Consider the following 52,168-nt stretch of genomic DNA (forward strand, 5'->3'; position numbering starts at 1 on the left):
CCGGCGGTTCCGACTGTATCAGATCCTTTCGGGCCTGATTCCCTGTCGGCGGGGCCTTTCGACATTCACTACGTTAGACGATTCCTCCGGCAACTCATAATCGAGTTCCCGAGGCGCGAATTCGGGCATGCGGGCACGCCAAAATTCGACCCTGTCGAGGGGGTGTCTTCTGTAGTGGGTTGGCCGCTTCCGACTGCTGGCGAACGCCGTACCCGGTTCAGCGGCTCGGGATACATTACGCAGCCCGCCACAACGCGTCAACTTGGGCGTCGTCTCGGCGTATGGGCCCGATAGGGGCTCACCGTCGGGTCGTTGACGCTCCAGAAGCGCCAGGGGTGGACGCCACCGGCTCCGGAGACCCCGGTGCGCGGACCGCTGCTCACCTGGTCGGAGGGGACCGGGGTGCCCGTGAGCATCCGCAGCGGGCTGTCGGCGGTGCCGCAGGCGTCCGTTCCGTTCAGGGCGCGGTCCACGCCCAGCGCGGTGGCCAGACGAGCCGGTCCTTTGGCCAGTTCTCTGTCGTTTCGGGCCGAGAGTCGCCGTCCGCGGGCCAGCTCGGCGCCCTCCGTGATCTCCCCGGCGCGGAGCAGGACCGCGCTGGAGGTGCCCTCCGGACCGCAGACCAGGTTCATGCAGAACCACATGCCGTAGGTGAAGTAGACGTACACGTGTCCCGGCGGCCCGAACATGACGTCGTTCCGGGGCGTACGGCCGCGGTAGGCGTGCGAACCCGGGTCGTTGGGACCGTCGTACGCCTCCACCTCCGTGATGCGCAGGGTGATCGGGCCGTCCGGCGTGGTGCGGAGCAGGACGCGGCCCAGGAGGTCAGGGGCGACCTCCAGCACCGGGCGGTCGAAGAACTCCCTGGGCAGTGGCGTACGGTCCGGTGGCGCGATCATGGCGTGCCAGCGTAGTCCAGGCGGATCGGGTCCCAGGGGTGGGCACCGGCCCCCTCGGACCGCCAGGGTGTGGGCGCGGAACCGGTCGTCTCCGGATCGCGTTTGTAGGGACCAGAGGTTCATTCGCAGAGGGAGAGTCATGGCGTTCAAGAAGCTGCTCGCGAGTCTGGGGGCCGGCGGGGCTTCGGTCGAGACGGTGCTGACCGAGGTGAACGTCGTTCCGGGCGGTGTCGTCCAGGGTGAGGTGCGGATCCAGGGCGGGTCCGTGAACCAGGACATCCAGGGGCTGTCCGTGGGGCTCCAGGCCAAGGTCGAGGTCGAGAGCGGGGACGAGGAGTACAAGCAGAACATCGAGTTCACGAAGGTGCGGCTCGGTGACGCCTTCGAGCTGCAGGCGGGGGCCGTGCACGCGGTGCCGTTCGGTCTGGAGATCCCGTGGGAGACGCCGATCACGATGATCGACGGGCAGGCGCTGCGCGGGATGAACATCGGCGTGACGACCGAACTGGCCATCGCGCGTGCAGTGGACTCCGGCGACCTCGACCCGATCAACGTGCACCCGATGCCCGCGCAGAAGGCCATCCTGGACGCCTTCATCCGCCTCGGCTTCCGTTTCAAGAGCGCGGACATGGAGCGCGGTCTGATCCGCGGGACCCGGCAGCGGCTGCCCTTCTACCAGGAGATCGAGTTCCACTCGCCGCAGCAGTACCGCGGGCTGAACGAGGTCGAGCTGAGCTTCGTGGCGGACGAGCACGCCATGGACGTCGTGCTGGAGATGGACAAGAAGCCTGGTCTGTTCAGCGAGGGCAGCGACACCTTCCGCTCGTTCCAGGTGGGGCTGCACGACTACCACGGCACCGACTGGGCCGCCTACCTCAACCAGTGGCTGTCCGAGGTCGGCAGCAAGCGCAACTGGTTCTAGGCTCGGAACCGCTGATTCCAGTCATCGATCAGGAGGTACCGAGGTGACCGAGCTCAAGCGGCGGCCGCTCCCCCATGACTTCCACCCGCCCGTTCCCGCGTTCACGGTGACGAGTGACGACGTCGCGGAGGGCGGCACGCTCAAGGACGCTCAGGTCCACGCGGCCGGCAACATCTCGCCGCAACTGCGGTGGGAGGGCTTCCCGTCCGAGACCAAGAGCTTCGCCGTGACCTGCTACGACCCGGACGCCCCGACGGGCAGCGGGTTCTGGCACTGGGTGGTGTTCGACATCCCGGCCTCGGTCACGGAGCTGCCGGTCGGGGCGGGCACCGGCCCGTTCGCGGGGCTGCCCGAGGGCGCCGTCCAGGCGCGCAACGACTACGGGAGCCGGGACTTCGGCGGCGCCGCGCCGCCCCCCGGTGACGGTCCGCACCGGTACGTGTTCACCGTGTACGCCGTGGACCAGGAGAAGCTCGGCCCCGACGCCGACGCGTCGCCCGCGTTCGTCGGCTTCAACCTGCGTTTCCACGCGATCGCGCGGGCGCAGTTGATCGGTGAGTACGAGATCCCCGCGGAGGGCTGAGCAAGCCCAGCGTTCATTGAACGTTTGCCCGCCTCTGGTCATGGAAGTGATCAGAGGCGGGCATTTTTTATTGCGTTGTCCATCTCGGTACGCCCGTCCAGAGTTGATCCAGGCCCGCCGTGAAGCGGGCAGGTGCGCATGGGAGGTGGGCTTGATGCGGGACACGCTGGTTCTGAACGCGAGTTTCGAACCGCTGTCGACGGTGACGTTGAACCGGGCGATCGTCCTGGTGCTCCAGGACAAGGCCGTCGTCGAGCAGGCCCACCCCGAGCTGCGCATGCGCGGTGCCGCGGTGGACATACCCGCGCCGCGCGTGATCCGGCTCTGCCGGTACGTGCGGGTGCCGTTCCGAAGACGAGCGCCGTGGTCGAGGCGGGGCGTGCTGGTCAGGGACCGGCACCGGTGCGCCTACTGCGGCAGGCGCGCGACGACCGTGGACCACGTGGTGCCGCGCGCGCAGGGCGGCGCGGACTCCTGGCTGAACACCGTCGCCTCCTGCGCCGAGGACAATCACCGCAAGGCCGACCGGACGCCGGAACAGGCCGGGATGCCGTTGCTCCGGCAGCCGTTCGAGCCGACACCGGCCAACGCGATGCTGCTGTCGCTGGGGGCCGAGGACTTCGACGCGCTCCCCTCCTGGCTGGCCCAGGACGCGGCCTGAGCGGGGCCGGGGACACCGCGGCCGCCCACGCGCACTGGGGACAGTGAGGACTATCCGCGGCGGGATGCAGCACGACGGCGCACCACCGGACGCGGCCCGCACCGCACAACTGACCGACGCACGACGCCCGGCGCCTCACGAAACGACAGCTGACACCCGGACACCGGCAGCTCGCGCGGCTGACGGATGACGAGAAGAACCCCGCGTCCCTTCCCGGGGCGCGGGGTTCGGTGTGTGCGGGGTCGGTCAGTCGATGGCGGGCTTCTCGCGGCGCTCCGTGGGCTGCTGCGGGACCCCGCCGCCCGGACCGCCGCCCAGGCCGCCGAAGTTGCCGAACGCGCCGGAGAGGCCCTTGAGGGCGTCGCCGATCTCGCTGGGCACGATCCAGAGCTTGTTGGCGTCGCCCTCGGCGATCTTCGGGAGCATCTGGAGGTACTGGTAGCTGAGGAGCTTCTGGTCGGGGTCGCCCGCGTGGATGGACTCGAAGACGGTGCGGATCGCCTGCGCCTCACCCTCGGCGCGCAGGGCCGCGGCCTTGGCCTCACCCTCGGCACGCAGGATCTGCGACTGCTTCTCACCCTCGGCGGTGAGGATCGCGGCCTGCCGGGTGCCTTCCGCGGTGAGGATCGCGGCGCGCTTGTCACGGTCGGCGCGCATCTGCTTCTCCATCGAGTCCTGGATGGAGGTCGGCGGCTCGATGGCCTTCAGCTCGACGCGGTTGACGCGGATGCCCCACTTGCCGGTCGCCTCGTCGAGGACGCCGCGCAGGGCCGCGTTGATCTCCTCGCGGGAGGTGAGGGTGCGCTCCAGGTCCATGCCACCGATGATGTTGCGGAGGGTGGTGACGGTGAGCTGCTCGATCGCCTGGATGTAGCTGGCCACCTCGTAGGTGGCGGCGCGCGCGTCGGTGACCTGGTAGTAGATGACCGTGTCGATGTTGACGACCAGGTTGTCCTGGGTGATCACCGGCTGCGGCGGGAACGGCACGACCTGTTCACGCAGGTCGATGCGGTTACGGATGGTGTCGATGAACGGCACCACGATGTTGAGCCCCGCGTTGAGCGTGCGCGTGTAGCGGCCGAAGCGCTCCACGATGGCGGCGCTCGCCTGCGGGATGACCTGGATGGTCCTGATCAGGGCGATGAAGACCAACACCACCAGGATGATCAGGACGATGATGATCGGTTCCATCGGTTTCCCCGTACCCTTCTCCGCGTCGGCGCTCTGGGACGATCTTATGCTTGTTGAGGATCTTGCTGGTCGAGTCTGACAGACCGTCGGGCAACTCGTGTGCCGTTCGCCTCAGTTGAGTCCTGCGAGGTCAGATGACGATCGCCGTGGCCCCCTCGATGTCGACGACGTCGACCTCTTGGCCGGCGTCGTAGGCACGGCCGCCGTCGAGCGCGCGGGCCGACCAGACCTCGCCCGCGAGCTTGATCCGCCCGCCCGAACCGTCGACGCGTTCCAGCACGACGGCCTGCCTGCCCTTCAACGCGTCGATCCCGGTGGCGTGTTGGGGCCGCTGGCGGTGGCGGTTGGCGATGGGGCGCACGACGGCGATGAGCGCGACGGACACCGCGGCGAACACCAGCACCTGGAGGATGCCGCCTCCGCCCGCCCCGGCGACTCCCGCGGCCGCGAGGGCGCCCACGGCGAGCATGGCGAACTCGGGCATGGCGGTCACCACGAGCGGGATGCCCAGTGCCGCCGCGCAGACCAGCCACCACACCCATGCGTCGATGTCGTTCACGCGGTCAATGGTAGGTCGGCGATGCCCGTGCGGACAGGGCGCGATGACGTCAGCTCAGCGGAAGACCACGGGCCGTCCAGCGCTCGCCGACCTGCTCGACGACGAGCGGCAGGCCGAAGCAGAGGGAGAGGTTGCGGGAGGTCAGCTCCAGCTCCAGCGGTCCGGCGGCGAGCACCTTGCCGCGGCGGATCATCAGGACGTGCGTGAAGCCCGGGGCGATCTCCTCGACGTGGTGGGTGACCATCAGCATGGAGGGGGCGATCGGGTCGCGGGCGAGACGGCCGAGGCGGCGCACCAGGTCCTCGCGGCCGCCGAGGTCGAGTCCGGCGGCGGGCTCGTCGAGCAGGAGCAGCTCGGGGTCGGTCATCAGGGCCCGCGCGATCAGGACGCGTTTGCGCTCGCCCTCGGAGAGGGTGCCGAACTTCCGGTCGAGGTACTCGCTCATCCCGAGGCGGTCGAGGAAGGCGCGGGCGCGCTTCTCGTCGATCTCCTCGTAGTCCTCCTGCCAGGTGGCCGTCATGCCGTAGGCCGCCGTCAGGACGGTCTCCAGGACCGTCTGGCTCTTGGGGAGCTTGTCGGCCATGGCGAGACCGGCCATGCCGATGCGGGGGCGCAGTTCGAAGACGTCCGTGCCGGGCTTGCCGAGGGTCTCGCCGAGGATGGTGGCGGTGCCCTTGCTGGGGTAGAGGTAGCTGGACGCGACGTTCAGGAGGGTGGTCTTGCCGGCGCCGTTCGGGCCGAGGATGACCCAGCGCTCGCCTTCCTTGACCGACCAGGAGACCTGGTCCACCAGAGCCCGGCCCTCGCGGACCACGGATACGTCCTGAAGCTCCAGAACATCGCTCATGAGCGCGTTGTCTCCCCTTGCTGTGTGACCGGTTCGGCGTCTCGGCGGTCGCGGGCGCCTGTGGGCGCCGCCCTCGAAGAAATCTACGCCACCGGCCGCCCGGTCCCATCCATCGGTCCGGTCCTTAGGGTGGAGGCATGTTCTCGGAACCACGCTCAGGGCGCCTGACGGCATGGGGAAACGCCCTTTTGGTCGGACTTGTCTCACCGGACGACGCGGTGCTCGCGATCGTCGGTGACGATGCCGTGCACCGGGTGGAGGGGCTGCCGGGCGAGGCGGGTCCCGTCGGCCTGACCCTCGCCCTGGGGCGGCTGCGGGCGCTGGGGGTGAACGGGCTGCGGCTCGCGCTGCCGGTGCCAGGACATCCGCTCGGGCTCAGCGGGCCGCCGGAGTTCAACGCGCGGGCGCTCGACGCGGCGGAGGCCGTCGTCTGTCACGGCGCGGCCCTCGGCCTCGTCCCCGAGGTGTCCGAGGCCGGGCCCGAGGGCGATCTGCACGTGGAGGTGGTCTGGCACTGCCTGCCGGTGCGGGAGGCGCCCCCGGCCGACGTGCCGTCGCTCGGTGAGGCGGAGCGCGAGCTGGCGGAGGCGCTGCGGGAGGCGACGGAGGTGCTGTCGCGGCTCGACGTGGCGGGGTCGGGGCCGGTCGCGGAGGCGGCGATCGACGCGTACCGGGCGCGCGCCGAGCGGGGACGGGAGGCGCTGGCGCCGGGGTATCCGCCGCGCGCGGTACGGGTCCTGGAGCTGGCGGACCGGGTGGGGACGCTGGTGTCGCTGGCGTCCGGCACCGGGCACGGCGGTGCGGTGAGCGCCGGGGAGATGTCGGCGCGGGCGCTGGCCCTGCGCCCGGTGGAGCGGACGGCCCGGCGGGCGCTGGTCGCGGCGTACAACTCCGTCGTGGAGGAGCGGGAACGGGGTTGAGGTGACGGATGGCGGGGGGGGTGGGCGCCAGGTGACGGCCGGCGCCACGCACGCGGAGGACCCGGCTCCCGGCTCCCGGCTCCCGGCTCCCGGCTCCCGGCTCCCGGCTCCCGGCTCCCGGCTCCCGGCTCCCGGCGATGGTGTCCCGGCCGCCGCTGCGTCGGCCCGAAGGGTCGGGCCGGGTCCCGGTCGGCCCGGCTCGTCCCGGCCGCGACCGGGTACGACGGAGGCCCCGCCGGTCGGTGTCGACCTGCGGGGCCTCGTCGGTCCGGCTGGATCAGCCGTTGGCGGCCTGGTTGCCGAAGGCCGGGTTCAGCAGGCCGATCACGTTGATGCTGTCGCCGACCACGTTGACCGGGATGTGGACGGGGACCTGCACGGCGTTGCCCGAGGCGACACCCGGCGACTTCACGGCCGCGCCGTCGGCACCCGCGTCGGCGACAGCGGCGCCCGCCGAGGCACCGGCCGCGATACCCGCGACGGTGAGGGCGAGGGCTGCCTTCTTGGCGATGTTCATGTGAAGTGTTCCTCCTGCTGCTGAATACGAGTCCGACCCGGCCGCGGGCCGTGAGCTGACCAACGCCGCACACGACGGGGACGGCACGGGACGGTCCGCGCAACCGTCCGTTCGGATCAGTCGGAGGAAAATCGGAGGAACGGCAGCGGCGGCGGAGTGCGCGGCGGGGCGCCGGGGCCGCGGACAGCCGAACGGCCTCCCGGTGGTGGCCGGGAGGCCGGTGGTCGAGCCCCGTGGGGTCCGACGTCAGTGGTTCAGGCCGAGGTTGCCGAAGGCCGGGTTCAGCACGCCGATCACGTTCACGCTGTTGCCGACCGCGTTCACGGGGACGTGCACCGGGACCTGGACGACGTTGCCCGAGGCGACACCCGGGGAGCCGTGGGCCTCGCCGGCGGCCAGCGAGCCGTCGGTGGCGGAGGCCAGGCCCGCACCGGCGGCGATCAGCCCGCCGGCCACCATCGTCACGGCCGCTGCCTTCTTCAGGTTCTTCACTTCTGAGCCCTCCTGGTGATCGCCGCGACGGTTCGCCGCGGCACGCACTGGAGAACGGCCGGGGCCTCCGGAGGTTGCGCCATTCGGGGGACATTCCCACGACGGTATGAATCTCGGCCCGGAACGCGACCTTCCGGTGACCGCGCGCCCGCTGACGCGCCCCCTGGTCAGTCCGCCGCCCCGTGCCGCACGGCCCAGAGCGCGGCCTGGGTGCGGTCCGCCAGGTCGAGCTTCATCAGGATGTTCGAGACGTGGGTCTTGACGGTCTTCTCGGAGAGGACGAGGGCGCGGGCGATCTCGCGGTTGGAGCGGCCGTCCGCTATCAGGCCGAGCACCTCGCGCTCCCGTTCGGTGAGCGAACCGGCCCGGCCGCCGCCTGAGTTGGTCTCCTCCTGGGACAACAGGGCCCCGGCCACCTCGGGTTGGAGCAGGATGTGGCCCGCGTGCACCGAGCGGATGGCACCGGCGAGGGCGTCCGGGTCCACGTCCTTGTAGACGTACCCGGCGGCTCCCGCGCGCAACGCCGGTACCACCGTGCGCTGTTCGGTGAAGCTGGTGACGATGAGCACCCGGGCGGGGTTGTCGAGTCCGCGCAGGCGGCGCAGTGCCTCCACGCCGTCCATGCCGGGCATCTTGACGTCCATGAGGACGACGTCGGGTCGCAGCTCCTCGGCGCGGGCGACGCCCTCGGCGCCGTCGGCCGCCTCCCCCACGACCTCGATGTCGTCCTGCACCTCCAGGAAGGTGCGCAGGCCCCGGCGGACGACCTGGTGGTCGTCGACGAGGAGCACCTTGATCGCGTCAGCCACCGGGAACCTCCATCTCGATCGTGGTGCCCTCGCCGGGCGCCGATTGCACGGTCAGGCTGCCGCCGACGCCGCTGGTGCGGTCGTGCATGGAGACCAGGCCGAGGTGGCGGCCCGCGCGGCGGGTGGTCTGCGGGTCGAAGCCCTTGCCGTCGTCGGTGACGCGCAGCACGACTCCGCCGCCGCGGCGGCCGACGGTCACGGCGACGCGGGCGGCCCCGGAGTGGCGCAGCGCGTTGTGCAGCGCTTCCTGGGCGACTCGCAGGAGGGCTTCCTCCTGGGCGGCGGGCAGGGCGCGGAATCCGGTGCTGGTGAAGGTGACGCGCGCGGCGTGGGCGCGGTCGAGGACGTGGATCTGGGTGCGCAGGGTGGCGAGGAGGCCGTCCTCGTCCAGGGCGGCGGGGCGCAGTTCGACGACGGCGGCGCGCAGTTCGTCGGCGGCCTCGGCGGCGAGCGCGGCGACCTGCTGGAGTTCGCCCTTGGCGCGGCCCGGGTCGCGGTCGACGAGGGCGGCGGCGGCCTGGGCGGTCAGGCGCAGGGAGAACAGCTTCTGGCTGACGGCGTCGTGCAGTTCGTGGGCGAGGCGGGAGCGTTCCTCGGCGATGGTGAGTTCACGGCTGCGCTCGTAGAGGCGGGCGTTGGTGAGGGCGATCGCGGCGTGCTGGGCGAGGATCGCGAGGAGTTCCTCGTCCTCCTCGGTGAAGCCGCAGCCGCCGTCCGGCTTCGCGCGGTTCTTGTTGGCGAGGAAGAGGGCGCCGATCACCTCGTCGCCGTCGCGGACGGGCAGGCCGAGGAAGTCGGACATGTCCGGGTGGGCGGCGGGCCAGCCCTCGAAGCGGGGGTCCTTGCGGACGTCGGCGAGGCGCTCGGGTTCGGCCTGGTGGAGCATCGCGGCGAGGATGCCGTGCTGGCGCGGGAGGGGTCCGATGGCCTTCCACTGGGCGTCGCTGACGCCGTCCACGACGAACTGGGCGAAGCCCCCGTGGTCGTCCGGGACGCCGAGGGCGGCGTACTGGGCGTCGAGCAGTTCCCGGGCGGAGGCGACGATCGTCTTGAGGACGTCGCGCACCTCCAGGTGCCTGCTCATGGCCAGCAGCGCGGCGCTGACCGCGGCGAGGCCGGACCGTGGACCTTGACTCATGACCTCACGGTACCGGCGGGGTCCGACAGCGCGGATCGGGCCGCCGACGGCCTCGCGCCGGGCCGGTGGTCCTAGGTCGCCGGGTCCGCGGGGGCGTCGTCCGTCCTGGTCCGGAGGTCCCGCGGGACGGCGGTGCCGCCTAGGCCGCAGGTCCCCCGGACGGGGGTGTAGGGCGAAGGGCCCCTGCGGTCGCGACCGGCGTCCGAGGCGGCGGGGGCGGTGCCGTTCCTAGCGTGGAGGCACGTCGATCAGCGGCGCGCGGGAACGGACGAGGGGACGTGGATCATGCCGGTGGCGATCATCACGGGGGCGTCGAAGGGGCTGGGGCGGGCGCTGGCCGAGGGGCTGGCGGGGCGGGGCTGGGATCTGGTGCTGGACGCGCGGACGCCGGGGCCGCTGGCACGGGCGGCGCGGGGGCTGTCCCGGCACGGCACGCGCGTGACGGCGCTCGCCGGGGACGTCACGGACGCGGGGCACCGGGCGGAGCTGGTGGCGGCGGCCGGGCGGCTGGGCGGGGTGGATCTGCTGGTGCACAACGCGAGCGCGCTGGGTGCCGAGCCGCTGGTGGAGCTGGCGGAGCTGCCCGTGGCCGGGCTGCGGCGGGCGCTGGAGGTGAACGTGGTGGCCGCGCTCGGGCTGGTCCAGGAGGCGCTGGTGCCGCTCAGGGCGGCGGAGGCGGGCGCGGTCGTGGTGGTCGGCTCGGACGCGGCGGTGGAGGCGTACGGGACCTGGGGCGGGTACGGGGCGTCCAAGGCGGCCCTGGAACGGCTCGCGGCCGTGCTGGGGGTCGAGGAGCCCGGACTGCGGGTGTGGGCGGTGGATCCGGGCGACATGGCGACGGACCTGTACGCGGCGGCCGTGCCCGGCGACGAGGAGGCGCGTCCGGCGCCCGGGGCGGTGGTGCCGGCGTTCCTGCGGCTGCTGGACGAGCGGCCCGCGAGCGGCCGGTACACGGCCCCCTCGCTGCTGGGGGCGTGATGGCGCTCACGGTGGAGGTTCCCTCCGAGCTGTCGGCGCGGGTGCCGGCCGAGCAGCGGGGGCCCGGCCGGGACGCGGTGCGGCTGCTGGTGTCGCGGGGGACGGCGGTGTCGCACCACGCGTTCCGGGAGCTGCCCCTGCTGCTGCGGGCCGGTGATCTGCTGGTGGTGAACACGTCACCGACGGTGGCCGCCGCGGTGGACGGGCGGATCGGGCACACGCGCGTGGTGGTGCACTTCTCGACGCGCGGGGACGACGGGCGGTGGGCGGTGGAGCTGCGGGAGCCGTCGGGGGACGGCAGCACGCGGGCGCGTGCGGGCGGGCCCGCGGGGACGCGGGTGCGGCTCGCGGGCGGCGGGGAGCTGGTGCTGGCGGAGCCGCTGAGCCCCCGCGGGGAGCGGTTGTGGTGGGCGGGGGTGTCGGGGGCGGACGTGCCGGGGCTGCTGCGGGAGCGCGGGCGGCCCATCCGTTACTCCTACACGGACCGCGATCAGCCACTGTCCGTGTACCAGACGGTGTTCGCGCTGCCGTCGGACGCGGGCACGGGGAGCGCGGAGATGCCGAGCGCGGCCCGGCCCTTCACGGCGGGGCTGGTGACGGAGCTGGTGAGCCGGGGGGTGTGGTTCGCGCCGATCGGCCTGGACACCGGGGTGGCGTCGGCCGAGGCGCACGAGCCGCCGTATCCGGAGCGGTTCTCGGTGCCGGAGGCGTCGGCGCGGCTGATCAACACGGCGCGGGCGGCCGGTGGGCGGGTGGTGGCGGTGGGGACGACGGCGGTGCGGGCGGTGGAGTCGGCCGCGGGGGCGGACGGCGTCGTCCGCGCGCGTGCGGGCTGGACGGACCTGGTGGTGACCCCGGAGCGCGGGGTGCGGGTGGTGGACGGGCTGCTGACCGGGCTGCACGAGCCGCAGGCGTCGCATCTGCTGATGCTGGCGGCGGTCGCCGGGCGGGCGGCGGTGGAGTGCGGGTACGCGGCGGCGGTGCGGGAGCGCTATCTGTGGCACGAGTTCGGGGACGTCCATCTGCTGCTTCCGGCCGAGGACCTCACAGACAGCATTGCTTGAGCAACCGATGGTGAGATCGGGGTGCCCCGCGTGTGAGCCCGCACATAGGGCGCAGGTCACCTACGAAGGAGCGTAGGAGATCGAGATGTCCCGAATGAGCGGCGAGGACTTTCCTATCTGTCCTGCTTTGCACCACCCCGCTCCACTACCCGGCTTCGTACGTCACACCTTTGCCAGGGCATTTTGCGGCCGCTAAGAATTGCTCTCGTCGCTCGGCGCCGCGGGTTTCCGCTCACGGCGTTCCCACGGGAGGACCCGAGTTCCTCCCGCCGGATGTCCGGACGTAGAGCGACCTCCGCGCTATTCGAAGAGGTCCGTCTGCCATGCCCAAGAACATCTCCTTCCGTGATCGAACCCGTGCCCTGACCCGTCGCCACAAGATCGCCGTCGCCGGTGTCGCCACGCTCGGTGCCGCCGCCCTCGCGTTCTCCGCGGTGCCGGGCAACGCCGAGCCCACCACGAGCGAGGCCGCTTCCCAGGCGCAGACCCACGTCGCGTACAGCACGAAGCCGATCAAGGACGTCAAGGCCAGCGTCACCGACCAGCTCGCCAGCGCCAGCCTGAAGGCCGAGGCCGCCAAGGCGAAGGCCGCGTCGAAGGCCGCCGCGCACAAGAAGGCCGAGGCCGCCGCCAAGAAGAAGGCCGAGGCCGCCCACAAGGCGAAGACCGCGAGCCGCTCCGCGGAGCGCGCCGCCGTCAAGCCGGCCGCCGCCAAGACGTACAGCAACAACCTGCACGGCTGGATCAGCGAGTCCCTCGACATCATGAAGGCCAAGGGCATACCCGGTTCGTACAACGGTCTGTACCGCAACATCATGCGGGAGTCCTCGGGTAACCCGAACGCCATCAACGGCTGGGACATCAACGCGATCAACGGCGTCCCGTCGAAGGGTCTGCTGCAGGTCATCCCGCCGACGTTCAAGGCGTACCACGTCAAGGGCACGTCCTCGAACATCTACGACCCGGTCGCCAACATCACCGCCGCCGCCAACTACGCGGCCGACAAGTACGGCACCATCGACAACGTCAACAGCGCGTACTGAGGTCGGCGCGGACCTCTCCACGTGAACGCCGAAGGGCGGCACCCCGCACGGGGTGCCGCCCTTCCCGCCGTCCGGGACGGCTAGTCGCGCATGACCTCGGGCTCGTGGCGGCGCAGGAAGCGGGCCACGAAGAAGCCGCAGATCACCCCGAGGACGACCAGAGCGATCATGTCCATGCTCCAGGCGCCGACGGTGTGCTCCCAGAGCGGGTCGTTGCTCTCACCCGTGTCGGGCGGGCTGATCTTGTTGAAGTCGAGGGTGGCGCCCGCCGCGGCCACCGCCCAGCGGGACGGCATCAGGTACGAGAACTGGTTGACGCCGACCGTGCCGCCCAGGGTGAACAGGCAGCCCGTGAAGACGATCTGGATGATCGCGAACATGACCAGCAGCGGCATGGTCTTCTCGGCCGTCTTGACCAGTGCGGAGATGATCAGGCCGAACATCATCGCGGTGAAGCCGAGCGCCATGATCGGCAGCGACAGCTCCAGCATGGTGGAACCGCCGAAGACCAGGCCCTTCTCCGGCAGCTCACGGTTGGAGAAGCCGATGACGCCGACCAGCAGGCCCTGGAAGACGGTGATCAGGCCGAGCACGAACACCTTGGACATCAGGTACGCCGAGCGGGACAGGCCGGTGGCCCGCTCCCGCTCGTAGATGACCCGTTCCTTGATCAGCTCGCGGACGGAGTTCGCGGCCCCCGCGAAGCAGGCGCCGACCGCGAGGATCAGCAGGACGGTGGTGGCGGTGCCGTTGGGGATGATCCGGCCGGTCTGCGGGTTGGCCGGGTTCGGCAGCAGACCCCGGTCCGGGTTGATCAGCAGGCTCACCGCGCCGAGGACGCCCGGCAGGATCACCATCAGCGCCAGGAAGCCCCGGTCGGAGATGAGGACCGCGGAGTACCGGCGCACCAGGGTGACGAACTGGCTCATCCAGCCCTGCGGCTTCGGCGGCTTCATGCCCTGCATCGGGGCGGCCTGCGCGGGCTGCGGCGCGACGGCGTCGATGTCCGCCGCGTACATCTGGTAGTGCTGCGAGCCCTTCCAGCGGCCCGCCCAGTCGTAGTCGCGGTAGTTCTCGAAGGCGGAGAAGACGTCGGCCCAGGTGTCGTAGCCGAAGAAGTTCAGCGCCTCCTCGGGCGGGCCGAAGTAGGCGACGCTGCCGCCGGGCGCCATCACCAGCAGCTTGTCGCAGATGGCGAGTTCGGCGACGGAGTGCGTGACGACGAGGACCGTGCGGCCGTCGTCGGCGAGGCCGCGCAGCAGCTGCATGACGTCGCGGTCCATGCCCGGGTCGAGACCCGAGGTCGGCTCGTCCAGGAAGATCAGCGACGGCTTGGTGAGCAGTTCGAGGGCGACCGAGACGCGCTTGCGCTGACCGCCGGAGAGCGAGGAGACCCGCTTCTCCTTGTGGATGTCGAGCTTCAGCTCGCGCAGCACCTCGTCGATGCGGGCGTTGCGCTCGGCGGCCGTGGTGTCGGCGGGGAAGCGCAGCTTGGCCGCGTACTTGAGCGCCTTCTTGACCGTCAGTTCCTTGTGCAGGATGTCGTCCTGCGGGACCAGGCCGATGCGCTGGCGCAGCTCCGCGAACTGCTTGTAGAGGTTGCGGTTGTCGTACAGGACGTCGCCCTGGTCGGCGGGCCGGTAGCCGGTGAGCGCCTTGAGCAGGGTGGACTTGCCCGACCCGGACGGGCCGATGACCGCGATCAGGGACTTCTCCGGGACACCGAAGGAGACGTCCTTGAGGATCTGCTTGCCGCCGTCGACCGTGACGGTCAGATGGCGGGCCGAGAAGGACACCTCGCCGGTGTCGACGAACTCCTCCAGGCGGTCCCCGACGATCCGGAACGTGGAGTGGCCGACGCCGACGACGTCGGTCGGGCCGAGCACCTGGGTGCTGCCCTTGGCGATCTGCAGGCCGTTGACGTACGTGCCGTTGTGCGAGCCGAGGTCGCGGATCTCCATCCGCCCGTCGGGCGTCGCGTGGAACTCGGCGTGGTGGCGCGAGACCTGGAGGTCGGAGACGACCAGCTCGTTCTCCAGGGCGCGGCCGATGCGCATCACGCGGCCGAGCGAGAACTGGTGGAACGTGGTCGGGGAGCGGTCGCCGCGGACCGGCGCGGCACCGTCCGCGCCCTGCTGGGCCGGGATCCGGCCACCGGGCTGCTGCGGCGGCTGCCAGTCCCGCTGGGGCGCGGCCTGCTGCGGCTGCTGCCCCCAGCCCGCGCCCTGCGCTGCGGGCGGCGACTGCTGCTGGGCCGGTGCCTGCTGGGGCTGGGGCGCGGTGACGGCGGCGGCGCCCTGCGCGCTCAGCCGCGGACCGTCGGTCGCGTTGCCCAGGTGGACGGCCGTACCGGGGCCTATCTCCGCGCGGTTGACGCGCTGGCCCGCCACGAAGGTGCCGTTGGTGCTGCCGTGGTCCTCCACGACCCAACCGCTTCCGTCCCAGGTGATCGTGGCGTGGCGCCAGGAGACCCTGGCGTCGTCCAGCACGATGTCGCCCTGCGGATCGCGTCCGAGGGTGTATGGCCTGGACGCGTCGAGCGTCCAGGTGCGTCCATTCGATTCCAGTACGAGTTCCGGCACGCCAAGCCCCACTGAGTAGTCCCCCGATTTACCCCCGTCGCAGGGAGTCTAGGGATGTCGAACATCGTCGGGCACTATTTCAGGCTCGCACCCCTGACCGAAAGTCGGGTCTTGCGCGGACCCCGCCCGTCCGCTCCGGCGTGCGCGGCCCGTGGCCCCGACCCGTCGGCCCGCCCGGCGGCTCTCCCCCGGGCAGCGCACGCCGGGGCGCGCGGGCACGGGCACGCGGGCGCCGAGCACGTGCCGACGGCGGCGCACGCCGGGCGCGCCCGGGGGGCACCGGTCACGCGGCCGTCACCGTGCCGCCGTCCACTGTTCGGTGTCCGCTGGTCGGACCGCTGCGGCGGAAGGCACGGGGTGCCGGATACGGTGGGTCCACCATGAGCGCTTCGCAGCCTTCGTCCCCGGACGCCCCCACTCTCCTCGTCAAGATCTTCGGCAAGGACCGGCCGGGCATCACGGCCGGCCTCTTCGACACCCTCGCCGCCTTCTCCGTCGACGTCGTCGACATCGAGCAGGTCGTCACCCGCGGCCGCATGGTGCTGTGCGCGCTGGTCACGGAACCGGCCGAGGGCGAGGAGGGCAATCTGCGCTCCACCGTCCACAGCTGGGCGGAGTCGATGAAGATGCAGGCCGAGATCATCTCCGGGCTCGGCGACAACCGCCCGCGCGGACTGGGCCGTTCCCTGGTGACGGTGCTCGGTCATCCGCTCACCGCCGAGGCGACGGCGGCCATAGCGGCCCGCATCACCCGGGCGGGCGGCAACATCGACCGCATCTTCCGGCTGGCCAAGTACCCCGTGACGGCCGTCGAGTTCGCGGTCTCCGGCGTCGAGACGGAGCCGCTGCGCACCGCCCTGGTCACCGAGGCGGGCGCGCTCGGCGTGGACGTCGCGGTGGTCGCCGCCGGGCTGCACCGCAGGGCGCAGCGCCTGATCGTGATGGACGTCGACTCGACGCTCATCCAGGACGAGGTCATCGAGCTGTTCGCGGCGCACGCGGGCTGCGAGGCCGAGGTCGCCGAGGTGACGGCGGCGGCGATGCGCGGGGAGCTGGACTTCGAGCAGTCGCTGCACGCACGCGTGGCGCTGCTCGCGGGGCTGGACGCCTCGGCGGTGGAGAAGGTGCGCAGCGAGGTGCGGCTGACGCCGGGCGCGCGCACCCTGATCCGGACGCTGAAGCGGCTCGGCTACCAAGTGGGCGTGGTCTCCGGGGGGTTCACCCAGGTGACCGACGATCTGCGGGAGCGGCTCGGGCTGGACTTCGCGCAGGCCAACACGTTGGAGATCGTCGACGGGAAGCTGACCGGGCGGGTCACCGGGGAGATCGTGGACCGGGCGGGCAAGGCGCGGCTGCTGCGCCGGTTCGCCGCCGAGGCGGGTGTGCCGCTGGCGCAGACGGTGGCGATCGGCGACGGCGCGAACGACCTGGACATGCTGAACGCGGCCGGGCTCGGGGTCGCCTTCAACGCGAAGCCGGTGGTCCGGCAGGCGGCGCACACCGCGGTGAACGTGCCGTTCCTCGACACCGTCCTGTACCTGCTGGGCGTCACGCGTGAAGAGGTCGAGGCGGCGGACACCAACGTCGACGTCTGAGGCGGCGCGCGGCGCTCACGCCGTCCGGCGCGGGCCGGGGGCCCGGCACCTGCGGCAGGTGCCGGGCCCCCGGTATCTCGGTCTCTCGGTCTCTCGGTCTGCGTAACGGGTTACTCGGACGGTGCCCAGAAGTCGACCAGCGTGGCGGTGCCGGGCTCCAGCGTCTTCCAGGAGCCCTCGAAGGTCAGGACGGCGAACGCGGCGGCCGGGAAGCCGCGGCGGGCGAGCCGGTCCCGGGAGTCGCCCTCGGCCTCGCCCGCGAGGATCTCGGCGAGGCTCTGCACCCCCGGGTTGTGGCCGATCAGGACGGCGTTGCGGGTGTCGTCGGGGGTCTCGTTCAGCAGCGCGATCAGTTCGCCGGGAGAGGCGTCGTAGATGCGCTCCTCGTAGACGGTTTTCGGCCGGTTCGGGAACTCGTGGACAGCCAGTTTCCAGGTCTCGCGGGTCCGGATCGACGTGGAGCAGAGAGCCAGGTCGAGGGGGACGCCGGTGTCGGCCAGCCTGCGTCCGGCTTCCGCGGCGTCCAGACGGCCCCGCTCGGCGAGGGGGCGCTCATGGTCGGTCACCTGCGGCCAGTCGGCTTTCGCATGCCGGAAGAGGACGATCCTGCGGGGTTCTGCGACGCTCATACACTCCAGCTTCGCACGAAACAGGCCATGGGGCGCAGGGAGTTGACGTGCCGCTCCGTCGGTGCTCAGTGACCCAGCAGTTGCTGTGCGCGCTCGACGAGGTGGCTGATCGCCGGGTCGCCCGCCGCCGCCTGGGCGTCGGTGGGGTTGAGCATCAGGGCGAGCAGCGCGACGAAGGCCAGGGCGGGCAGGGCCAGCGCCCACCAGGGCAGTCTGATGTCGACACCGCCCCGGTCCGCCGGGTGGTGCCGGGTCTGTGTACTGGCCGACATCGCTGCCTCCGCTGGCTTCGGACGGGTCCGGTGGGCGGGCCGCGGTCCCGATGCCGCGGTCACACCCCGACGCTACGGAACGCGCGGCCCCCAACCCATCCGGAGATCCACCCACTTGACCCTGACACCCGCCCCCTAGGGGATGGGGGGTTAACCCCACCCCTGGGGTCAGGTGCGCCGGGCGGGGCGGCCGTGGTCAGGGGGAGGCGATCGTCGCGATGATGCCGATGATCACGAAGATGGCGAAGAACGAACCGAAGACCAGGAGCATCTTCTTCTGGCCGTTGCGGGGATTCGGGTCGAGCACTGGCATGGCGCCAGTCTCGCACCCCCGGCGGGGGACGGGCCCGCCGGGGGTGAGGTCAGCGGGCGGCCTCGTCCTCCACCGTGCGGTTGCGTCCGGCCAGCACGCCGACCGCCATCTGCGGCACCATGAGGCCCGCCATGAGGGCGATGGGCAGGCCCCAGCCGCCGCTGCTCTGGTAGAGCACGCCGACCAGGAGCGGTCCGGGGACGGAGATCAGGTAGCCGGCGCTCTGCGCGAACGCCGAGAGCTGGGCGACGCCCGCGCCGGTGCGGGCGCGCATGCCGACCATGGTCAGGGCGAGCGGGAACGCGCAGTTGGCGATGCCGAGGAGCACGGCCCAGGCCCAGGCGCCCGCGGCGGGCGCGAGGTAGAGACCGGCGTACCCGGCCAGTCCGCACAGGCCGAGGGCGACGACGATGGGGCCCTGGTGGGGCAGCCGGGTCGCGACGCGCGGGATGACGAAGGCGAGCGGGACGCCCATCACCATCGTCACGGCGAGCAGCAGCCCCGAGGTGCCCGCGGAGACGCCCGCGTCCCGGAAGATCTGCGCCATCCAGCCCATGGTGATGTAGGCGGCGGTCGCCTGGAGCCCGAAGAAGACGGCGAGCGCCCAGGCGATGCGGCTGCGGGTGATCCGCAGGGCGGGCGGGGCGGCGGCGGGGGCCTGCGCGGTCGTGGCCGCGTCCCGGGCGGTCGTCGCGGGGCCCGGGGCAGCGGCAGCGGGGTCCTGGGCGGTCGCGGGAGGGCCCTGGACGTCCGCGGGGGCGCCGTGGGGGGCGTCCACGGGGTGGTCGCCCGTCCGGGTCCCCGGCGCCGTCGTGGGGCCGCCGGTGGCGGTGCCGGCGGTGCGCACGCGCGCGGGGTCCCTCCGCTCCCCCGCCCGGCCCCGCGCGTCGTCGCGGCGGTCGCGCACGAACGGGATCCACGGCAGCACCGCCACCGCGGCGAGGGCGGCCCAGACGCCGAGGCCCGAGCGCCAGTCGCCGCCGAGGGCGTCGGTGAGGGGGACGGTCACGGCCGCCGCGGCGGAGGTGCCCAGCGCGAGCGCCATGGAGTACAGGCCGGTCATGGAGCCGACCCGGTCGGGGAACCAGCGCTTGACGATGACCGGCATCAGGACGTTGCTGACCGCGATGCCCATCAGGGCGAGGGCGCTGGCGGCGAGGAATCCGGCCGTGCCGCCCGCGAAGGGGCGGATCACCAGACCGGCGGTGATGGCCACCATGCCCGCGCAGACCACGGCGGCCGGTCCGAAGCGGCGGGCCAGGCGCGGGGCCATGACGCCGAAGACGGCGAAGCAGACCGGGGGCACGGAGGTGAGCAGCCCGGCGACGCCGCCGCTCATGCCGAGCCCGTCGCGGACCTCTTCGAGGAGGGCGCCGAGGCTGGTGATGGCGGGCCTGAGGTTGAGGGCGGTCAGCACGATGCCCGCCATGAGCAGACGTGCCGTCCACGCGCGCGTGGTGGATCTCGCGTCCGCCGCGCCGTCCGGCGGGCCCGTGCGTACGGCCGTCGCCGCGGTGGGGTCCGGTCCGGGGGTGCCTATGTGCGGGGACGACGTCGTCCGGGTTTCCTCGCTTACCATAAGGCCCATCATAGAATGATGGGATGTTTTGCTGTCCATCCCCGGGTCGCCGCCACCCGGTCCCCCCGTGCGAAGGTGTGCCATGCCTCTGAGCCACCCACGCCGTTCGGTGCTGTCCGAGCAGGTCATCGCCGAACTGCGGAACCAGATCACCTCGGGTGAGTGGCCGGTCGGATCGCGCATCCCGACGGAGCCCGAGCTGGTCGAGCAGCTCGGGGTCGCCCGCAACACCGTCCGCGAGGCGGTCCGCGCGCTGGCCCACAACGGCCTGCTGGCCATCCGGCAGGGCTCGGGGACCTACGTGGTGGCCACCAGCGAGCTGGCGGGCGTGATGCACCGCAGGTTCGCCGACGCCGACCCGCGTCACATCGCGGAGCTGCGGGCCACCCTGGAGTCGTCGGCGGCCCGGATGGCGGCCGAGCGGCGCACCGAGAAGGACCTGGGGCAGCTCGACGCGCTGCTCGCCCGGCGGGAGCGGGCCTGGCGGTCGGGCGACACGGAGGCGTTCGTGTCGGCGGACGCGACGTTCCACCTCGCGGTGGTGTCGGCCTCCCACAACGACGTGGTGACCGCGATGTACGCGGACCTCGGCGAGGTGCTGCTGGCCTGGCTGCGCGAGGACGTCGGCTCGGAGCTGACGCCGGAGACGTACATGGACCACGCCCGGCTGGTCGACGCGATCCGCGCGGGCGACACCGAGGCGGCCGGGGCGGAGGCGGCGAGCTACCCGTTCCTGTGCCGCCCGAGCCGCTTCAGCCCTTCTGGTGGCTGACCCAGACCGCGCCGACGTCCTTCCAGCAGCGGCCGGTCAGCCGCACGGTCATGGCCGGTCCCGCGGCCACCGGGCTGCCGTCGCTGCCCACGTCCCACCAGCGGTCGCACTGGACGTGCAGGCTGACGCGGTCGGTCTCCGGATACGGGTTGTGGCAGTAGGCGGTCACGTGCGAGCCGCGCACCGCGGTGCGGCAGGCGGCTCCGAACAGCTCCGGCGCGGGGACGGGCGTCTTCACGCGCGCGTGCGGGACGGCCTCGTACGGCAGGGACAGCAAGAGGGCGACGGCGACGGTCGCTGAGGCCGTGCTCCTGGACATGCGCACAAGGGAGACCTCCTCGGCCGTGCTCGGGAGGGGAGTCGCGCGGTGGGGACGGGTACGCCTCCAGGGTGCGGGCCGTTCGGCCCCCGCCGCCCGGTCGGCTAGGCCGAACGGGCGATACGCGGGGCGTGCACCGGAGGAGTCAGCCGGGTCCCGCGCCGGCGCACGGCGCGTGGAGGCGCGCACGCCCGAGGGCCCGCGCCGGTCGTGCGGCGCGGGCCCTCGGGGGTGCTCGGTGCGGCTGTCAGGCGCCGATGGCGTGCAGGCCGCCGTCCACGTGGACGATCTCGCCCGTGGTCTTCGGGAACCAGTCGCTCAGCAGGGCGACGACGCCCTTGCCGGCCGGCTCCGGGTCCTTGAGGTCCCACTCCAGCGGGGAGCGGGTGTCCCAGACGGCGGCCAGGTCGCTGAAGCCCGGGATGGACTTGGCGGCCATGGAGGCGAGCGGACCCGCCGAGACGAGGTTGCAGCGGATGTTCTGCTTGCCCAGGTCACGGGCGAGGTAGCGGCTGGTGGCCTCCAGGGCGGCCTTGGCCGGGCCCATCCAGTCGTACTGCGGCCACGCGTACTGCGCGTCGAAGGTGAGGCCGACGACCGCGCCGCCGTTCTGCATCAGCGGCAGGCAGGCCATCGTCAGCGACTTCAGGGAGAAGGCGGAGACGTGCATCGCGGTGGAGACCGACTCGAACGGCGTGTTGAGGAAGTTGCCGCCGAGCGCGTCCTGCGGCGCGAAGCCGATGGAGTGCACGACGCCGTCGAGGGTGCCCAGCTCCTCGCCGACCACGTCGGCCAGCCGCCCGAGGTGCTCGTCGTTGGTGACGTCCAGCTCGATGACCTTGGCGGGCTTGGGCAGCTTGCGGGCGATGCGCTCGGTCAGCGTGGGCCGCGGGAAGGCGGTCAGGATGATCTCGGCGCCCTGCTCCTGGGCCAGCTTGGCGGTGTGGAAGGCGATGGAGGACTCCATCAGCACACCGGTGATCAGGACGCGCTTGCCTTCGAGGATTCCGCTCATGGTGGTCAGTGCCCCATTCCCAGTCCGCCGTCAACCGGGATGACGGCTCCAGTGATGTACGACGCGTCGTCCGAGGCGAGGAACCGCACCGCCGCGGCGATCTCCTCCGGCTGCGCGTAACGGCCGAGCGGCACCTGCGACACGATGCCCGCGCGCTGTTCCTCGGTGAGCACCTGCGTCATGTCGGTGTCGACGAAGCCGGGCGCGACGACGTTGAAGGTGATGTTGCGCGACCCCAGCTCACGGGCGAGGGAGCGCGCGAAGCCGACGAGCCCGGCCTTGGAGGCGGCGTAGTTCGCCTGTCCCGCGGAGCCGAGGAGACCGACCACCGAGGAGATCAGGACGACGCGTCCCTTGCGGGCGCGCAGCATGCCGCGGTTGGCCCGCTTGACGACACGGAAGGTGCCGGTGAGGTTGGTGTCGACGACCGAGGTGAAGTCCTCCTCGGACATGCGCATCAGGAGCTGGTCCTTGGTGACGCCGGCGTTGGCCACGAGGATCTCCACCGGGCCGTGCTCGGCCTCGATCTCCTTGTAGGCCTGCTCCACCTGCTCGGTGTCGGTGATGTCGCACTTGACGGCGAGGAAGCCGGCCGGCGGCTCTCCCGAACGGTAGGTGACGGCGACCTTGTCGCCGGCGTCGGCGAACGCGCGGGCGATGGCGAGGCCGATGCCCCGGTTTCCTCCGGTGACGAGAACCGAGCGGCTCAACGGATCACCCTTTCGATAGCGGTATGACAGCCCCGCCCGAACACCTGCATGACAGGCGGGTTCCTCGAAAACCTATCGGTAGGGACCCGGCCCCGGAGAATCGGGCACCGACAGGGACATCAGGGCGTCACTGTGGGGTCCCTACAGAAACGGGCGGCCGGTGCGACATCATCGGAGCGACCACCGGTCACGACAGGCAGGGAGAGACCTCGGTGCCTCATTCCATCGACGAAGCCTTCACGGCGCTGCCGCTACGCGCCCTCGCCGACGCCGCGCTGGCCCGCGCGCGTGCGCTCGGCGCCGAGCACGCCGACTTCCGGTTCGAGCGGGTGCGCAGCGCGTCCTGGCGGCTCAGGGACGCCAAGCCCGCCGGGTCCTCGGACACCACCGACCTCGGGTACGCGGTGCGGGTGGTGCACGGCGGGACGTGGGGGTTCGCGTCCGGCGTCGATCTGACGATGGACGCGGCGGCCCGCGTCGCCTCCCAGGCCGTCGCGATGGCCAAGCTCTCCGCGCAGGTCATCAAGGCGGCCGGGTCGGACGAGCGGGTGGAGCTGGCGGACGAGCCGGTGCACCCCGAGAAGACCTGGACGTCGTCGTACGTGATCGATCCGTTCACCGTGCCCGACGAGGAGAAGTCGGCGCTGCTGGCCGACTGGAGCGCGCGGCTGCTCGGCGCGCGCGGGGTCAACCACGTCGACGCCTCGCTGCTCACCGTGCACGAGAACAAGTTCTACGCGGACACGGCGGGCACCGTGACGACGCAGCAGCGGGTCAGGCTGCATCCGCAGCTCTCGGCCGTGTCGGTGGACGAGTCGAGCGGCGAGTTCGACTCGATGCGCACGGTGGCGCCGCCCGCCGGACGCGGCTGGGAGTACCTGACCGGCACCGGCTGGGACTGGGACGGCGAGCTGGAGCGCATCCCGGAGCTGCTGGCCGAGAAGATGCGCGCGCCGAGCGTCGAGCCGGGCCTCTACGACCTGGTCGTGGACCCGTCGAACCTGTGGCTGACGATCCACGAGTCCATCGGGCACGCCACCGAGCTGGACCGCGCGCTGGGGTACGAGGCGGCCTACGCCGGGACCTCGTTCGCCACCTTCGACCAGCTCGGCAGGCTCAGGTACGGCTCCGAGCTGATGAACGTCACGGGCGACCGCACCGCCGAGCACGGCCTGGCGACCGTCGGCTACGACGACGAGGGCGTCGAGGCGCAGTCCTGGGACCTCGTCAAGGACGGCACCCTGGTCGGCTACCAGCTCGACCGCAGGATCGCGCGGCTGACCGGGTTCGAGCGCTCCAACGGGTGCGCGTTCGCGGACTCCCCCGGGCACGTGCCGGTCCAGCGGATGGCGAACGTGTCGCTGCGGCCCGATCCGGCGGGCCTCTCCACGGAGGACCTGATCGGCGGGGTCGACCGCGGGATCTACGTGGTCGGGGACCGGTCCTGGTCGATCGACATGCAGCGGTACAACTTCCAGTTCACCGGTCAGCGGTTCTTCAGGATCGAGAACGGCCGGATCACCGGGCAGCTGCGGGACGTCGCCTACCAGGCCACCACCACCGACTTCTGGGGCTCGATGGCCGCCGTGGGCGGTCCGCAGACCTATGTCCTGGGGGGCGCGTTCAACTGCGGCAAGGCGCAGCCGGGCCAGGTCGCCGCCGTCTCGCACGGCTGCCCGTCCGCTCTCTTCAAGGGCGTCAACATCCTCAACACCACGCAGGAGGCCGGTCGATGAGCGCCCGTACGTCCACGCCGCACGAGATCGTCGAGCGGGCGCTGGAGCTGTCCACCGCCGACGGCTGCGTCGTGATCGCCGACGAGCAGTCGTCCGCCAACCTGCGGTGGGCGGGCAACGCGCTCACCACCAACGGGGTCACCCGCGGGCGCAGGCTCACCGTCGTCGCGACCGTGGACGGCGGCCGGGGCACCGCCTCCGGTGTCGTCTCGCGGTCCGCGGTCACCGCGGACGAGCTGGAGCCGCTGGTGCGGGCCGCGGAGGCCGCCGCGCGCGGCGCGGGTCCGGCCGAGGACGCGCAGCCGCTGGTGACCGGCGTCCCGCTGTCGCCCGACTTCACCGACGGGCCGGGCGAGACGACGTCGGCGGTCTTCGCGGAGTTCGCGCCCGCCCTCGGGGAGGCGTTCGCACGCGCGCGTGCGGGCGGCCGTGAGCTGTACGGCTTCGCCCACCACGAGCTGGTCACCAGCTACCTCGGCACCTCGACGGGGCTGCGGCTGCGGCACGACCAGCCCAACGGCACGCTGGAGCTGAACGCCAAGTCGCCCGACCGCGCCCGCTCGGCGTGGGCGGGACGGGCCACCCGGGACTTCAAGGACGTCGACCCGGCGGCCCTGGACGCCGAGCTGGCCGTCCGGCTCGGCTGGGCCGAGCGGCGGGTGGAGCTGCCCGCCGGGCGGTACGAGACGCTGCTGCCGCCGACGGCCGTAGCCGACCTGTTGATCTACCAGTACTGGTCGGCGTCGGGCCGGGACGCGGTGGAGGGCCGGACGGTGTTCTCGCAGCCCGGTGGCGGCACGCGGCTGGGCGACCGGCTCGCGGAGCTGCCGCTGACCCTGCGCAGCGACCCGTCCGAGCCCGGTCTCGAGTCGGCGCCGTTCGTGCTCGCGCACTCCTCGGGCGGCGACGAGTCGGTGTTCGACAACGGGCTGCCGATCGGGGCGACCGAGTGGATCCGCGAGGGCGAGCTGTCCCGGCTGACGACGACCCGGCACAGCGCGGCCCTGACCGGTCTGCCGGTGTCGCCGACCGTCGACAACCTGATCCTGGACGGGGGTGACGACCGTTCGCTGGCGGAGATGGTCGCGTCCACCGAGCGCGGGCTGCTGCTGACCTGCCTCTGGTACATCCGCGAGGTGGACCCGGCGACGCTGCTGCTGACCGGGCTGACCCGGGACGGCGTGTACCTGGTCGAGAACGGCGAGGTGACCGGGGAGGTCAACAACTTCCGGTTCAACGAGTCGCCGGTGGGGCTGCTGCGGCGGGCCACCGAGGCGGGGCGCACCGAGAAGACGCTGCCCAGGGAGTGGGGCGACTGGTTCACCCGGGCCGCGATGCCCGCGCTGCGGGTGCCGGATTTCAATATGAGCTCTGTCAGTCAGGGCGTATAACCTCGTACCCGGATCACGAGACCACCCGAGGAGATACGAGAACCGTGACGGACATCGTCGACGAGCTGAAGTGGCGTGGGCTGTGGGCCCAGTCCACTGACGAGGACGCACTGCGCAAGGCGCTCGCGGACGGTCCGGTCACGTTCTATTGCGGCTTCGACCCGACCGCGGCCTCCCTGCACGTCGGCCATCTGGTGCAGGTGCTGACCATGCGGCGCTTCCAGCAGGCGGGGCTGCGGCCGCTGGCGCTGGTCGGCGGGGCCACCGGGCAGATCGGTGACCCCCGTCCGACGGCCGAGCGCACCCTGAACGACCCGGAGACGGTCGCGAACTGGGTGACGAGGCTGCGCTCGCAGATCGAGCCGTTCCTGTCCTTCGAGGGCGAGAACGCGGCGGTCATGGTCAACAACCTGGACTGGACGGCCGGGCTCTCCGCGATCGAGTTCCTGCGGGACATCGGCAAGCACTTCCGCGTCAACAAGATGCTGACCAAGGACTCCGTGGCCCGGCGCCTGGAGTCGCAGGAGGGCATCAGCTACACGGAGTTCAGCTACCAGCTCCTCCAGGGCATGGACTTCCTGGAGCTGTACCGGCGCTACGGCTGCACGCTCCAGCAGGGCGGCTCGGACCAGTGGGGCAACCTGACGGCCGGGCTCGACCTGATCCACCGTCTGGAGCCGGGGGCGTCGGCGCACTGTGTGGCCACGCCGCTGATGGTCAAGGCGGACGGCACCAAGTTCGGCAAGACCGAGGGCGGCGCCGTCTGGCTCGACCCGGAGATGACGACGCCGTACGCGTTCTACCAGTTCTGGCTGAACGTGGACGACCAGGACATCTCCGGCTACATGCGGATCCTGTCGTTCCGCTCCCGGGCGGAGCTGGAGGAGCTGGAGGAGCAGACCGCGCAGCGTCCGCAGGCGCGGGCGGCGCAGCGGGCGCTGGCCGAGGAGCTGACGACCCTGGTGCACGGCGCGGACCAGACGGCCGCGGTGATCGCCGCGTCGAAGGCCCTGTTCGGCCAGGGCGAGCTGGCCGACCTGGACGAGCGGACGCTCGCCGCGTCGCTCTCCGAGGTGCCGCACATCCAGGTGCGCGAGCTGTCGCCCGTCGTGGACCTGTTCGCCGAGGTCGGCCTGGTGGCCAGCAAGTCCGCCGCGCGCCGGACGGTGAAGGAGGGCGGGGCCTACGTGAACAACGCGAAGGTCGCCGGTGAGGACGCGGTGCCGACCGCGGCCGACCTGATCCACGGACGGTGGCTGGTGCTGCGGCGCGGGAAGCGCAACCTCGCCGCCGTCGAGGTGACCGGGGCGTAGCCGGGACGGGGTGCGCACGCACGCGGTGAGGGGCGCGGGATCGGTGATCCCGCGCCCCTCTCGTCGTCCGCGGGGCCCGTGCGGGCGGTCGGCGGCCCGGTCCGCGGGCCGCTCGTCCGGCCTCGTCCGCGCCCCTCGCCGGCTCTTTCGCGCCGGTCACCGCCCCGGTGGGGTCAGGTGCGGCCGCGCTGCTGCTTGCGCTTGCCGAGCGTCGCCATGTAGAGCATGTCGCCGACCGCGACGATGATGATCGCGGCGATCAGCTGGAAGAGGTGGCGGGTCCAGTCGATGCCCGAGGTGTTGGCCACTCCGGCGGCTCGCGCGACAGCGTTACCGACGATCGCGCCCAGCATGCCGAAGATCGTCGTCAGCCACAGGGGGCTGTGCTGCTTGCCCGGGATGATCGCCTTCGCGATCAGGCCCAGCACGAATCCGACGATGATCGCCCACAACCAGCCCATGGCTGCCTCCTGGTTCAGCTCGACGTGAGCATTTCGCCCAGTGTCGGGCCGTCGGCGCCCCGCCGCACGTCGGGCCGGGTCAGGGCGGTGCGGCCGGGGTGACCCGTTCGCGTGGGGGCGCGGGCCCCCGCTCTCGTCGTCCCGGCGGGCGCGGCGTACCGTGGTTGCTGCCCGGAGGAAGCACCGAGCGGAGAGGCGCCGGGCCTGGGCCGGGAGAGTCCGATGCGGGCGGATGGTGGACAGTGATGCTGAAGCGGCACGGCGACAGCCAGGTTTTCCGGATCACCGGAGCCCGTACCGGACTGGACGAGGACGTCCGCGGACGGCAGCGCCGGTACGTCATCTCCATGCTGATCCGCACCCTGTCCGTGATCCTCGCGGCGACCCTGTGGAACGTCGAACGGCACGTCGCCGTCGTGGCGTTGGTGCTGGGGGTGCTGCTGCCCTACGTCGCGGTGGTGATCGCCAACGCCGGGCGGGAGAACGCGCCGGGGCTGCCCACCACGTTCGTGACCGCTCCGGTGCGGCCGATGCTCGCCGCGCCGCGTTCCGACGGCGCTTTCGGGGAGGGCGGCGCGGACGGTGGCGCCGAGCGTGCGCCGGGCGCGCGGAGCGGTCCCAGGGAGTCGGCCTGACGCCGTGCGGGTGGCCGAAAAGCGGAAGGTCGGCGCCCGCCAAGCTCAGGAAAAGCTCAGATCAATCATGTTGTTCCGGTGCCGGGCCGTGGGTGACCCGTGACATACTTCGTAGGCGCTCCGCATCCCCCGTCGGAGCGACGGACCGACGCCGGGCAGCTCCCCCCGTGGCTGCTCGGCGTCGCCTTGTGTGGCGGCCGTCCAGCCGTGTTCACCCCCCTCTCTGCGAGACGATCCTGTGAGTGACGAGACCCCGATCTGCTCCGCCAAGGGCTGCCGTGCCGCCGCCGTGTGGGTCCTGGCCTGGAACAACCCGAAGCTGCACACCCCGGACCGCCGCAAGACGTGGCTGGCCTGCGAGGAGCACCGGGAGCACCTGTCGCAGTTCCTGGGCGTGCGAGGGTTCCTGAAGGACGTCGTGCCGCTGGCCGAGTGGGAGGCGGGCGCGACCGGCTAGTCAGCCGCCGATCGCGGACATCGGGCGGTCGGGCTGGAGGAACGTCGGGTCGTCCAGACCGGAACCGGCCTTCTTTCCCCACATGGCGGTGCGCCAGATGCGGGCGATCTCCTCGTCCGGGGCGCCGGAGCGCAGGGCCGCGCGCAGGTCGGTCTCCTCGCGGGCGAAGAGGCAGGTGCGTATCTGGCCGTCGGCGGTGAGCCGGGTGCGGTCGCAGGCGGCGCAGAACGGGCGGGTCACGGAGGCGATGACGCCGACGCGCTGGGGACCGCCGTCGACCCTCCAGCGTTCGGCGGGGGCCGAGCCGCGCGCGTCGGAGCCCTCGGGGGTCAGCTCGAAGCGGGTGCGCAGGGCGGCCAGGATGTCGTCGGCGGTGACCATGCCCTCACGCTTCCAGCCGTGCTGGGCGTCGAGCGGCATCTGCTCGATGAAGCGCAGCTCGTAGCCGTGCTCCAGGGCCCAGGCGAGGAGGTCGGGGGCCTCGTCGGCGTTCAGGCCGGGCATCAGGACGGAGTTGACCTTGACCGGGGTGAGGCCGGCGTCCTGGGCGGCGGCGAGTCCGTCGAGGACGTCCGCCAGGCGGTCGCGGCGGGTGAGGGCCTTGAAGACGTCGGGCCGCAGGGTGTCGAGGGAGACGTTGACGCGGTCGAGACCCGCCTCCTCGAGCGCCTTCGCGGTGCGCTTGAGGCCGATGCCGTTGGTGGTGAGGGACATCCGGGGGCGGGCGCCGAGCGCGGCGACCCGCTCCACGATGCCGGTCAGGCCAGGCCGCAGCAGGGGTTCGCCGCCGGTGAAGCGGACCTCCTCGATGCCCAGGGAGGTGACGGCGATGTCGATCAGGCGGACGATCTCGTCGTCGGTGAGCAGATCGGGCTTGGCCAGCCAGCTCAGACCCTCTTCGGGCATGCAGTACGTGCACCGCAGATTGCACCGGTCGGTGAGCGAGACCCGCAGGTCGGTGGCGGTCCGGCCGTAGGTGTCGATGAGCACGTGGGCCCCCTTTCCTCGCGCCGGTCCGTACGTTCATCCGTCACCTGCGAGCCTACGCGACGCCTGTGACAGCGACAGGGCCCGATCCCACGAGGTACGGCCCGGCCGCGTCGTAGGGAGCTACGACGCGGCCGGGCCGCGGGGTACGGACGGTCAGTGGGCGCCCGTTCCGGTCAGGGACCTGACCTCGAGCTCCGCGTACTTGCCCGCGTCGGGCTCCTCCTTGGAGAGGTAGGTGCCGACGATGCCGAGCAGGAAGCCGACCGGGATCGAGATGATGCCCGGGTTCTCCAGCGGGAACCAGTGGAAGTCGACGTCCGGGAACATCGAGGTGGGCTTGCCGGAGACGACCGGCGAGAACAGCACCAGGCCGACGGCGGTGACCAGGCCGCCGTAGATCGACCAGAGGGCTCCCGAGGTGGTGAACCGCTTCCAGAAGAGGCTGTAGAGCAGCGTCGGGAGGTTGGCGGAGGCGGCGACCGCGAAGGCGAGGGCGACCAGTCCCGCGACGTTCAGGTCACGGGCCAGGGCGCCGAGCACGATGGAGACGGCGCCGATACCGACGGTCGCCCAGCGGGCCGCGCCGATCTCCTGCTTCTCGCTCGCGGTGCCCTTCTTGATGACGTTCGCGTAGATGTCGTGCGCGAACGACGAGGACGACGCCAGGGTCAGGCCCGCCACGACGGCCAGGATGGTGGCGAAGGCGACCGCGGAGATGGTGGCCAGCAGGATCGCGCCCCAGTTGGAGTCGACGCCGCCGAGGTGCAGGGCGAGCAGCGGCGCCGCCGTGTTGCCCGCCTTGTTGGAGGCGATGATCTCGTCGGGCTTGATCAGCGCGGCGGCGCCGAAGCCGAGCGCCAGGGTCATCAGGTAGAAGGCGCCGATCAGGCCGATCGCCCAGATGACGGACTTGCGGGCGGCCTTGGCGGTGGGAACGGTGTAGAAGCGGATCAGGATGTGCGGCAGACCCGCGGTGCCCAGCACCAGGGCGATGCCCAGCGAGATGAAGTCCAGCTTGGTGGTGCCAGTGGCGCCGTACTTCAGGCCGGGCTCCAGGAAGGACGAGCCCTTGCCGCTGTTGCTCGCGGCCGAGCCCAGCAGATCGGAGACGTTGAAGTGGAACTTCAGCAGGACCAGGAAGGTCAGCAGCACGGCGCCCGCGATCAGCAGCACGGCCTTGACCATCTGGACCCAGGTGGTGCCCTTCATGCCGCCGATGGTGACGTACACGATCATCAGCAGGCCGACCAGGGCGACGATGCCGATCTTGCCGCCGTCGCTGGTGATGCCGAGCAGCAGCGAGACCAGGACGCCCGCGCCCGCCATCTGCGCGAGCAGGTAGAAGATCGAGACGACGATGGTGGAGGCGCCGGCCGCGGTGCGCACCGGGCGCTGGCGCATCCGGTAGGCGAGCACGTCGCCCATGGTGTAGCGGCCGGAGTTGCGCAGCGGTTCGGCGACCAGCAGCAGGGCGACCAGCCAGGCCACCAGGAAGCCGATGGAGTACAGGAAGCCGTCGTACCCGAAGAGGGCGATGGCGCCCGCGATGCCGAGGAAGGACGCGGCGGACATGTAGTCGCCGGAGACGGCGAGGCCGTTCTGGAAGCCGGTGAACTGGCGTCCGCCCGCGTAGAAGTCGGCGGCGTCCTTGGTCTGCCGGCCGGCCCAGACGGTGATGACGAGGGTCGCGGCGACGAACACCGCGAACAGGGTGACGATCAGCGTGCGGTGCTCGGAGGCCGCGCCGCCTGCGGCGAGGGTGATCGCGGGGCTCATGCGCCGTCCTCCATGCGGGACTTGATGGCTTCGGCTCTGGGGTCGAACTTCGCGGCCGCGTGCCGCGCGTACCACCAGGCGATGAGGAACGTGCTGAGGAACTGGGCGAGGCCCAGGGCCAGGGCGACGTTGATGTTGCCGAACAGCTTGGTGCCCATGAACCCGCCTGCGTAGTTCGACAGCAGGACGTACAGCAGGTACCAGGCGATGAAGGCGACCGTCAGCGGGAAGGCGAAGCCTCGGTACGAGCCGCGCAGTTCGACGAACTCCGCGCTCTCCTGCACCGCGACGAACTCCTCGGTCGGTGGGAGTCGGTCGGGTGTCTTCGACGGTGGCGGTGTCTCGGTGGCCACGGAGTCTCCTCGCGTTGCGGGTGCTTTTGCGACAGCGGACAGGTGGGGTGGTGCTCCCTGCTCAAGGGCACGGCGGGGCACGGGGGCAGGTTCAACTCCCTTTCAACTCCCTTTGCCGTTTCCAGGTCACCTTCGAAAGGTCATTGCTGGCCAGGGAGTTGGGGAGATAGCTTCGACCAGCAGAGTTCGTCATGTACCTGCCCTGGACAGCACCTGTGTGCCGGGGCTGTCCCGTACCCGGATGATGTGGAGACCCCATGGCTCATCTGCGTTCCAGACATCGGCTCGCCCTCGCCGTACCGGTGGCGCTCTCGCTGACCGCCTCGCTGGGCTTCCTGCCCGCGGCGGCCCAGGCCGCTCCGAACCCGGAGCCGACCGCGCGGACGACCGGCGCACCGGCCTACGCCTACCTCGTCAACACCCGCCCCGGCGCCTCGGCGGTCTCGTCGGTGAGCAGGGCGGTCAGGGCGGCGGGCGGTTCCGTCGTGGTGGCGTACGAGAAGATCGGCGTGATCGTCGCGCACTCCGCCGACCCGGACTTCGGGCGTCTGATGCGCGGGGTGCGGGGCGTGCAGTCGGCGGGCGCCTCGCGCACCACCCCGGTGACGGCGGCGGCGACCACCGACGAGGGCGCGGCCCAGGTCCTCTCCACGGCCCAGGCGGCGCGGCTCGCGGGCTCCGCGGCGAAGGGGCAGGAGCCGCTGGAGGCCGACCAGTGGGACCTGCGGGCGATCGGCGCCGACCGGGCCGCCCGGATCGACCCGGGGAGCAGGAAGGTGACCGTCGCCGTGATCGACACCGGCGTCGACGACACCCACCCCGACCTCGCGCCCAACTTCTCCGCCTCCCAGTCGGCGAACTGCGCCAGCGGGAAGGCGGACACCGCCTACGGGTCCTGGCGGCCTGCGGACGCGGACCACTACCACGGCACGCACGTGGCGGGCGAGATCGCGGCGGCCCGCAACGGCGTCGGCGTCGCCGGTGTCGCGCCCGGCGTGCGGGTCGCGAGCATCACCGTGGCCCAGCCGGACGAGGACTCGCTGTTCTTCCCGGAGAGCGTGGTCTGCGCGTTCGTCTTCGCCGCCGACCACGGCGTCGAGGTCACCAACAACAGCTACTACGTCGATCCATGGCTGTACAACTGCCTGGACGACCCGGACCAGCGCGCCATTGTTGATTCGGTCAACAGGGCCCAGCTGTACGCACAGCGCAAGGGCACGCTCAACGTGGCCTCGGCGGGCAACTCCAACGACGACCTCGACGCGGACGCCCTCCTCGACGACTCCAGCCCCGACGACTCGACCCCCGTGGACCGCACGGTCGACCCGCACCGCTGCTTCGACGTGCCGACCCAGCTCCCGGGCGTGGTCACGGTCAGCGCCACCGGCGTCAAGGGCACCAAGTCGTACTACTCCAGCTACGGCGCGGGCGTGGTCGACGTGGCGGCGCCCGGCGGCGACAAGTACCAGATCCCGGACACGCCGTCGGCCAACGGCCGCGTCCTGTCCACGCTGCCGAACAACCAGTACGGCTTCCTCCAGGGCACCTCGATGGCCGCGCCGCACGTCGCGGGCGTCGCCGCGCTCCTGAAGTCCACGCACCCGCGTGCCACCCCGGCCCAGTTGCAGGCGCTGCTGAAGGCGCAGGCGGACAACCCGGGCTGCCCGGCCGACCCGTACGACGGGGACGGCGACGGCGTGGTGGACGCGACCTGCGTGGGCGGCAAGCGGGTCAACGGCTTCTACGGCCACGGGGTCGTCAACGCGCTGCGCGCGGTGAAGTGACCCCGCTCCCCGCCGGGACCCCGCGGGCCCGCGGAGGCTCCCGCACCGTACGGTCCCGCCGAGGCCGCCGTACCGCCCGTATCATCCGTTTCCTCCATATCGCCCGCCTCGTCCGGATCACCTCTCTCCGCCGTCCCTTCCGCACCACAGCCCGCTGCCCGTTCCGCGAACGAAACTGGAGACACCGACCCATGACTGCGCCTCACCCCCGTCTGCGCCGCGCGATCGTCTTCCCGCTCGGCACGGCCCTGGCGACGGCCTTCGCCTTCCTGCCGAACGTCACGGCCGCGGCCGCCCCGGCCGCCGCGCCCGTCGTGTCGGACGGCCCCGCCCTCAGCTACGTCGTCAACGTCGCTCCCGGGCGCCTGCCCGCCGCGGCGGTCAAGAGATCGATCGAGCGGGCCGGTGGCACGATCGTGACGTCGTACACGCAGATCGGCGTGATCGTCGTCCACTCGTCGAACCCCGACTTCGCGAAGACCGTCCGCAAGGTGCCGGGCGTCACGTCCGCGGGCAACACCCGCAACGCGCCGCTGCCCGCCCAGTCGACGACCGACATGGGGACCCCGAAGGCGCTCACCGCCGAGGAGCTGAAGAACGTCCAGGCGGCCGCCGCCGGGCAGGACCCGCTGGAGCCGCTCCAGTGGGACCTGCCCGCCATCAAGGCGGACAAGGCGCACGAGAAGTCGCTGGGCAGCTCCAAGGTGACCGTCGCCGTCATCGACACCGGCGTGGACGACACCCACCCCGACCTCGCGCCCAACTTCGACCGCAACGCCTCGGTCAACTGCGTCACGGGCAAGCCCGACACGACCGACGGGGCCTGGCGGCCGAGCGCCGAGGAGAGCCCGCACGGCACGCACGTGGCCGGTGAGATCGCCGCCGCCAAGAACGGCGTCGGCATGAGCGGCGTCGCGCCGGGCGTGAAGGTCGCGGGCATCAAGGTGTCCACCACCGCCGGGTACTTCTACACGGAGGCCGTGGTCTGCGGCTTCGTGTGGGCGGCCGAGCACGGCGTCGACGTCACCAACAACAGCTATTACACCGACCCCTGGTACTTCAACTGCAAGAACGACCCGGACCAGAAGGCGCTCGTCGACGCCATCACCCGGGCCACCCGGTACGCGGAGCGCAAGGGCACGGTCAACGTCGCGGCGGCCGGCAACGAGAACTACGACCTCGCCTCCGACGAGATCACCGACCCCTCGTCGCCCAACGACGGCACGCCCTCGGACCGGGTCGTCGACCCGTCCAAGTGCTACGACATACCGACCCAGCTGCCCGGCGTCGTGACCGTCGCGTCGATCGGCGCCAAGGGCCTGAAGTCGTCCTTCTCCAACCACGGCCTCGGCGTCATCGACATCGCCGCGCCGGGCGGCGACTCGACCGCCTACCAGACCCCGGCCCCGCCGGCCACCAGCGGCCTGATCCTGGGCACCCTGCCCGGCGGCAAGTGGGGCTACATGGCGGGGACGTCGATGGCCTCGCCGCACGTCGCCGGGGTGGCCGCGCTGATCAAGTCGACCCACCCGCACGCCTCGCCCGCGCTGGTGAAGGCGCTGCTGTACGCGGAGGCCGACGCCACGCCGTGCACGAACCCGTACGACATCAACGGCGACGGCAAGGTCGACGCGGTGTGCGAGGGCTCGAAGAACTACAACGGCTTCTACGGCTGGGGCGTCGCGGACGCGCTGGACGCCGTGACGAAGTAGCCGCGGGGGCGGGCACGCCCGCGTGACGAGGGCCGGACGGGTCAGTGGACCTGTCCGGCCCTTCCGTGTGCGGCCGCGCGGGTTCATGTCGCGGTCCATGTCTCCGTCCATGTCGCGGTCCATGTCGCCTCCATATGTTGATTGAATCAATAATGCATAGTGGAATCATGACTTCGATCAACACCGCATGGTCGGCCCTGGGCGGTGACCCGGAGCTGGTCGCGCGGGTGTCGGACGAGGTGCGCCGGGACGTGCTCGACGCCGGGCTCCCGGTCCGGGAGGCGGCGCGGGCCTGCGTCGCGGCGTGCTCGCTGGCCGCGGCCGAACTGGGCGCGCGGCGCACCGGAGCCGCCGAGGTGCCCTCCGTACGGGTGGACGACGGCGCGGTCGCGACGGCGTTCGTCAGCGAACGGCACCTCCGGGTGGACGGCAGGGCCACGGCCGGGTTCGCCCCGCTGTCCCGGTTCTGGCGGACCTCCGACGGCTGGGTGCGCACCCACGCGAACTACCCGCACCACCGGGCACGGCTGCTGGCCGCGCTTGACCTGCCGGACGGCGGCAGCGGCGGGGACCCGCGCGAGGCCGACGCCGTCGCCGACGCGCTCGCCGCGCGCACGTCCGCCGAGGCGGAGGACGCGGTGTACGCGGCCGGGGGTCTCGCCGTCGCGCTGCGCACCCCCGGGGAGTGGGCGGCGCACCCGCAGGCCGCCGAGGTCCGCGCCCGGCCCCTGGTGGAGCGCGCCGTCCTGGACGCTCCCCCGGCGCCGCCGCTCGCGCCCCTCGCCCGCGGCGCCGGGCCGCTGCTGCCCGCCGCCGGGCTGCGGGTCCTCGACCTGACCAGGGTGATCGCGGGCCCCGTCGCCACCCGCACGCTCGCCCTGCTGGGCGCCGACGTGCTGCGGGTGGACGCCCCGCACCTGCCCGAACTGCCCGTCCAGCACATCGACACCGGGTTCGGGAAGCGGTCGGCGCGGCTCGATCTGGCTGTGGACGGGCGCACGTTCGACGCGTTGCTCGGGTCGGCCGACGTCGTCGTCACCGGGTACCGGCCGGGCGCCCTCGACCGGTTCGGTCTGTCGCCCCTGGCGCTGGCGCGGCGGCGGCCGGGGGTGGTGGTGGCGCAGTTGTCGGCGTGGGGCGCCCACGGGCCCTGGCGGGAGCGGCGGGGCTTCGACAGCCTCGTCCAGGCGGCGACCGGGATCGCGGTGGCCGAGGGGTCGACGGAGCGGCCGGGTGCGCTGCCCGCGCAGGCCCTCGACCACGGCACCGGGTACCTGCTGGCGGCGGCGGTCCTGCGGGCGCTCACCGAGCGCGCGGACGACGGCGCGAGCCGTGTGGTGCGCCTGTCCCTCGCCCGGACGGCCGAGTGGCTGCTGCGCGGCGTCCCGCGCGAGCCGGGGCCCGGCGCTGCCTGCGACTCCCCCGACCCCTGGCTCACCGAACGCGACAGTCCCTACGGCCGTCTGCGCCACGCGCTGCCCCCGCTGTCCTTCGCGGGCGGCCCCGGGGACTGGGCACGGCCGCCGACCCACTGGGGCACGGACGCGGCGCGCTGGGAGTGAACCGCCGGGAGGGGGCGGTCCCTTGTCCGGTGCCGGAGCGTCGTCCGGTGCCGGAGCGTCCTCGCGTCACCCGTCCTGTTTCGGTTGCCCCTTTCCGTGCGGGTTGGTGAAGATCGTGAGGTGACCTTGATGAGACCCACGCCCGAGGTGACCGACCCGCACGGTCCGATATCCCGCCCGGCGACCGGCCGGACCGCCGCCGTGCTCGTGCTCGTCGCGCTCGGCGCCCTCATACCGACGCTCGGCCCGTCCGCCGCGCTGGCGGGCACCGGCGAGGCGGCGGCCCCCGGGGTCGCGGGTGTCGGCCTGCTGCGGGCGGTGCTGTTCGCGGCGCTCTCGGTCCCGCTGGGCGAGCTGTTCGTGGACCGGCTGGCGCGCGGGGTGCCGGGCGCGCCGGCCGACCGGCCCCGGAGCTGGTCGGTGCCCGCGGCCTGCGCCGGTCTCGTCGCCGCCCTCGGACTCGCCTCCGTCGTGGCCACCGGCAACCTGGTGCCGCACAGCCTCGCCGCGATGGACCTCGGCGGCCTGCACGGCTCGCGGGACGGCAGGCTGGCCCTCGTCGAGGTGAACGCCTTCCTGCTGGCGGCCCTGTGCGCCGGTGCCCGGAGCCCGCTCGGCCGGTTGTGGCCGCTGGCCGCGGTGGTCGTCGCGGAGGCCCTGCGCGCCCACCCGACCACCGAGCACACCGCGTTGCTGGGCTCCGGGCTCACCCTGACGCATCTGCTCTGCGCGGCCCTGTGGACGGGCGGCCTGCTGCACGCGCTGCGGCTCCTGCGGCACTGGGGGCCGGGCGCGGCGGGTCCGGCGCTGCTCGGCCTCTACGCGCGCGCGGCGGGCGTGCTGCTGGCCGTCATCACCGCGACCGGGGTGTGCAGTTCGCTGCGCCGGATGCCGCCCGGCACCGTCCTCGAACAGATGACGACGACGGCGTACGGGCGGGTGCTGCTCGCCAAGGTGCTCCTGGTGGCCGCGGTGGCGCTGCTCGCCCTGTGGGCTCGGACGCGGCTGCGCCGGGCGGCCGACCCGCTGACCGCCTGTGCCCCCGCGCGGGCCGAGGTGGTGGCGCTGGGGGCGGTGGTCGCGGTGTCGGGACTGCTGACGGCGCTGCCGCTGCCGATCCGGTGGTCCTGAGAGGCGGGTACCGACCGTGGGGAGGGAGAGGGGAGGGAGAGAGAGGCACGGGTCACGGTTGATCAATGTGGTCATGGTCCGGGTCAGTCATTGACGCGATCCACTCTGGATACCGACGGCTGCCGGTCCGCCCCCTCGATCAACCATTGACGCTGACGGCTGCCGCTCCACCCTCTCGATCAACCATTGACGCCGACCGCCGCCGGTCCGCCCCTCAATCCACTATTGACGCCGACCGCTGCCGATCCACCCCCTCGATGCACCATTGACGCCGACCGCTGCCGCTCCACCCTCTCGACCCCTCCGCGCGATCCGCCCCCTCCCCCTCCGCTCCCCTCCCCTCAGCCCGTGGTGACCAGGACCTTCAGGGCCGTGCGCTCGTCCATCGCGCGGTAGCCCGCGGGGACGTCCTCCAGGCCCACGGTGAGGTCGAAGACCGGTGACGGGTCGACCGTGCCGTCCAGGACGTCGGGCAGCAGCTCGGGGATGTAGGAGCGGACCGGGGCGACCCCGCCGCGCAGGGCGATGTTCCGGTCGAACATGTCGCTGAGGTCGAGTCCGGTGGCGCTGCCGTGCGGGACGCCGACGAAGCCGATGGCGCCGCCGTCCCGGGTGATGCGCACGGCGGTGCGCATGGACTGCTCGGTGCCGACCGCCTCGACGACGGCGTGCGCGCCCTGACCGCGGGTGAGTTCGCGGACGGCGGCGACGGCGGCCTCGCCGCGTTCGGCGACGACGTCGGTGGCGCCGAACCGGCGGGCGAGGTCGGTGCGGGCCTGGTGGCGGCCGAGGGCGATGATCCGTTCGGCGCCCAGCCGCTTCGCGGCGATGACCGCGCAGAGGCCGACGGCACCGTCCCCGACGACCGCGACGGTGGCGCCGGGCCGGACGCCCGCGCCGAGGGCGGCGTGGTGGCCGGTGCCGAGGACGTCGGAGAGGGTCAGCAGGGCGGCGAGCAGCCGGTCGTCGGAGACGGCCTCCTTCGGCAGCCTGACCAGCGTGGCGTCCGCGAACGGCACCCGCACGGCCTCGCCCTGGCCGCCGTCGTAGCCGACCGAGCCCCAAAAGCCGCCGTGCGGGCAGGAGGTGGTGAGCCCTTCGCGACAGTAGGCGCAGACGCCGTCCGACCAGACGAAGGGCGCGACGACCAGGTCGCCGCGGCGCAGCGAGCCAACCTTGGAGCCGGTCTCCTCGACGAGGCCGAGGAACTCGTGGCCGATCCGCTGGCCCGGCGTGCGCGCCGAGTCGCCGCGGTAGGCCCACAGGTCGCTGCCGCAGACGCAGGCGCGCAGCACCCGGACCACGGCGTCGGTGGGCAGGCGCACCACCGGTTCGGGGACGTCCTCCACCCGCAGGTCGAAGGGGGCGTGGATGGTGGTGGCGCGCATGAGCGGGTCCTTCTGGTGCGGTGGTACGGCGTGCGTGCGCCCCGGGGGCGGACGCGGACGGTGGCGCGTGTCCGGGGCCCGCGGTGACCGGTCTGTCCGGGGTCGGAAGAACCCGGGCCGTGCGGTGTCCGGTCGCCCGGCGGTGCCCGGTCCGCCCGCCGCCGGGTCGGGCGGGGCGCCCGGTCCTCCGGGGAGGCGGACGGGGTGCCCGCCCGGTGGTCGTCGGGTGGTGCGGGCGTCCGTAGGGGGCGCGCGTCTCACCGTACGCCCGCCGGGATGACCCGTCGCGCGGGGGCGCGGATGCGGCCCGGGGCCCTCACCCGGCCGCGGGCGCCCCTGGCGCGGTTCACACCCCCGCCGCCCCCAGGAGGGTCCCCGCCGCGTAGGTGACGCCCATCGCGAGGGCGCCGCCGAGCACGTTGCGCAGGATGGCGCGGCGGGGCTCCGCGCCACCGAGGCGGGCGCTGCTCCAGCCGGTGAGGGTCAGGGCCGCAAGGACGCAGCCGACGGTGATCAGGAGCCGCAGGCCGGCCGGGGGCAGGACGATCGCCAGGAGCGGCAGCAGCGCGCCCGCGGTGAACGCCAGGAAGCTCGCCCAGGCCGCGTGCCAGGGGTTGGTCAGCCGGTCGGGGTCGATGCCCAGCTCGACGGCGGCGTGCGCCTTCAGGGCGTCGCGTTCGGTGAGCTGGACGGCCGCCTCGCGGGCGACCTCGCGGGACAGGCCGCGCCCCTGGAGCAGCTCGGTCAGCTCCTCCAGCTCGGCGTCCGGCTGCTCGCGCAGTTCGCGCTTCTCGGCGGCGAGGGCGGCCAGTTCGGAGTCGCGCTGGGTGGAGACGGAGACGTACTCGCCCGCGGCCATCGACATCGATCCGGCGAGCAGCCCGGCCAGTCCCGCGGTCAGCAGGGCGGAGCGGTCGTCGGTGGCCCCGGCGACGCCGACGACGAGTCCGGCCGTGGAGACGATGCCGTCGTTGGCCCCGAGCACGGCGGCGCGCAGCCAGTTGAGCCGGGAGCCGAGGGCGCCGCCGTGGGCCTCGCCCTCGTGGGTTGGTTCGGTCACACCGGGAGGATGGCACCCGGACGGCCGCGCGGGCCCCACCGACGCTCCCCGCGCCCGGTGCCGCACGGAGGTGCGGGTGCGCCGCGCGGTGTTCGAACGGGCCCTGTCCGCAGGGCCGCTGACCGACCCTCGGGCGACGGGCTGTCAGTCGCGGCCCGTATCCTCGGGGACCATGCTCGAAGACCTCACGACCGCAGCGTCCGTCCCCGCTCCGTGGCCGGCCGGGTATCCGCAGGGATACGCGGTCGTCGACGTCGAGACCACGGGCCTGGCCCGCGACGACCGGATCATCTCGGCGGCGGTCTACCGGCTGGACGCGCGCGGTGAGGTCGAGGACCACTGGTACACGACCGTCAACCCGCGGCGCGATCCGGGGCCGGTGTGGATCCACGGTCTGACGAGCGACGTGCTGGCGGACGCGCCCCTCTTCGAGGAGGTCGCCGAGGAGTTCGCGGCCCGGCTCGCGGACCGGGTGCTGGTCGCGCACAACGCGGTCTTCGACTGGCAGATGATCGCCCGCGAGTACGCGCGGGCGCGCAGGGAGGCCCCGGTGCGGCAGCGGCTGTGCACCATCGCGCTCGCCAAGGAGCTGGCGCTGCCGCTGCCCAACCACAAACTGGAGTCGCTGGCCGCGCACTTCGGGGTGGTGCAGCAGCGCGCGCACCACGCGCTGGACGACGCGCGCGTGCTGGCGGAGGCGTTCCGGCCGAGTCTGCGCGCGGCTGCGGCGGGCGGGGTGCGGCTCCCGCTGCACGAGTGCCGTCCGCTGACGGAGTGGGCGGACCGTCCGGCGGCGCAGATCGGGCGGCAGGCGGGCGGCGCTCCCGGGGGCGGCTACGGGAGCTACCGGCCGTCCAGTTGGCGCCCCTCCCGCAAGAGGCCTGTATGCCCCCATCCCAACCCAGGTCGTTACGAAGACGGCAAACCGCTCAAGCAGGGCATGCGGGTGGCGTTCTCCGGGGACACCTCGGTGGAGCGCGAGCTGCTGGAGGACCGCGCGGCCGAGGCCGGTCTGCACGTGGCGACGAGCCTGTCCCGGCTGACCAGCCTGCTGGTGACGAACGACCCGGACTCCGGCACCTCCAAGGTCGTCAAGGCCCGCCAGTTCGGCACCCCCGTGGTCGACGAGGCGGCCTTCGGACAGCTCCTGCGGGACGTGGCCCCGGCCGACGAGTGACCCGCGCTCGGGCCCCCGGCGACCGAGTTGTACGGTCGTGGGGTGTACCGCTTCCTGTTGAGCCGCCAGTGGGTGATCCTCACCGTCGTCGCGCTCGCCCTGATCCCGACGATGATCGAGCTGGGCTTCTGGCAGCACAGTCGCTACGAGCTGCGCAGCGCCCGCAACCAGCGGGTCTCCGACGCGCTGCACGCCGACCCGGTCCCGGTGGAGCGGCTCACCTCCCCGGGGCACGCCGTCACCGCGAAGGACAAGTACCGCACGGTCACCGCGACCGGCACGTTCGAGAGCGACGAGGAAGTCGTCGTGCGCCGCCGGGTCAACTCCGACGACGAGGTCGGTTACCACGTCCTGGCCCCGTTCCGTCTGACGGACGGCAGGGTCGTCCTCGTCAACCGCGGCTGGATCCCCTCGAACGGCTCGCAGACGGCGTTCCCGAAGATCCCGGCGGCGCCCGCCGGGCGGACCACGGTCACCGGGCGGCTGATGGCCGACGAGACCACCGAGGCCAGCGGCATCAAGAACGTCGCGGGCCTGCCCGACCGGCAGATCATGCTGATCGACAGCGCCGAGCAGGCCAGGCGGCTGCACGCCGAGGTGCTCGGCGGCTACGTGCAGCAGACGGCGCCGGAGCCCGAGGGCGGCACGCCGGAGCAGATCTCGGACCCGGGCCGGGAGGACGCCCCGCTCAACTACGCGTACATGATCCAGTGGTGGCTGTTCGCCGCGGCCGTGCCCGTCGGCTGGTGGGTGCTGGTGCGCAGGGAGCGCCGCGAGCGCGCGGAGGCGGCCGCGACGCAGGAGAACCCGGCCGAACCCGAGCCCGCCGGCGTGTAACGGATCTCTCACCGCTTCCCTAACCCACCCGGCCCTCTCGCCTGATTGCCGCACCCGTCTGGCGGGAAACCGCACCCCGTGCATCAGCGGATCGAGGATTACGCCGTCATCGGCGACGAACAGACAGCAGCCCTGGTCGGCAGGGACGGCTCCGTGGACTGGCTCTGCCTGCCCCGCTTCGACTCGGCGGCCTGCTTCTCCAGGCTGCTGGGCGACGAGGAGAACGGCCACTGGAGAATCGCGCCCAAGGGCGTCCACGGCCCCAGCACCCGGCGCTCCTACCGGCCCGGCACGCTCGTGCTGGACACCGAGTGGGAGACGGACGACGGGGCGATCCGGGTCACCGACCTGATGCCGCAGCGCGACACCGCGCCCGACCTGATCCGGATCGTCGAGGGCGTGCGGGGCAAGGTCACCGTGCACAGCACCCTGCGGCTGCGCTTCGACTACGGCTCGATCATGCCGTGGATGCGCAGGTCGGACGGGCACCGGGTGGCCGTCGCCGGGCCCGACTCGGTGTGGCTGCGCACCGAGCCCGCCGTCCGCACCTGGGGCAAGGACTTCGGCACCCACTCGGAGTTCACCGTCGAGGAGGGCGAGCGGGTCGCGTTCGTGCTGACCTGGCACCCCTCGCACGAGCCGCGCCCGCGGATAGTGGATCCCGACGAGGCGCTGCGCACCAGCGTCGCCGACTGGGAGGCCTGGTCGCGGCGGTGCCGGTACGACGGCCCGCACCGGGACACCGTGCTGCGCTCGCTGATCACCCTGAAGGCGCTGACGTACGCGCCGACCGGCGGCATCGTCGCCGCCGCGACCACCTCGCTGCCCGAGCAGCCGGGCGGGGTGCGCAACTGGGACTACCGCTACTGCTGGCTGCGCGACTCCACCCTCACCCTGGGCGCCCTCCTCAAGGCGGGCTATCTGGAGGAGGCGGAGGCGTGGCGCAACTGGCTGCTGCGCGCGGTCGCGGGCGACCCGGCCGACCTGCAGATCATGTACGGCCTGGCGGGCGAGCGGCGGCTGCCCGAGTTCGAGCTGCCGTGGCTCTCCGGGTTCGAGGGGTCCACGCCGGTGCGGATCGGCAACGGCGCCGTGGACCAGGTCCAGCTCGACGTGTACGGCGAGGTGATGGACTCGCTGTGGCTGGCCCGGCACGCGGGTCTCTCCGACAGGCCGCACATCTGGGCGCTCCAGTGCGCGCTGATGGACTTCCTGCGCACGGCCTGGCGGGAGCCGGACGAGGGGCTGTGGGAGGTGCGCGGCGGGCGGCGCCACTTCGTGCACTCCAAGGTGATGGTGTGGGTGGCCGCCGACCGCGCGGTGCGCACCCTGGAGGAGAACCCGGGCCTCGAGGGCGACCTCGACGGGTGGCGCGCGATGCGCGACGAGGTCCACCGGGAGGTGTGCGAGAAGGGGTACGACCCCGAGCGGAACACGTTCACCCAGTCCTACGGCTCCCCCGAGCTGGACGCGTCCCTGCTGCTCATCCCGCGGGTCGGCTTCCTGCCGCCGGACGATCCGCGGGTGGTGGGCACCGTGGACGCGATCCGCGAGGGGCTCGACCACGACGGCCTGGTGCTGCGCTACAGCGCGGGCAAGACGGACGTCGACGGGCTGCCGGGCGACGAGGGCGCGTTCCTGGTCTGCTCGTTCTGGCTCGCGGACGCCCTGCACCTGACCGGGCGCACCGACGAGGCCCGGGAGCTGTTCGAACGCCTGGTGGGGCTCACCAACGACGTGGGCCTGCTCTCCGAGGAGTACGACCCGGTGACCGGCGGTCTGCTGGGGAACTTCCCGCAGGCTTTCAGTCACATCGGCCTGGTCAACACCGCGCTCTCGCTGTTCTGGGACGACCAGCCCGACTGACGGGGCAGGATGGACACCATGGATCTTGGACTGAAGGACCGGGTGTACATCGTCACCGGGGCGACCCGCGGCCTCGGCAACGCCACCGCGCGTGAACTGCTGGCCGACGGTGCGAAGGTGGTCGTCACCGGCAGGGACGAGGGGCGGGTCGCCGAGGCGGCGGCCGAGCTGGGGCCGAACGCGGTGGGGGTCGCCGTCGACAACGCGGACGCCGACGCCGCGTCCCGGCTGATCGCCGCCGCGCGGGAGAGCTTCGGGCGCTTCGACGGCGTCCTGGTGAGCGTCGGGGGCCCGCCCGCCGGGTTCGTCGCCGACCTGACGGACGAGCAGTGGCGGTCCGCGTTCGAGTCGGTGTTCCTGGGCGCGGTGCGGATGGCGCGGGGCGCGGCGGCCGAGCTGACGGACGGGGGTGTCATCGGGTTCGTGCTGTCCGGCTCCGTCCACGAGCCGATCGCCGGGCTGACGCTCTCCAACGGGCTGCGGCCGGGTCTGGCCGGGTTCGCGAAGTCGCTGGCGGACGAGCTGGGGCCGCGCGGCATCCGGGTGGTCGGGGTGCTGCCCGCCCGGATCGACACCGACCGGGTGCGGGAGCTGGACGGGATGTCCGCCGACCCGGCCGCCACCCGGATCGCCAACGAGTCGCGGATCCCGCTGCGCCGCTACGGCACCCCGGACGAGTTCGGCCGGGTGGCGGCCTTCCTGCTCTCCCCCGCCGCCTCCTACCTGACCGGGATCATGGTCCCCGTCGACGGCGGTGTGCGGCACGGCTTCTGAGCCGGAGGCGGGTCAACTCACCCGTTCCGCGCGGTGTTTGACGGCCCTGATGCGCACGTCCGTGGGGAGCGCGGTGAGTCCGGCCGAGTCGCGGGCGTGCGCGAGGGGCCCGGTGGCGATGTCCTGGAGGGTCGTCCCCGGGTCCACGTGCGGTTCGAGGAGCAGCCGCAGCCGGGAGGCGGGCGCGGTGCGCCTGCCCCGCAGCCGGACCCGGGCGCGGGCCACGCCGTCGAGCCGGGAGGTCTGCTCGGCGAACACCTCCTCCAGCGCGCCGCCGCGCAGCAGGGCCTCCTCGCCGTCCCCGGTGTCGACGGAGACCTCGGCGAGGTGACGGCGGCGCAGCACCGCGGCCAGCCACCACAGGGCGAGCAGCACGAGGACGGCGAGCACGGCGACGACCACGGGCCACCACCAGCCGTCGGCCCGCCAGCGGGTGCGCTGGGCGTGGGTGAGCAGCACGTCGTGGCGGCTGCCGTAGACCCACCAGGACGGGGGGCTCGCGCCGAGCCCGACGGCCAGCACGGAGCCGCCCGCCACCAGCAGGATCAGGCCGACGAGCGCGAGCAGGATCCGGTTGACGCCTCTGAGCACGCCGTTCACTCCTTCTTCCCGGGGCGCCGCACCCGTACCGCGAGCGCGGGCGGCCTGGCCAGACCGAGGCCCGTGATCGCCTCGGCGAGCACGCGTTCCAGGTCGGCGCGTACGTCGTCCAGTTCACGGAAGTGCGAGACGGCCCGGACGTCGGCGTGCCTGCGGGTGGTGCGCACCGACGCGGACTGGACGCCCGCGACCTCCATCGCGCGGTCGCGCAGCACCAGGGCGGCGGCGTCGCGGTGGAGTCCGGCGCGGACGTCGGGGTGCAGAGCCCGCATCGGCAGCAGGGCGCGCAGTCCGGGGGTGATCGCCAGCGCGATCAGCCAGAGGCCGAGCAGTGCGGCGATCCCGGCGCCGACCAGGACCCAGGTGTCGTCCAGGGGCCGTCTGGCGAGCTGCTCGGCCAGGTGGCGGCGCCAGCTCATGGCGGGCCGCCCGGCCCGGACGGCGGCGACGTCGTAGAGGAGCAGCCCGGCGGCGCCGAGGAGCAGCAGGGCGACGATGCCCGCGGGGACCCGGCGGGTCGACCAGAAGCGCCGTTCGCTCGCGCCGCCGCCACCGCTGCCGTCGATGACCGGCGGGGACGGCGCGGGGGTGCTGCCGGGCGCCCGTTCGACGACCGGCAGTCGCTGGGTGGTGCCTTCCGAGCCCTGGTGATCACTCATCGCGTCCTCCCCTGTGCCACGCCGTGCGTCGGGGTCAGGTGCAGCCGCTCCACATGGACGGCCACCTCCGGGACGTCCATGCCCACCAACGCGCCTACCCGCTCGGCCACCTGTCGACGCACGGCGGCGCAGCGGGCGCCGACGTCGCACGGGTAGTCGAGTTCGAGGTGGACCCTGACCCGGGCGGAGTGCTGGTGGACGACCACGGTGGCGTGCGGGGGCACGGTGTCCGGGGCCTGCTGTCCGAGCGCCTCACGGGCCGCCTGCCCGGCGATCTTGGCGACCACCCGGTCGGCGATCCGGTCGGCGCCGCGTTCGCCCGCCGGAACGGCGTCCGGTACGGCGTCCGGCGCGTCGGTCCCCTCGGTCACGGTCACCGTCGTCGGTCGTCACGGGTGCGGAAGAAGTCGCCCAGCTCCAGGTCCCCCGCCAGGAACCGGCCGACGACGAAACCGATGGCGCCCAACGCGGCCACCAGCACAAACGCGCCGAACCCGCCGAAGTACCCGGCGAAGCCCAGCGCCATCCCGGCGATCATGCCGGCCACGGCCATGCTCATGCTTGTTCCTTCGCTCGTCGGTCGGACCGGATCACTGGATCCGGGGCTCGGGTTCGTCGTCCTCCTCGTCGGGCAGCTTCACGTCGCTCACCGCGATGTTGACCTCGACGACCTCAAGTCCTGTCATCCGCTCGACGGCCGCGACGACGTTCTCGCGCACGTCCCGGGCGACATCGGCGATGGAGACGCCGTAGTCGACGACGATCTCCAGGTCGAGCGCGGTCTGCACCTCGCCGACCTCGGCCTTGACGCCGCGCGTCACGGACTTGGTGTTGCCGGGGACGCGGTCCCTGACGGCCCCGAACGTGCGGCTGATGCCGCTTCCCATGGCGTGCACGCCGAGGACGTCGCGGGCCGCGAGGCCGGCGATCTTCTCGACCACGCCGTCGGCGATGGTGGTGCGCCCGCGGGTGGCGGCGCCGCCCGTGCCGCGCCGCGTGGACCTGCGGGCGGCGGATTCCTGGGCACTGTCCGGGCTCTGGTTCCGGTTCTGTTCCGAGGTGTCGGTCATGACCGTACGTCCCTTCGGTCGTCGTCCTTTTACCACCGTATGCGCGGTTCGCGCACCGCGCGCCAGGGATACGGCAGGCTGGGGCAATGACGGCGGACTGGACACGTGCGGTACGGGAACAACTGGGGCTCGGCAGGCTGCTGCCGCTGGGCGGAGCGCGCGACGGCGCGTGGATCTCGGAGGCGGCGGCGGAGGCGGTGCTGCGGCGGGCGGCCGGGGAGGTGCCGGGGGTGCGGCTCGGCCGGCTGCGGCTGGCGCTCGCCGATCCCCAGGAGACGGCGGAACCCGTCGTCCCACCGCCGCCGAGCGGGCTGTGGCCGGGCCCGCTGCGGCTGACGGCGGAGTTCACCGCGACGGCGGCGCAGCCGCTGCCCGCGGTCGCCGAGCGGCTGCGGACGGCCCTGGCGGGCGCGGCGGACCTGCGGCTCGGTCTGCGGGTGGCGGAGGTGGACCTGCGGGCGACGGGCCTGCTGGACGAGGAGCCGGTCCCGGCACCGGCCGATCCGCCCGCGCCGCCCCGGCTGGACCGACCGGGTGACGCCGACGAGAACCGGGCGGCGGAGGCGGCCGGGGCGGTGCCGGGGGTGGTGGCGGTGACGCGGAGCCTGGACCGCGGGGTCCGGATCGAGGAGCGCCCCGCGGCCGAGGGGGCGGGTTCCGGGGGTGACGCGCTCGCCGGACGGCACGTGCGGGTGGAGATCACGGTGGCGGCGGGCCACCGCGCGGTGGAGGTGGCCGTCCGGGTCCGCGAGGCGGTGTCGGCAGCCCTGCCGGACCGCCCCACGGTGACGGTCCTGGTGACGTCGGTGGGGTGAGGGCCGGGGGGTGGGGTCCGGGCGGGGGCGACGGCCGGGCGCCGGGACCAATCCGACCCCGAGACAGGCGCCGGGGCCGGGACCAGTCGAACCGCGGGCCGGGCGGCCGCACTCCGGGGGCGATCGAACCCCGAGGCAGGAGCCAAAGGCCCGCGAAGAGTCGAACCGCGGGCCCGGTGGCCGAAACCCGGGAGCGATCGAACCCCGAGACAGGCGCCAAACGCCCGGGAACCAGTCGCACCCCGGGCCCGGTGGCCGAAACCCCACGGAGCAATCTGCCCCCGAGACCGGCACCGAGGGCCGGGACGAGTCGAACGCCGGGTCCGGTGGCCGATACCCAGGAGCGATCGAACCCCGGAACAGGAGCCAAAGGCCCGGGAACCAGTCGCACCCCGGGCCCGGCGGCCGAAAACCGGCCCGGTGGCCGGACCCCCGGAAGCGATCGGCCCCCGCCCCGGGCCCGGCGTCAGTCGCCGAGGCCCGCCAGGTCTCGCAGCCTGCGGGACTGGGCCGTGCGTTCCGCGGCGCGCTGTTCGTCATAGGTGCGGTCGGCCGCGCCCTGGAGCAGCGCCTTCGTCTCGATGAGGGCGTCGCGCGGGGCGGACAGCAGGGCCGCTGCGAGGTCCTGGACGGCCTCGTCGAGCTGGGCGGCGGGGACGGCGATGTTGGCGAGGCCGGTCGTGACGGCCTCGTCGGCGGTGACGAAGCGGCCGGTCGCGCAGATCTCCAGCGCGCGGGCGTAGCCGACGAGGCCCACCAGCGGGTGGGTGCCGGTCAGGTCGGGGACCAGGCCGAGGCTGGTCTCGCGCATGGCGAACTGCACGTCGTCGGCGACGACGCGCAGGTCACAGGCGAGGGCGAGCTGGAAGCCCGCGCCGATGGCGTGGCCCTGGACGGCGGCGATGGAGACGAGGTCGCTCCGCCGCCACCAGGTGAACGCCTCCTGGAAGGCGGCGATGCTCGCGTCGAGTTCGCCGTCGCTGCTGCGGGCGAGGTCGATGAAGGTGGGGTCGCCCTCGATGCCCTCCGGCGTGAACATCTGCCGGTCGAGCCCGGCGGAGAAGGACCGGCCCTCGCCGCGCAGCACGACCACGCGGACCGACCCCGGAAGGAGCCGTCCCGCCTCGGTGAGCGCCCGCCACATCGCGGGGCTCTGTGCGTTGCGCCTCTCCGGCGCGGTCAGGGTCACCGTGGCGATCGCGTCGTCCACGGTGAGCCGTACGCCGTCCTTGTCGAGTACCGGACCGAGGTCCTGGGCGGGCGAAGCCATGGGGTTGCCTCCGATGCGTGCGGTCAGCAGAGCGAGTGCTAAGCGACTGCACAGTAACCACCCGGTCGACCGATGGACCGACCGGGTGGCCACCATCGAAGCCGATGGGCCGCCCGGGGAGTCAGGACGAGGCAGCCTTCTTGCCCCGCGTCGCCCCGCCGCGTCCACGCAGCGTGACGCCCGACTCGCTGAGCATCCGGTGCACGAAGCCATACGAGCGGCCGGTCTCCTCGGCCAGTGCCCGGATGCTCGCACCGGAGTCGTACTTCTTCTTCAGGTCTGCCGCGAGCTTGTCACGCGCGGCGCCGGTAACCCGGCTGCCCTTCTTCAGAGTCTCGGCCACCCGTGCCTCCTCATGGGAAGTGCGCTCTGGACTTCTCATGATCACCCCTCCGGGGCTTCATGGCCACCCATTCGGCAAGGTCGGTGAGACAGGCTTTTGACGACAGGAGTGCGTCCCCACATACGGAGTCTTCAATTCCGGGAGATCGTGTTCCGCCCTCTGACCAGGGCCCACGAGAAAGTGCCAGGTCAGCGACGCGAGACGGCCGGGCCCCCGCTGATAAAGGGCCCGGCCGGAAAATCGATGGAGGACACACCTTGATACGAGGAGATCTCACACAGATGGTGGATCACCGATAGGCCGAATGATCCATACTCCGTGGATCAGCCCTCTCAGCAGGCAGGGTCACGCGAGCGAGACGAGATCGGCGTAGTCCGCGCCCCACAGGTCCTCGACGCCGTCCGGCAGCAGGATGATCCGCTCCGGCTGGAGCGCCTCGACGGCGCCCTCGTCGTGGGTGACCAGGACGACCGCGCCCTTGTAGGTGCGCAGCGCCCCGAGGATCTCCTCACGGCTCGCGGGGTCCAGGTTGTTGGTGGGCTCGTCGAGCAGCAGGACGTTGGCCGAGGAGACGACGAGGGTGGCGAGCGCCAGCCTGGTCTTCTCACCGCCGGAGAGCACCCCGGCCGGCTTGTCGGCGTCGTCGCCGGAGAACAGGAAGGAGCCGAGCACCTTGCGGACCTCGACCAGGTCCATGTCGGGGGCTGCCGAGCGCATGTTCTCCAGCACCGAGCGCTCGGGGTCGAGCGTCTCGTGCTCCTGCGCGTAGTAGCCGAGCTTGAGCCCGTGACCGGGCACGACCTCGCCGGTGTCCGGCTTCTCCGCGCCCGCGAGCAGCCGCAGCAGGGTCGTCTTGCCCGCGCCGTTCAGGCCGAGGATGACGACCCGGGAGCCCTTGTCGATGGCCAGGTCGACGTCGGTGAAGATCTCCAGCGAGCCGTACGACTTCGACAGGCCCTCGGCGGTCAGCGGGGTGCGCCCGCAGGAGGCGGGCTCCGGGAAGCGGAGCTTGGCGACCTTGTCGGACTGGCGGACCGCCTCCAGGCCGGAGAGCAGCTTGTCGGCGCGGCGGGCCATGTTCTGCGCGGCGACCGTCTTGGTCGCCTTGGCGCGCATCTTGTCGGCCTGCGAGTGGAGCGCGGCGGCCTTCTTCTCGGCGTTGGCGCGCTCGCGCTTGCGGCGCTTCTCGTCGGCCTCGCGCTGCTGCTGGTAGAGGCGCCAGCCCATGTTGTAGATGTCGATCTGGGCGCGGTTGGCGTCCAGGTAGAACACCTTGTTGACGACCGTCTCGACCAGGTCGACGTCGTGGGAGATCACGATGAAGCCGCCGCGGTACGTCTTCAGGTAGTCCCGCAGCCAGACGATGGAGTCCGCGTCGAGGTGGTTGGTGGGCTCGTCGAGGAGGAGGGTGTCGGCGTCCGAGAACAGGATGCGGGCCAGCTCGATCCGGCGGCGCTGACCGCCGGAGAGGGTGTGCAGGGGCTGGCCGAGCACCCGGTCGGGCAGGTTCAGCGCGGCGGCGATGGTGGCGGCCTCGGCCTCGGCGGAGTAGCCGCCCTTGGTGAGGAACTCCGTCTCCTGGCGCTCGTACTGGCGCATCGCCTTGTCGCGGGTGGCGCCCGTGCCGGTGGCGATGCGCTGCTCGTTCTCGCGCATCTTGCGGATCAGGACGTCGAGGCCGCGCGCGGACAGGACGCGGTCGCGGGCGAGGACGTCCAGGTCGCCGGTGCGGGGGTCCTGCGGCAGGTAGCCGACCTCGCCCGAGCGGGTGACGGTGCCACCGGCCGGGATGCCCTCACCGGCGAGGACCTTGGTGAGGGTGGTCTTTCCGGCGCCGTTGCGGCCGACCAGGCCGATGCGGTCGCCCTTGGCGATGCGGAAGGACGCGGACTCGATGAGGACGCGGGCACCGGCACGCAGCTCGATACCGGAGGCGGAGATCACGGACAGACTCCAGGGCGGAAGTGACTGACGGATGGGCGGCTGAGGACGGTCCCGCCGTCTAATGCGCGAGGAGTGGGGCCATGAGGGAAGTCTAACGGGGCCTCGCAAGCCCTTTTCCTGGGTCGCGGTGTCCGCCGCGGGCGCCGGGCAGGTCGTTGCCCAGGGGCGTGCGGTGCGGGGCGATCCGCCCCAGGTCGTCCACGGCGACGACCTGCGCCGTCCAGGCGTCGTCCCGGCAGGGCTGGGCGAGCAGCAGGGCACCGGCGTGACGCATCCCACGCGCGGGGCGGAAGGCACACCCCTCGCGGGCGGGCAGCACCCACCGCAGATCACCGTCCGCGACCCGGTACGCGGCCACCTGCCGCGGGGTGACGACGGCGAGGATGCCGTGTCCGAGGGGGCGCAGCACGCCGGTGCCGCCCTGGGCGGGGAGCCAGGCGGCGCTGGCGGGCAGGGTGCGGTGCCAGCGGACGGCGGGGGCGTGCGGGCCGGTGGTGGTGGCGGTGACCGTGCCGTCGTCCCAGAGGGCGAGGGCGTCCCTGTACGCGTGCCGGACGACGGTGAGCGGGCGGTGGCCGGTGCGGGCGTAGCGCCAGCGCAGGGCGCCGGTGGCCGGGTCGTAGCTCTCGACGGCGGCGGCGCGGGCGCGCAGCGC

At 72.7% G+C, this 52,168-nt stretch carries 54 protein-coding genes; 23 read left to right on the forward strand and 31 right to left on the reverse strand.

Annotation, left to right across the window (positions count from 1 at the left end; translation table 11 throughout):
• Positions 1–257 precede the first annotated feature (257 nt).
• The gene (locus GA0115242_RS38190) at positions 258–899 is read right to left on the reverse strand and encodes a DNA-3-methyladenine glycosylase (RefSeq protein ID WP_093836250.1); all 642 of its coding nucleotides are present in this window, start codon (positions 897–899) and stop codon (positions 258–260) included.
• A 139-nt stretch (positions 900–1,038) separates the two neighbouring features.
• Here GA0115242_RS38190 and GA0115242_RS38195 point away from each other — a divergent pair, with 139 nt between their 5' ends.
• From GA0115242_RS38195 to GA0115242_RS38205, 3 genes are all read left to right on the forward strand, one after another.
• A complete protein-coding gene (locus GA0115242_RS38195) occupies positions 1,039–1,821 on the forward strand; it encodes a sporulation protein (RefSeq protein ID WP_093836251.1) in 783 nt (260 codons plus the stop codon).
• Between the two features lie 43 nt (positions 1,822–1,864).
• Complete coding sequence (locus GA0115242_RS38200; protein ID WP_093836252.1) at positions 1,865–2,404, forward strand: YbhB/YbcL family Raf kinase inhibitor-like protein; 540 nt, start codon at positions 1,865–1,867, stop codon at positions 2,402–2,404.
• Between the two features lie 154 nt (positions 2,405–2,558).
• The gene (locus tag GA0115242_RS38205) at positions 2,559–3,065 is read left to right on the forward strand and encodes an HNH endonuclease (protein ID WP_093836253.1); all 507 of its coding nucleotides are present in this window, start codon (positions 2,559–2,561) and stop codon (positions 3,063–3,065) included.
• A 246-nt stretch (positions 3,066–3,311) separates the two neighbouring features.
• Here GA0115242_RS38205 and GA0115242_RS38210 read toward each other — a convergent pair whose 3' ends face one another.
• From GA0115242_RS38210 to GA0115242_RS38220, 3 genes are all read right to left on the reverse strand, one after another.
• Positions 3,312–4,256 carry an SPFH domain-containing protein gene (locus GA0115242_RS38210; protein ID WP_093836254.1) on the reverse strand — a complete coding sequence of 315 codons (945 nt, stop codon included), beginning with the start codon at positions 4,254–4,256 and terminating at the stop codon, positions 3,312–3,314.
• A gap of 130 nt (positions 4,257–4,386) precedes the next feature.
• Entirely contained in the window at positions 4,387–4,815 is a 429-nt protein-coding gene (locus tag GA0115242_RS38215) for an NfeD family protein (RefSeq protein ID WP_093836255.1), read from the reverse strand.
• A gap of 49 nt (positions 4,816–4,864) precedes the next feature.
• Positions 4,865–5,662: an ABC transporter ATP-binding protein gene (locus GA0115242_RS38220; RefSeq protein WP_093836256.1), complete on the reverse strand. Its 798-nt coding sequence runs from the start codon at positions 5,660–5,662 to the stop codon at positions 4,865–4,867.
• A 137-nt stretch (positions 5,663–5,799) separates the two neighbouring features.
• On the opposite strand from GA0115242_RS38220, the gene GA0115242_RS38225 reads away from it, so the two are divergent.
• Entirely contained in the window at positions 5,800–6,582 is a 783-nt protein-coding gene (locus tag GA0115242_RS38225) for a hypothetical protein (protein WP_093836257.1), read from the forward strand.
• A gap of 277 nt (positions 6,583–6,859) precedes the next feature.
• Here the strand turns inward: GA0115242_RS38225 and GA0115242_RS38230 are convergent, their stop codons facing one another.
• The 4 genes from GA0115242_RS38230 to GA0115242_RS38245 form a co-directional block, all read right to left on the reverse strand.
• Positions 6,860–7,099 (reverse strand): chaplin, encoded by a 240-nt coding sequence (locus GA0115242_RS38230; protein ID WP_093836258.1) that lies wholly within the window; start codon positions 7,097–7,099, stop codon positions 6,860–6,862.
• A gap of 246 nt (positions 7,100–7,345) precedes the next feature.
• A complete protein-coding gene (chpE, locus tag GA0115242_RS38235) occupies positions 7,346–7,591 on the reverse strand; it encodes a chaplin ChpE (RefSeq protein WP_093836259.1) in 246 nt (81 codons plus the stop codon).
• Positions 7,592–7,758: 167 nt separating this feature from the next.
• Positions 7,759–8,400, reverse strand: a complete 642-nt coding sequence (locus GA0115242_RS38240) for a response regulator (protein WP_093836260.1) — start codon at positions 8,398–8,400, stop codon at positions 7,759–7,761.
• Positions 8,393–9,538 (reverse strand): GAF domain-containing sensor histidine kinase, encoded by a 1,146-nt coding sequence (locus tag GA0115242_RS38245; protein ID WP_093836261.1) that lies wholly within the window; start codon positions 9,536–9,538, stop codon positions 8,393–8,395. The genes GA0115242_RS38240 and GA0115242_RS38245 overlap by 8 nt, the downstream gene beginning before the upstream one ends.
• Positions 9,539–9,823: 285 nt before the next feature.
• On the opposite strand from GA0115242_RS38245, the gene GA0115242_RS38250 reads away from it, so the two are divergent.
• From GA0115242_RS38250 to GA0115242_RS38260, 3 genes are all read left to right on the forward strand, one after another.
• Complete coding sequence (locus GA0115242_RS38250; RefSeq protein WP_093836262.1) at positions 9,824–10,516, forward strand: SDR family NAD(P)-dependent oxidoreductase; 693 nt, start codon at positions 9,824–9,826, stop codon at positions 10,514–10,516.
• Positions 10,516–11,580, forward strand: a complete 1,065-nt coding sequence (locus tag GA0115242_RS38255; RefSeq protein ID WP_161353499.1) for an S-adenosylmethionine:tRNA ribosyltransferase-isomerase — start codon at positions 10,516–10,518, stop codon at positions 11,578–11,580. Before GA0115242_RS38250 ends, GA0115242_RS38255 begins: the two co-directional genes overlap by 1 nt.
• A 323-nt stretch (positions 11,581–11,903) precedes the next feature.
• Complete coding sequence (locus GA0115242_RS38260) at positions 11,904–12,623, forward strand: transglycosylase SLT domain-containing protein (RefSeq protein WP_093836264.1); 720 nt, start codon at positions 11,904–11,906, stop codon at positions 12,621–12,623.
• Between the two features lie 80 nt (positions 12,624–12,703).
• Here GA0115242_RS38260 and GA0115242_RS38265 read toward each other — a convergent pair whose 3' ends face one another.
• On the reverse strand, positions 12,704–15,205 hold the full coding sequence (locus GA0115242_RS38265) for an ABC transporter ATP-binding protein/permease (protein WP_256089853.1): 2,502 nt from the start codon (positions 15,203–15,205) through the stop codon (positions 12,704–12,706).
• 380 nt (positions 15,206–15,585) lie between these two features.
• Here GA0115242_RS38265 and serB point away from each other — a divergent pair, with 380 nt between their 5' ends.
• On the forward strand, positions 15,586–16,800 hold the full coding sequence (gene serB, locus GA0115242_RS38270; protein ID WP_093836266.1) for a phosphoserine phosphatase SerB: 1,215 nt from the start codon (positions 15,586–15,588) through the stop codon (positions 16,798–16,800).
• Positions 16,801–16,910: 110 nt separating this feature from the next.
• Here serB and GA0115242_RS38275 read toward each other — a convergent pair whose 3' ends face one another.
• The 4 genes from GA0115242_RS38275 to GA0115242_RS38290 all read right to left on the reverse strand — a co-directional run bounded on the left by GA0115242_RS38275 (position 16,911) and on the right by GA0115242_RS38290 (position 19,605).
• Positions 16,911–17,429 carry a SixA phosphatase family protein gene (locus GA0115242_RS38275; protein WP_093836267.1) on the reverse strand — a complete coding sequence of 173 codons (519 nt, stop codon included), beginning with the start codon at positions 17,427–17,429 and terminating at the stop codon, positions 16,911–16,913.
• 65 nt (positions 17,430–17,494) lie between these two features.
• A complete protein-coding gene (locus GA0115242_RS38280) occupies positions 17,495–17,701 on the reverse strand; it encodes a hypothetical protein (protein WP_093836268.1) in 207 nt (68 codons plus the stop codon).
• Between the two features lie 196 nt (positions 17,702–17,897).
• A complete protein-coding gene (locus tag GA0115242_RS42185) occupies positions 17,898–18,014 on the reverse strand; it encodes an SGM_5486 family transporter-associated protein (RefSeq protein WP_093836269.1) in 117 nt (38 codons plus the stop codon).
• A gap of 49 nt (positions 18,015–18,063) precedes the next feature.
• Positions 18,064–19,605: an MFS transporter gene (locus GA0115242_RS38290; RefSeq protein WP_370672352.1), complete on the reverse strand. Its 1,542-nt coding sequence runs from the start codon at positions 19,603–19,605 to the stop codon at positions 18,064–18,066.
• Between the two features lie 70 nt (positions 19,606–19,675).
• On the opposite strand from GA0115242_RS38290, the gene GA0115242_RS38300 reads away from it, so the two are divergent.
• A complete protein-coding gene (locus tag GA0115242_RS38300) occupies positions 19,676–20,365 on the forward strand; it encodes a FadR/GntR family transcriptional regulator (protein ID WP_093836272.1) in 690 nt (229 codons plus the stop codon).
• Here the strand turns inward: GA0115242_RS38300 and GA0115242_RS38305 are convergent.
• The 3 genes from GA0115242_RS38305 to fabG form a co-directional block, all read right to left on the reverse strand.
• Positions 20,346–20,690: a hypothetical protein gene (locus GA0115242_RS38305; protein WP_093836273.1), complete on the reverse strand. Its 345-nt coding sequence runs from the start codon at positions 20,688–20,690 to the stop codon at positions 20,346–20,348. The genes GA0115242_RS38300 and GA0115242_RS38305 overlap by 20 nt on opposite strands.
• A 241-nt stretch (positions 20,691–20,931) precedes the next feature.
• Complete coding sequence (fabI, locus tag GA0115242_RS38310; protein ID WP_093836274.1) at positions 20,932–21,699, reverse strand: enoyl-ACP reductase FabI; 768 nt, start codon at positions 21,697–21,699, stop codon at positions 20,932–20,934.
• A 5-nt stretch (positions 21,700–21,704) separates the two neighbouring features.
• On the reverse strand, positions 21,705–22,409 hold the full coding sequence (gene fabG / locus GA0115242_RS38315) for a 3-oxoacyl-[acyl-carrier-protein] reductase (RefSeq protein WP_093836275.1): 705 nt from the start codon (positions 22,407–22,409) through the stop codon (positions 21,705–21,707).
• Between the two features lie 212 nt (positions 22,410–22,621).
• On the opposite strand from fabG, the gene GA0115242_RS38320 reads away from it, so the two are divergent.
• From GA0115242_RS38320 to tyrS, 3 genes are read left to right on the forward strand one after another with little or no spacing between them, the layout of a single operon-like run.
• The gene (locus tag GA0115242_RS38320; protein ID WP_093836276.1) at positions 22,622–24,145 is read left to right on the forward strand and encodes a TldD/PmbA family protein; all 1,524 of its coding nucleotides are present in this window, start codon (positions 22,622–22,624) and stop codon (positions 24,143–24,145) included.
• A complete protein-coding gene (locus tag GA0115242_RS38325; RefSeq protein WP_093836277.1) occupies positions 24,142–25,536 on the forward strand; it encodes a metallopeptidase TldD-related protein in 1,395 nt (464 codons plus the stop codon). The genes GA0115242_RS38320 and GA0115242_RS38325 overlap by 4 nt, the downstream gene beginning before the upstream one ends.
• 44 nt (positions 25,537–25,580) lie before the next feature.
• On the forward strand, positions 25,581–26,849 hold the full coding sequence (tyrS, locus tag GA0115242_RS38330; protein WP_093836278.1) for a tyrosine--tRNA ligase: 1,269 nt from the start codon (positions 25,581–25,583) through the stop codon (positions 26,847–26,849).
• A 173-nt stretch (positions 26,850–27,022) separates the two neighbouring features.
• Here the strand turns inward: tyrS and GA0115242_RS38335 are convergent, their stop codons facing one another.
• Positions 27,023–27,310 (reverse strand): GlsB/YeaQ/YmgE family stress response membrane protein, encoded by a 288-nt coding sequence (locus GA0115242_RS38335; protein ID WP_093836279.1) that lies wholly within the window; start codon positions 27,308–27,310, stop codon positions 27,023–27,025.
• A gap of 245 nt (positions 27,311–27,555) precedes the next feature.
• Between GA0115242_RS38335 and GA0115242_RS38340 the strand changes: the two genes are divergently transcribed.
• Together GA0115242_RS38340 and GA0115242_RS38345 are read left to right on the forward strand one after the other, a co-directional pair.
• Positions 27,556–27,945: a DUF3099 domain-containing protein gene (locus GA0115242_RS38340; protein WP_093836280.1), complete on the forward strand. Its 390-nt coding sequence runs from the start codon at positions 27,556–27,558 to the stop codon at positions 27,943–27,945.
• 238 nt (positions 27,946–28,183) lie between these two features.
• Positions 28,184–28,402, forward strand: coding sequence for a hypothetical protein (locus GA0115242_RS38345; RefSeq protein WP_370672353.1), 219 nt, complete (start codon positions 28,184–28,186; stop codon positions 28,400–28,402).
• On the opposite strand, the gene moaA is transcribed toward GA0115242_RS38345, so the two are convergent.
• From moaA to GA0115242_RS38360, 3 genes are all read right to left on the reverse strand, one after another.
• Positions 28,403–29,392 (reverse strand): GTP 3',8-cyclase MoaA, encoded by a 990-nt coding sequence (gene moaA, locus GA0115242_RS38350; RefSeq protein WP_093836281.1) that lies wholly within the window; start codon positions 29,390–29,392, stop codon positions 28,403–28,405.
• Positions 29,393–29,545: 153 nt separating this feature from the next.
• Positions 29,546–31,168, reverse strand: a complete 1,623-nt coding sequence (locus GA0115242_RS38355) for a solute symporter family protein (RefSeq protein WP_093836282.1) — start codon at positions 31,166–31,168, stop codon at positions 29,546–29,548.
• Positions 31,165–31,521: a DUF485 domain-containing protein gene (locus tag GA0115242_RS38360; RefSeq protein ID WP_093836283.1), complete on the reverse strand. Its 357-nt coding sequence runs from the start codon at positions 31,519–31,521 to the stop codon at positions 31,165–31,167. Before GA0115242_RS38360 ends, GA0115242_RS38355 begins: the two co-directional genes overlap by 4 nt.
• 257 nt (positions 31,522–31,778) lie before the next feature.
• Between GA0115242_RS38360 and GA0115242_RS38365 the strand changes: the two genes are divergently transcribed.
• From GA0115242_RS38365 to GA0115242_RS38380, 4 genes are all read left to right on the forward strand, one after another.
• Positions 31,779–33,305 carry a S8 family peptidase gene (locus tag GA0115242_RS38365; RefSeq protein ID WP_093836284.1) on the forward strand — a complete coding sequence of 509 codons (1,527 nt, stop codon included), beginning with the start codon at positions 31,779–31,781 and terminating at the stop codon, positions 33,303–33,305.
• Positions 33,306–33,496: 191 nt separating this feature from the next.
• Positions 33,497–35,017: a S8 family peptidase gene (locus GA0115242_RS38370; protein ID WP_093836285.1), complete on the forward strand. Its 1,521-nt coding sequence runs from the start codon at positions 33,497–33,499 to the stop codon at positions 35,015–35,017.
• A gap of 167 nt (positions 35,018–35,184) precedes the next feature.
• The gene (locus GA0115242_RS38375) at positions 35,185–36,579 is read left to right on the forward strand and encodes a CoA transferase (protein ID WP_093836286.1); all 1,395 of its coding nucleotides are present in this window, start codon (positions 35,185–35,187) and stop codon (positions 36,577–36,579) included.
• A gap of 129 nt (positions 36,580–36,708) precedes the next feature.
• Positions 36,709–37,710, forward strand: coding sequence for a CopD family protein (locus GA0115242_RS38380; protein ID WP_093836287.1), 1,002 nt, complete (start codon positions 36,709–36,711; stop codon positions 37,708–37,710).
• 341 nt (positions 37,711–38,051) lie between these two features.
• Here the strand turns inward: GA0115242_RS38380 and GA0115242_RS38385 are convergent, their stop codons facing one another.
• Both GA0115242_RS38385 and GA0115242_RS38390 read right to left on the reverse strand, forming a co-directional pair.
• Positions 38,052–39,098 carry a zinc-dependent alcohol dehydrogenase family protein gene (locus GA0115242_RS38385; RefSeq protein WP_093836288.1) on the reverse strand — a complete coding sequence of 349 codons (1,047 nt, stop codon included), beginning with the start codon at positions 39,096–39,098 and terminating at the stop codon, positions 38,052–38,054.
• 346 nt (positions 39,099–39,444) lie between these two features.
• Positions 39,445–40,158, reverse strand: coding sequence for a VIT1/CCC1 transporter family protein (locus GA0115242_RS38390; RefSeq protein ID WP_093836289.1), 714 nt, complete (start codon positions 40,156–40,158; stop codon positions 39,445–39,447).
• A gap of 172 nt (positions 40,159–40,330) precedes the next feature.
• Between GA0115242_RS38390 and GA0115242_RS38395 the strand changes: the two genes are divergently transcribed.
• The 4 genes from GA0115242_RS38395 to GA0115242_RS38410 all read left to right on the forward strand — a co-directional run bounded on the left by GA0115242_RS38395 (position 40,331) and on the right by GA0115242_RS38410 (position 44,812).
• Positions 40,331–41,335 (forward strand): DEDDh family exonuclease, encoded by a 1,005-nt coding sequence (locus GA0115242_RS38395; RefSeq protein ID WP_093836290.1) that lies wholly within the window; start codon positions 40,331–40,333, stop codon positions 41,333–41,335.
• A 42-nt stretch (positions 41,336–41,377) separates the two neighbouring features.
• A complete protein-coding gene (locus tag GA0115242_RS38400) occupies positions 41,378–42,172 on the forward strand; it encodes an SURF1 family cytochrome oxidase biogenesis protein (protein ID WP_093836291.1) in 795 nt (264 codons plus the stop codon).
• Positions 42,173–42,250: 78 nt separating this feature from the next.
• Positions 42,251–44,038 carry a glycoside hydrolase family 15 protein gene (locus GA0115242_RS38405; RefSeq protein WP_093836292.1) on the forward strand — a complete coding sequence of 596 codons (1,788 nt, stop codon included), beginning with the start codon at positions 42,251–42,253 and terminating at the stop codon, positions 44,036–44,038.
• A gap of 18 nt (positions 44,039–44,056) precedes the next feature.
• Positions 44,057–44,812 carry an SDR family oxidoreductase gene (locus GA0115242_RS38410; RefSeq protein ID WP_093836301.1) on the forward strand — a complete coding sequence of 252 codons (756 nt, stop codon included), beginning with the start codon at positions 44,057–44,059 and terminating at the stop codon, positions 44,810–44,812.
• Positions 44,813–44,824: 12 nt separating this feature from the next.
• On the opposite strand, the gene amaP is transcribed toward GA0115242_RS38410, so the two are convergent.
• From amaP to GA0115242_RS38435, 5 genes are read right to left on the reverse strand one after another with little or no spacing between them, the layout of a single operon-like run.
• Positions 44,825–45,412: an alkaline shock response membrane anchor protein AmaP gene (gene amaP, locus GA0115242_RS38415; protein WP_093836293.1), complete on the reverse strand. Its 588-nt coding sequence runs from the start codon at positions 45,410–45,412 to the stop codon at positions 44,825–44,827.
• Entirely contained in the window at positions 45,409–46,071 is a 663-nt protein-coding gene (locus tag GA0115242_RS38420) for a DUF6286 domain-containing protein (protein WP_093836294.1), read from the reverse strand. The genes amaP and GA0115242_RS38420 overlap by 4 nt, the downstream gene beginning before the upstream one ends.
• Entirely contained in the window at positions 46,068–46,442 is a 375-nt protein-coding gene (locus tag GA0115242_RS38425) for an Asp23/Gls24 family envelope stress response protein (protein ID WP_093836302.1), read from the reverse strand. Before GA0115242_RS38425 ends, GA0115242_RS38420 begins: the two co-directional genes overlap by 4 nt.
• A gap of 2 nt (positions 46,443–46,444) precedes the next feature.
• A complete protein-coding gene (locus tag GA0115242_RS38430; protein ID WP_093836295.1) occupies positions 46,445–46,630 on the reverse strand; it encodes a hypothetical protein in 186 nt (61 codons plus the stop codon).
• A 31-nt stretch (positions 46,631–46,661) separates the two neighbouring features.
• Complete coding sequence (locus tag GA0115242_RS38435) at positions 46,662–47,141, reverse strand: Asp23/Gls24 family envelope stress response protein (RefSeq protein WP_093836296.1); 480 nt, start codon at positions 47,139–47,141, stop codon at positions 46,662–46,664.
• Positions 47,142–47,227: 86 nt separating this feature from the next.
• On the opposite strand from GA0115242_RS38435, the gene GA0115242_RS38440 reads away from it, so the two are divergent.
• The gene (locus tag GA0115242_RS38440; protein WP_093836297.1) at positions 47,228–47,956 is read left to right on the forward strand and encodes a nucleopolyhedrovirus P10 family protein; all 729 of its coding nucleotides are present in this window, start codon (positions 47,228–47,230) and stop codon (positions 47,954–47,956) included.
• Positions 47,957–48,422: 466 nt separating this feature from the next.
• On the opposite strand, the gene GA0115242_RS38445 is transcribed toward GA0115242_RS38440, so the two are convergent.
• The 4 genes from GA0115242_RS38445 to GA0115242_RS38460 form a co-directional block, all read right to left on the reverse strand.
• A complete protein-coding gene (locus GA0115242_RS38445) occupies positions 48,423–49,226 on the reverse strand; it encodes an enoyl-CoA hydratase/isomerase family protein (protein ID WP_093836298.1) in 804 nt (267 codons plus the stop codon).
• 121 nt (positions 49,227–49,347) lie between these two features.
• Positions 49,348–49,569, reverse strand: a complete 222-nt coding sequence (locus GA0115242_RS38450) for a helix-turn-helix domain-containing protein (RefSeq protein ID WP_004002281.1) — start codon at positions 49,567–49,569, stop codon at positions 49,348–49,350.
• 345 nt (positions 49,570–49,914) lie between these two features.
• Positions 49,915–51,513 (reverse strand): ribosomal protection-like ABC-F family protein, encoded by a 1,599-nt coding sequence (abc-f, locus tag GA0115242_RS38455; RefSeq protein ID WP_093836299.1) that lies wholly within the window; start codon positions 51,511–51,513, stop codon positions 49,915–49,917.
• Between the two features lie 91 nt (positions 51,514–51,604).
• On the reverse strand, positions 51,605–52,168 hold a 564-nt coding region (locus GA0115242_RS38460; RefSeq protein ID WP_237549559.1), incomplete at its 5' end, for a hypothetical protein.

The sequence above is a fragment of the Streptomyces sp. SolWspMP-5a-2 genome (genome assembly GCF_900091845.1).
Lineage (GTDB): Bacteria > Actinomycetota > Actinomycetes > Streptomycetales > Streptomycetaceae > Streptomyces > Streptomyces doudnae.

Bases quoted from the DNA above. Each gene is read 5' to 3' on its own strand.
- GA0115242_RS38230 (WP_093836258.1), bottom strand. From the start codon at position 7,099: ATGAACATCGCCAAGAAGGCAGCCCTCGCCCTCACCGTCGCGGGTATC.
- GA0115242_RS38280 (WP_093836268.1), bottom strand. From the start codon at position 17,701: ATGTCGGCCAGTACACAGACCCGGCACCACCCGGCGGACCGGGGCGGT.
- GA0115242_RS38220 (WP_093836256.1), bottom strand. From the start codon at position 5,662: ATGAGCGATGTTCTGGAGCTTCAGGACGTATCCGTGGTCCGCGAGGGC.
- GA0115242_RS38435 (WP_093836296.1), bottom strand. From the start codon at position 47,141: ATGACCGACACCTCGGAACAGAACCGGAACCAGAGCCCGGACAGTGCC.
- serB (WP_093836266.1), top strand. From the start codon at position 15,586: ATGAGCGCTTCGCAGCCTTCGTCCCCGGACGCCCCCACTCTCCTCGTC.
- fabI (WP_093836274.1), bottom strand. From the start codon at position 21,699: ATGAGCGGAATCCTCGAAGGCAAGCGCGTCCTGATCACCGGTGTGCTG.
- GA0115242_RS38370 (WP_093836285.1), top strand. From the start codon at position 33,497: ATGACTGCGCCTCACCCCCGTCTGCGCCGCGCGATCGTCTTCCCGCTC.
- GA0115242_RS38275 (WP_093836267.1), bottom strand. From the start codon at position 17,429: ATGAGCGTCGCAGAACCCCGCAGGATCGTCCTCTTCCGGCATGCGAAA.
- GA0115242_RS38260 (WP_093836264.1), top strand. From the start codon at position 11,904: ATGCCCAAGAACATCTCCTTCCGTGATCGAACCCGTGCCCTGACCCGT.
- GA0115242_RS38355 (WP_093836282.1), bottom strand. From the start codon at position 31,168: ATGAGCCCCGCGATCACCCTCGCCGCAGGCGGCGCGGCCTCCGAGCAC.
- GA0115242_RS38420 (WP_093836294.1), bottom strand. From the start codon at position 46,071: ATGAGTGATCACCAGGGCTCGGAAGGCACCACCCAGCGACTGCCGGTC.
- GA0115242_RS38340 (WP_093836280.1), top strand. From the start codon at position 27,556: ATGCTGAAGCGGCACGGCGACAGCCAGGTTTTCCGGATCACCGGAGCC.
- GA0115242_RS38395 (WP_093836290.1), top strand. From the start codon at position 40,331: ATGCTCGAAGACCTCACGACCGCAGCGTCCGTCCCCGCTCCGTGGCCG.
- GA0115242_RS38365 (WP_093836284.1), top strand. From the start codon at position 31,779: ATGGCTCATCTGCGTTCCAGACATCGGCTCGCCCTCGCCGTACCGGTG.
- GA0115242_RS38445 (WP_093836298.1), bottom strand. From the start codon at position 49,226: ATGGCTTCGCCCGCCCAGGACCTCGGTCCGGTACTCGACAAGGACGGC.
- GA0115242_RS38225 (WP_093836257.1), top strand. From the start codon at position 5,800: ATGTTCTCGGAACCACGCTCAGGGCGCCTGACGGCATGGGGAAACGCC.
- GA0115242_RS38335 (WP_093836279.1), bottom strand. From the start codon at position 27,310: ATGGGCTGGTTGTGGGCGATCATCGTCGGATTCGTGCTGGGCCTGATC.
- GA0115242_RS38245 (WP_093836261.1), bottom strand. From the start codon at position 9,538: ATGAGTCAAGGTCCACGGTCCGGCCTCGCCGCGGTCAGCGCCGCGCTG.
- GA0115242_RS38250 (WP_093836262.1), top strand. From the start codon at position 9,824: ATGCCGGTGGCGATCATCACGGGGGCGTCGAAGGGGCTGGGGCGGGCG.
- GA0115242_RS38380 (WP_093836287.1), top strand. From the start codon at position 36,709: ATGAGACCCACGCCCGAGGTGACCGACCCGCACGGTCCGATATCCCGC.
- GA0115242_RS38190 (WP_093836250.1), bottom strand. From the start codon at position 899: ATGATCGCGCCACCGGACCGTACGCCACTGCCCAGGGAGTTCTTCGAC.
- GA0115242_RS38325 (WP_093836277.1), top strand. From the start codon at position 24,142: ATGAGCGCCCGTACGTCCACGCCGCACGAGATCGTCGAGCGGGCGCTG.
- GA0115242_RS38430 (WP_093836295.1), bottom strand. From the start codon at position 46,630: ATGAGCATGGCCGTGGCCGGCATGATCGCCGGGATGGCGCTGGGCTTC.
- GA0115242_RS38300 (WP_093836272.1), top strand. From the start codon at position 19,676: ATGCCTCTGAGCCACCCACGCCGTTCGGTGCTGTCCGAGCAGGTCATC.
- GA0115242_RS38195 (WP_093836251.1), top strand. From the start codon at position 1,039: ATGGCGTTCAAGAAGCTGCTCGCGAGTCTGGGGGCCGGCGGGGCTTCG.
- GA0115242_RS38440 (WP_093836297.1), top strand. From the start codon at position 47,228: ATGACGGCGGACTGGACACGTGCGGTACGGGAACAACTGGGGCTCGGC.
- GA0115242_RS38410 (WP_093836301.1), top strand. From the start codon at position 44,057: ATGGATCTTGGACTGAAGGACCGGGTGTACATCGTCACCGGGGCGACC.
- GA0115242_RS38290 (WP_370672352.1), bottom strand. From the start codon at position 19,605: ATGATGGGCCTTATGGTAAGCGAGGAAACCCGGACGACGTCGTCCCCG.
- GA0115242_RS38255 (WP_161353499.1), top strand. From the start codon at position 10,516: ATGGCGCTCACGGTGGAGGTTCCCTCCGAGCTGTCGGCGCGGGTGCCG.
- GA0115242_RS38385 (WP_093836288.1), bottom strand. From the start codon at position 39,098: ATGCGCGCCACCACCATCCACGCCCCCTTCGACCTGCGGGTGGAGGAC.
- GA0115242_RS38210 (WP_093836254.1), bottom strand. From the start codon at position 4,256: ATGGAACCGATCATCATCGTCCTGATCATCCTGGTGGTGTTGGTCTTC.
- GA0115242_RS38375 (WP_093836286.1), top strand. From the start codon at position 35,185: ATGACTTCGATCAACACCGCATGGTCGGCCCTGGGCGGTGACCCGGAG.
- GA0115242_RS38205 (WP_093836253.1), top strand. From the start codon at position 2,559: ATGCGGGACACGCTGGTTCTGAACGCGAGTTTCGAACCGCTGTCGACG.
- GA0115242_RS42185 (WP_093836269.1), bottom strand. From the start codon at position 18,014: ATGCCAGTGCTCGACCCGAATCCCCGCAACGGCCAGAAGAAGATGCTC.